Origin of the sequence: Paraburkholderia nemoris, from assembly GCF_905221015.1 — a bacterium.
GTDB lineage: Bacteria > Pseudomonadota > Gammaproteobacteria > Burkholderiales > Burkholderiaceae > Paraburkholderia > Paraburkholderia nemoris.
The window spans coordinates 57672-115342 of the sequence record NZ_CAJNBO010000026.1 but is presented as its reverse complement, the minus strand read 5'-3'; the positions used below and the strand labels follow the sequence as shown (position 1 = coordinate 115342).

The 57671-nt window shown below is 58.1% G+C and carries 54 protein-coding genes and 1 pseudogene (1 of these 55 only partly in view); 31 read left to right on the top strand and 24 right to left on the bottom strand.

Annotated features, from left to right (window positions below; genetic code table 11):
- Positions 1-205: the 5' portion of a CgeB family protein gene (locus tag KHO33_RS31960; RefSeq protein WP_200566627.1), read on the bottom strand. Its footprint begins 764 nt before the window's first position; the window shows 205 of its 969 coding nt (coding positions 1-205); the start codon lies at positions 203-205; its stop codon lies beyond the left edge, outside the window.
- Positions 202-2646 carry a glycosyltransferase family protein gene (locus KHO33_RS31955; RefSeq protein WP_200566628.1) on the bottom strand — a complete coding sequence of 815 codons (2445 nt, stop codon included), beginning with the start codon at positions 2644-2646 and terminating at the stop codon, positions 202-204. Before KHO33_RS31955 ends, KHO33_RS31960 begins: the two co-directional genes overlap by 4 nt.
- Positions 2647-4012: 1366 nt before the next feature.
- Here KHO33_RS31955 and KHO33_RS31950 point away from each other — a divergent pair.
- The 9 genes from KHO33_RS31950 to KHO33_RS31910 are packed head-to-tail and all read left to right on the top strand — an operon-like array spanning position 4013 to position 12762.
- Positions 4013-5431, top strand: coding sequence for a hypothetical protein (locus tag KHO33_RS31950; RefSeq protein ID WP_200566629.1), 1419 nt, complete (start codon positions 4013-4015; stop codon positions 5429-5431).
- The gene (gene rfbF, locus KHO33_RS31945; RefSeq protein ID WP_200566630.1) at positions 5428-6198 is read left to right on the top strand and encodes a glucose-1-phosphate cytidylyltransferase; all 771 of its coding nucleotides are present in this window, start codon (positions 5428-5430) and stop codon (positions 6196-6198) included. The genes KHO33_RS31950 and rfbF overlap by 4 nt, the downstream gene beginning before the upstream one ends.
- Positions 6198-7268, top strand: coding sequence for a CDP-glucose 4,6-dehydratase (rfbG, locus tag KHO33_RS31940; protein WP_200566631.1), 1071 nt, complete (start codon positions 6198-6200; stop codon positions 7266-7268). The genes rfbF and rfbG overlap by 1 nt, the downstream gene beginning before the upstream one ends.
- A 12-nt stretch (positions 7269-7280) precedes the next feature.
- Positions 7281-8594: a lipopolysaccharide biosynthesis protein RfbH gene (rfbH, locus tag KHO33_RS31935; RefSeq protein ID WP_200566632.1), complete on the top strand. Its 1314-nt coding sequence runs from the start codon at positions 7281-7283 to the stop codon at positions 8592-8594.
- 9 nt (positions 8595-8603) lie between these two features.
- Positions 8604-9650, top strand: coding sequence for an NAD-dependent epimerase/dehydratase family protein (locus KHO33_RS31930; protein WP_200566633.1), 1047 nt, complete (start codon positions 8604-8606; stop codon positions 9648-9650).
- Positions 9647-10453, top strand: a complete 807-nt coding sequence (locus tag KHO33_RS31925; protein ID WP_200566634.1) for a transketolase — start codon at positions 9647-9649, stop codon at positions 10451-10453. The genes KHO33_RS31930 and KHO33_RS31925 overlap by 4 nt, the downstream gene beginning before the upstream one ends.
- Positions 10450-11376 (top strand): transketolase family protein, encoded by a 927-nt coding sequence (locus KHO33_RS31920; RefSeq protein WP_200566635.1) that lies wholly within the window; start codon positions 10450-10452, stop codon positions 11374-11376. Before KHO33_RS31925 ends, KHO33_RS31920 begins: the two co-directional genes overlap by 4 nt.
- Positions 11354-11770 (top strand): GtrA family protein, encoded by a 417-nt coding sequence (locus KHO33_RS31915; protein ID WP_200566636.1) that lies wholly within the window; start codon positions 11354-11356, stop codon positions 11768-11770. The genes KHO33_RS31920 and KHO33_RS31915 overlap by 23 nt, the downstream gene beginning before the upstream one ends.
- Complete coding sequence (locus KHO33_RS31910) at positions 11767-12762, top strand: glycosyltransferase family 2 protein (RefSeq protein WP_200566637.1); 996 nt, start codon at positions 11767-11769, stop codon at positions 12760-12762. Before KHO33_RS31915 ends, KHO33_RS31910 begins: the two co-directional genes overlap by 4 nt.
- A 488-nt stretch (positions 12763-13250) precedes the next feature.
- Here KHO33_RS31910 and KHO33_RS31905 read toward each other — a convergent pair whose 3' ends face one another.
- From KHO33_RS31905 to KHO33_RS31875, 7 genes are all read right to left on the bottom strand, one after another.
- Positions 13251-15254 (bottom strand): ABC transporter ATP-binding protein, encoded by a 2004-nt coding sequence (locus KHO33_RS31905; protein ID WP_200566638.1) that lies wholly within the window; start codon positions 15252-15254, stop codon positions 13251-13253.
- Positions 15255-15539: 285 nt separating this feature from the next.
- Positions 15540-16454: a glycosyltransferase family 2 protein gene (locus KHO33_RS31900; protein WP_200566639.1), complete on the bottom strand. Its 915-nt coding sequence runs from the start codon at positions 16452-16454 to the stop codon at positions 15540-15542.
- Complete coding sequence (gene rfbD / locus KHO33_RS31895) at positions 16436-17329, bottom strand: dTDP-4-dehydrorhamnose reductase (protein ID WP_234480709.1); 894 nt, start codon at positions 17327-17329, stop codon at positions 16436-16438. The genes KHO33_RS31900 and rfbD overlap by 19 nt, the downstream gene beginning before the upstream one ends.
- 8 nt (positions 17330-17337) lie before the next feature.
- Positions 17338-17889: a dTDP-4-dehydrorhamnose 3,5-epimerase gene (gene rfbC / locus KHO33_RS31890; RefSeq protein WP_200566641.1), complete on the bottom strand. Its 552-nt coding sequence runs from the start codon at positions 17887-17889 to the stop codon at positions 17338-17340.
- Positions 17874-18767 carry a glucose-1-phosphate thymidylyltransferase RfbA gene (rfbA, locus tag KHO33_RS31885; RefSeq protein WP_200566700.1) on the bottom strand — a complete coding sequence of 298 codons (894 nt, stop codon included), beginning with the start codon at positions 18765-18767 and terminating at the stop codon, positions 17874-17876. The genes rfbC and rfbA overlap by 16 nt, the downstream gene beginning before the upstream one ends.
- 10 nt (positions 18768-18777) lie before the next feature.
- Positions 18778-19839: a dTDP-glucose 4,6-dehydratase gene (gene rfbB, locus KHO33_RS31880; protein WP_200566642.1), complete on the bottom strand. Its 1062-nt coding sequence runs from the start codon at positions 19837-19839 to the stop codon at positions 18778-18780.
- A 299-nt stretch (positions 19840-20138) separates the two neighbouring features.
- Positions 20139-21050 (bottom strand): GDP-mannose 4,6-dehydratase, encoded by a 912-nt coding sequence (locus KHO33_RS31875; protein ID WP_200566643.1) that lies wholly within the window; start codon positions 21048-21050, stop codon positions 20139-20141.
- Positions 21051-21272: 222 nt separating this feature from the next.
- Here KHO33_RS31875 and KHO33_RS31870 point away from each other — a divergent pair, with 222 nt between their 5' ends.
- Positions 21273-22187, top strand: a complete 915-nt coding sequence (locus KHO33_RS31870) for a symmetrical bis(5'-nucleosyl)-tetraphosphatase (RefSeq protein ID WP_200566644.1) — start codon at positions 21273-21275, stop codon at positions 22185-22187.
- Between the two features lie 9 nt (positions 22188-22196).
- On the opposite strand, the gene KHO33_RS31865 is transcribed toward KHO33_RS31870, so the two are convergent.
- The 5 genes from KHO33_RS31865 to ruvX form a co-directional block, all read right to left on the bottom strand.
- Positions 22197-23048 (bottom strand): lysophospholipid acyltransferase family protein, encoded by an 852-nt coding sequence (locus tag KHO33_RS31865; RefSeq protein WP_200566645.1) that lies wholly within the window; start codon positions 23046-23048, stop codon positions 22197-22199.
- A gap of 41 nt (positions 23049-23089) precedes the next feature.
- A complete protein-coding gene (locus tag KHO33_RS31860) occupies positions 23090-24370 on the bottom strand; it encodes a dihydroorotase (protein WP_200566646.1) in 1281 nt (426 codons plus the stop codon).
- Positions 24371-24486: 116 nt separating this feature from the next.
- Complete coding sequence (locus tag KHO33_RS31855; RefSeq protein ID WP_200566647.1) at positions 24487-25512, bottom strand: aspartate carbamoyltransferase catalytic subunit; 1026 nt, start codon at positions 25510-25512, stop codon at positions 24487-24489.
- 71 nt (positions 25513-25583) lie between these two features.
- Positions 25584-26114: a bifunctional pyr operon transcriptional regulator/uracil phosphoribosyltransferase PyrR gene (gene pyrR / locus KHO33_RS31850; protein ID WP_200566648.1), complete on the bottom strand. Its 531-nt coding sequence runs from the start codon at positions 26112-26114 to the stop codon at positions 25584-25586.
- A complete protein-coding gene (gene ruvX, locus KHO33_RS31845) occupies positions 26101-26541 on the bottom strand; it encodes a Holliday junction resolvase RuvX (RefSeq protein ID WP_200566649.1) in 441 nt (146 codons plus the stop codon). The genes pyrR and ruvX overlap by 14 nt, the downstream gene beginning before the upstream one ends.
- A gap of 128 nt (positions 26542-26669) precedes the next feature.
- Between ruvX and tnpB the strand changes: the two genes are divergently transcribed.
- Positions 26670-27803, top strand: a complete 1134-nt coding sequence (gene tnpB, locus KHO33_RS31840; RefSeq protein WP_200566650.1) for an IS200/IS605 family element RNA-guided endonuclease TnpB — start codon at positions 26670-26672, stop codon at positions 27801-27803.
- Between the two features lie 59 nt (positions 27804-27862).
- Here tnpB and KHO33_RS31835 read toward each other — a convergent pair whose 3' ends face one another.
- From KHO33_RS31835 to KHO33_RS31825, 3 genes are all read right to left on the bottom strand, one after another.
- Entirely contained in the window at positions 27863-28441 is a 579-nt protein-coding gene (locus KHO33_RS31835; RefSeq protein WP_054041678.1) for a YqgE/AlgH family protein, read from the bottom strand.
- Positions 28442-28705: 264 nt separating this feature from the next.
- Positions 28706-30115, bottom strand: a complete 1410-nt coding sequence (locus tag KHO33_RS31830; protein ID WP_200566651.1) for a hypothetical protein — start codon at positions 30113-30115, stop codon at positions 28706-28708.
- Positions 30116-30371: 256 nt separating this feature from the next.
- Positions 30372-30542: a rubredoxin gene (locus tag KHO33_RS31825; RefSeq protein ID WP_006047743.1), complete on the bottom strand. Its 171-nt coding sequence runs from the start codon at positions 30540-30542 to the stop codon at positions 30372-30374.
- A gap of 298 nt (positions 30543-30840) precedes the next feature.
- Between KHO33_RS31825 and KHO33_RS31820 the strand changes: the two genes are divergently transcribed.
- Together KHO33_RS31820 and cysC are read left to right on the top strand one after the other, a co-directional pair.
- On the top strand, positions 30841-31701 hold the full coding sequence (locus tag KHO33_RS31820; protein ID WP_054041676.1) for a hydroxymethylpyrimidine/phosphomethylpyrimidine kinase: 861 nt from the start codon (positions 30841-30843) through the stop codon (positions 31699-31701).
- A gap of 540 nt (positions 31702-32241) precedes the next feature.
- Positions 32242-32868 (top strand): adenylyl-sulfate kinase, encoded by a 627-nt coding sequence (gene cysC / locus KHO33_RS31815; RefSeq protein ID WP_200566652.1) that lies wholly within the window; start codon positions 32242-32244, stop codon positions 32866-32868.
- Positions 32869-33012: 144 nt separating this feature from the next.
- On the opposite strand, the gene groL is transcribed toward cysC, so the two are convergent.
- Positions 33013-34653 (bottom strand): chaperonin GroEL, encoded by a 1641-nt coding sequence (groL, locus tag KHO33_RS31810; RefSeq protein ID WP_054041672.1) that lies wholly within the window; start codon positions 34651-34653, stop codon positions 33013-33015.
- 54 nt (positions 34654-34707) lie between these two features.
- A complete protein-coding gene (groES, locus tag KHO33_RS31805; protein WP_007178996.1) occupies positions 34708-34998 on the bottom strand; it encodes a co-chaperone GroES in 291 nt (96 codons plus the stop codon).
- A gap of 663 nt (positions 34999-35661) precedes the next feature.
- Here groES and KHO33_RS31800 point away from each other — a divergent pair.
- The 7 genes from KHO33_RS31800 to KHO33_RS31770 all read left to right on the top strand — a co-directional run bounded on the left by KHO33_RS31800 (position 35662) and on the right by KHO33_RS31770 (position 42954).
- Positions 35662-36207: a hypothetical protein gene (locus tag KHO33_RS31800; protein WP_234480710.1), complete on the top strand. Its 546-nt coding sequence runs from the start codon at positions 35662-35664 to the stop codon at positions 36205-36207.
- A gap of 422 nt (positions 36208-36629) precedes the next feature.
- Complete coding sequence (locus tag KHO33_RS31795; RefSeq protein WP_200566653.1) at positions 36630-37355, top strand: DUF4336 domain-containing protein; 726 nt, start codon at positions 36630-36632, stop codon at positions 37353-37355.
- A 515-nt stretch (positions 37356-37870) separates the two neighbouring features.
- On the top strand, positions 37871-38293 hold the full coding sequence (locus KHO33_RS31790) for a MarR family winged helix-turn-helix transcriptional regulator (protein WP_200566654.1): 423 nt from the start codon (positions 37871-37873) through the stop codon (positions 38291-38293).
- 107 nt (positions 38294-38400) lie between these two features.
- Positions 38401-39780, top strand: a complete 1380-nt coding sequence (locus KHO33_RS31785; protein ID WP_200566655.1) for a chloride channel protein — start codon at positions 38401-38403, stop codon at positions 39778-39780.
- An 86-nt stretch (positions 39781-39866) separates the two neighbouring features.
- Positions 39867-40100: a hypothetical protein gene (locus KHO33_RS31780; protein ID WP_200566656.1), complete on the top strand. Its 234-nt coding sequence runs from the start codon at positions 39867-39869 to the stop codon at positions 40098-40100.
- Between the two features lie 924 nt (positions 40101-41024).
- Positions 41025-42716: a chloride channel protein gene (locus KHO33_RS31775; RefSeq protein WP_236074731.1), complete on the top strand. Its 1692-nt coding sequence runs from the start codon at positions 41025-41027 to the stop codon at positions 42714-42716.
- Positions 42700-42954: a hypothetical protein gene (locus KHO33_RS31770; RefSeq protein ID WP_200566658.1), complete on the top strand. Its 255-nt coding sequence runs from the start codon at positions 42700-42702 to the stop codon at positions 42952-42954. Before KHO33_RS31775 ends, KHO33_RS31770 begins: the two co-directional genes overlap by 17 nt.
- 81 nt (positions 42955-43035) lie before the next feature.
- Here KHO33_RS31770 and pal read toward each other — a convergent pair whose 3' ends face one another.
- Positions 43036-43539 carry a peptidoglycan-associated lipoprotein Pal gene (gene pal, locus KHO33_RS31765; RefSeq protein ID WP_200566659.1) on the bottom strand — a complete coding sequence of 168 codons (504 nt, stop codon included), beginning with the start codon at positions 43537-43539 and terminating at the stop codon, positions 43036-43038.
- A gap of 351 nt (positions 43540-43890) precedes the next feature.
- Here pal and KHO33_RS31760 point away from each other — a divergent pair.
- Positions 43891-44985: pseudogene (locus KHO33_RS31760) on the top strand (transposase); the annotation flags it as partial.
- Positions 44986-45182: 197 nt separating this feature from the next.
- Here KHO33_RS31760 and KHO33_RS31755 read toward each other — a convergent pair.
- Complete coding sequence (locus KHO33_RS31755; protein WP_200566660.1) at positions 45183-46088, bottom strand: LysR family transcriptional regulator; 906 nt, start codon at positions 46086-46088, stop codon at positions 45183-45185.
- 66 nt (positions 46089-46154) lie between these two features.
- Between KHO33_RS31755 and KHO33_RS31750 the strand changes: the two genes are divergently transcribed.
- The 6 genes from KHO33_RS31750 to KHO33_RS31725 all read left to right on the top strand — a co-directional run bounded on the left by KHO33_RS31750 (position 46155) and on the right by KHO33_RS31725 (position 50685).
- Positions 46155-46601: a DoxX family protein gene (locus KHO33_RS31750; protein ID WP_236074730.1), complete on the top strand. Its 447-nt coding sequence runs from the start codon at positions 46155-46157 to the stop codon at positions 46599-46601.
- Between the two features lie 45 nt (positions 46602-46646).
- Positions 46647-47519, top strand: a complete 873-nt coding sequence (locus tag KHO33_RS31745; protein WP_200566661.1) for an NmrA family NAD(P)-binding protein — start codon at positions 46647-46649, stop codon at positions 47517-47519.
- Between the two features lie 140 nt (positions 47520-47659).
- On the top strand, positions 47660-48289 hold the full coding sequence (locus KHO33_RS31740; RefSeq protein ID WP_200566662.1) for an NAD(P)-dependent oxidoreductase: 630 nt from the start codon (positions 47660-47662) through the stop codon (positions 48287-48289).
- A 237-nt stretch (positions 48290-48526) separates the two neighbouring features.
- Positions 48527-49102, top strand: coding sequence for a helix-turn-helix domain-containing protein (locus KHO33_RS31735; RefSeq protein WP_200566703.1), 576 nt, complete (start codon positions 48527-48529; stop codon positions 49100-49102).
- 235 nt (positions 49103-49337) lie between these two features.
- The gene (locus KHO33_RS31730; RefSeq protein WP_328822126.1) at positions 49338-49652 is read left to right on the top strand and encodes a MarR family transcriptional regulator; all 315 of its coding nucleotides are present in this window, start codon (positions 49338-49340) and stop codon (positions 49650-49652) included.
- Between the two features lie 94 nt (positions 49653-49746).
- On the top strand, positions 49747-50685 hold the full coding sequence (locus tag KHO33_RS31725) for an alpha/beta fold hydrolase (RefSeq protein WP_200566664.1): 939 nt from the start codon (positions 49747-49749) through the stop codon (positions 50683-50685).
- Between the two features lie 502 nt (positions 50686-51187).
- On the opposite strand, the gene KHO33_RS31720 is transcribed toward KHO33_RS31725, so the two are convergent.
- Both KHO33_RS31720 and KHO33_RS31715 read right to left on the bottom strand, forming a co-directional pair.
- Positions 51188-51802 carry an HAD family hydrolase gene (locus KHO33_RS31720; protein WP_200566665.1) on the bottom strand — a complete coding sequence of 205 codons (615 nt, stop codon included), beginning with the start codon at positions 51800-51802 and terminating at the stop codon, positions 51188-51190.
- Between the two features lie 213 nt (positions 51803-52015).
- Positions 52016-52372, bottom strand: coding sequence for a hypothetical protein (locus KHO33_RS31715; protein WP_200566666.1), 357 nt, complete (start codon positions 52370-52372; stop codon positions 52016-52018).
- A 193-nt stretch (positions 52373-52565) separates the two neighbouring features.
- Between KHO33_RS31715 and KHO33_RS31710 the strand changes: the two genes are divergently transcribed.
- From KHO33_RS31710 to KHO33_RS31695, 4 genes are all read left to right on the top strand, one after another.
- Positions 52566-53033, top strand: a complete 468-nt coding sequence (locus tag KHO33_RS31710; protein ID WP_200566667.1) for an NUDIX hydrolase — start codon at positions 52566-52568, stop codon at positions 53031-53033.
- A gap of 23 nt (positions 53034-53056) precedes the next feature.
- On the top strand, positions 53057-53734 hold the full coding sequence (locus KHO33_RS31705; RefSeq protein ID WP_200566668.1) for an MgtC/SapB family protein: 678 nt from the start codon (positions 53057-53059) through the stop codon (positions 53732-53734).
- The gene (locus KHO33_RS31700; protein WP_236074728.1) at positions 53731-54018 is read left to right on the top strand and encodes a hypothetical protein; all 288 of its coding nucleotides are present in this window, start codon (positions 53731-53733) and stop codon (positions 54016-54018) included. Before KHO33_RS31705 ends, KHO33_RS31700 begins: the two co-directional genes overlap by 4 nt.
- Positions 54019-54442: 424 nt before the next feature.
- Positions 54443-56008: a methyl-accepting chemotaxis protein gene (locus KHO33_RS31695; RefSeq protein ID WP_200566670.1), complete on the top strand. Its 1566-nt coding sequence runs from the start codon at positions 54443-54445 to the stop codon at positions 56006-56008.
- Between the two features lie 211 nt (positions 56009-56219).
- Here KHO33_RS31695 and KHO33_RS31690 read toward each other — a convergent pair whose 3' ends face one another.
- The gene (locus tag KHO33_RS31690) at positions 56220-57020 is read right to left on the bottom strand and encodes an HAD-IIB family hydrolase (protein WP_200566671.1); all 801 of its coding nucleotides are present in this window, start codon (positions 57018-57020) and stop codon (positions 56220-56222) included.
- Positions 57021-57671: the final 651 nt, after the last annotated feature.

The following is a 57671-nucleotide window of genomic DNA, read 5'->3' as shown; positions in this document are numbered from 1 at the left end:
CCGGCATGCATGAGCCAAACACGATGATCAGCTGCGGAAGAAAGTCCCGCGTCACCTGCTCTGCCCCTTCGAGCGAGCACACGCGAACGCTACTCTCGGCCAGTCGCGCACGAAAGCCGTTGGCAACATACCCACGCAACACCGAGTTGTTGTTCACTGAGTCAGGCGATGCGCCGCAAATCAGCACGCGAAATGAAGCGGTCACAGAAGGTTCCTTACCCGATTGACAACAATACGAACGGTCGGGCGAAGTCCGTGCCGGCGGTAGAACGCTAGCACCCTTCGCACTTTGAATACCAACCTTGCTTTGCCTCCGTGGGGCATCGTGACATCGGAATCGGATCCAATTTGCCAGGTGGACGTCTGCAAGACGATGCCAATGTCGGCTAGCGATGTCTGCCTTATCGGTTCGCCGTTGGCTGAGTGGCGACGAGGGGCTCGCAGCAACGCTCGATAGCGAATAGCAAGCTCAGCGGTATGCGTTGTCAATTCCATGTACAAGCGCTCCGTGATCCGTGCCCGAAGCACGTTGAGCAATGCCGGTTCATCGATCAACCGGCGAATAGCATCCACTAATTGTCCCTCTTTGTTTGGCGCGATCTTAATGCCATTCACAAGATGTGTGACACGCTCCCCAAGCGCCCCGATATCAGTGACGATCGGAACCAAGCCAAGCTGCCACGCTTCCGACAAGGTCAAGCAATATGTTTCGGGCCAAACGGAAACGTGAATCGACACGTCACACTCAAGCAGTTCCGGCGGTGGTGCATCGACGGCGTATTGACCGTGCACGACGACGTTCGGGAACCGCCTGCGATCACCAAGTTGAGAATAGTTGCCATCCACGCGCCCGAACACGTGAAACTCAACCGGTGCGCCTTGTAAGAGCGGCAACGCCCGGCAGAGCACATCACCGCCTTTCTGATGGGTGACGTTGCCGAGCAAAGCAACCTTCAGCGGAGTCACGACGCGCTGCAACGACCTCACCGGCCCGTCGAGAATGGGAACCGGGAGCACATGCGCAGATGCGTGCAGCCGCACTGACGGATACATTTGCGAGTACGTGCGCTGCGTTCCATCCGTGTTAAATACAAGCAAGTCGATATGGCGCAAAACGTTGTCCCAAAACATACGGCGCTGGGCCTGCGACCCCGGCGCGATCTCGTGCTTTTGCCATAGGCACACGTCGCATTGAGATAAGGGAACATCGGGAGCGCCGCAAAATTCATTTTTGAACGACAGCAGATTGAATTCGTGACAAACCGGGAAAAAATCGTGTGCAGTAAAGGCAGTCGGAACACCGGTTTGCGCGGCCACATGAATCATCGACGGCACATGGCCGATGAAATGATGAAAGTGGGCGACATCGACGTCGTATTCGAGCAAAATCGTTCGGAAAGCGTGCTCGCGCTCTGGACAAGTCAGCAACCCGGCCGAATATGGCTGCGAAAACTCAAACCGCCGAATTTCAGTGTAGTCCTCAGCAAGTAACTGCGCTTCCCGATCGCGTCCATTTGCGCCGGGAATGTAGAAGAGCACGTTCCACTCAGACGCCAATACCTTCCTGATCCGCTCGAGGTATACCTCCACACCCCCAAAGTTCCCGCGATGCAGGACGTTGTGTGCTACGAACAGTAGCGTCCTACGCTGGGCGCTTTCAATCTCGGATGGTTTGAACGCAATATGGCGCACGTGCGTCAAAATCGATTCCACGCGATTATCATAGGTATGTTCGCGTAGCCCGCGCAGCCGGGCAGCCTCGGCAATCGAATCCCGCGCGGCCCGATCATTGATAAGATGCCTAGCCTTCGCAAGAAAATCGTTCTCAGACGAGAACAAAATGATCTCTTCTCCCGGCGCGAACGACTTCGCAACTTCGCTGAGAGACTCGTGAACCAGTTGCACGCCGCCTGCAAGCGCCGCCTCGAAGAGGCGCGGGGGAGGCGTCTCAGCATACTCGCGCCCCCCCGAGGCAGAAAACACTCGCGGTAGCAGCAGCGTCACCGCGCTCCGGTTGACGAAACGCGCGAAATCGACAGGTGAGGTCCGCCACGACAGCACACTCTCCGGCAATGGAACACGATGAGGCGGCAAGAAAGCATTGGACGGAAGCGCTAGCTTAAATTTCCACTCCGAAGGCATTTGACCTAGGATTGACCTGACAAACTCGCTCCTGTTAGGCCATGCAGTTCCGGCGAAGAAAAGCTGGTAGCGCAACGACTGCTCCGACGCCAACACTGGTAGCGAATGGAACTCCGTCGCGCCTGCCAGCGGCAAGTGTCGGCCTCTGTTTCCGTAGGCACTGACACTCGACGAATCGTTGGTAAAAACAATGTCAAAGAGCTGTGAGTGACGTACGTTTACTTCAAGCTCGTAGGGATCTTCTGTCACCCACAGCGCTGAGCGTCCGCAAATATCCGCGAGGCGAGCGCATAGCGCAGCATCCAACTCCTCACCGTCGAATGCAATGAACAAGTTGCAGCGATTTCTCACCGCAACCGAAACGGCATCCAGGGGATCAGCTTTCCACACAGACTCAACTGACGCGTGCCGTTTCAGTGCAGCAAATATCGCTAGGCAAATGTAATGATTCGGATTTCGATACTTGGTATCAAACAGCAAAATCCGGAACTTGTCTTCATTCATACGTGGTCTAGAAATGTAGCAAATGTCGAAAAAACGGGTGCCCCAGGGCGGCAGCCCAGTTGTTCGTCATACGCAAAAGCCTGAATTCCGAATCCATAGCGCGATATATCGGCGCACAGGGAAATCGCGCCAACCGTAACGCCCTAACATGGGTCATGCAACCCAGCCCCCCCTCATCAAGGCGCCGGGAATCATCCATCTCGTCCACCTAGAGCGCTACGGTTCGGTCGCAGAGTCCGAAAGTGCTGATGACAAGACTCGGGTCGCCCGCGCGATGTAGGGAGCAATTTGCGCACGGGTCAAGACGTTGAACCAAGCTTCGCCATCCCGCTGGTCATCAGTGCATGCAGTATCGGCGGAACTGCCAGTCAAACGGCACAGCATATGACTCGCGCGATGCATGATCGTGTGCAGTCGCCAAGCACGCCGCGCGAGGCTGCTGTGACAGATAGATCCCAGACTAGAACCAAAGGCGGCCACGGCCGCCCACATCGCGATGACATGCCGCCCAGGCCGTCGGTTGCGCACAAATCGCCGCGGCCTTGTTACGGGCTCGCCGCCTCCCGCTAAACGTGCGATTCTACACGCCACGATTGATCATATAGCCATGTCGCGCACTCTTTGTGTTCATTCCGCTTAACCAATAGCGTGACCAAATCGCTACATCCATCAGTCGGCGCGCCCAAGTGGCAGCGGATGGCGAACCTGCATGAATCGGCTGCGAGCCTAGGTGCTCAACACCCTTTGAGACACTAGGGCACGAAAATCGCGCCGTCGATTTCGGAGAAGGACGCTCCATAAACGTTGAAGTCTGGACCAACGTCAAGATTGCTCTGCGCGCAGCGACACACCCGCCCAAGCCATCAAATGCACCGCCATGGCGATCATCGCGTTGGCTATCACGATGCAACACGAATTTGATGCTCGCCACACGCTTCGCGACGTTCAGCATATGCCTATCTTGGCGTGGGCGTCGATTTGCGACATGCTTCATTGAGCCCCCTTTCCCATGCAACTCGGTTGCGCCGCCGAATTTGCCTGTAGCTGGGCGCCAGCAAGGCAAGTGAAGTAGTGCGTCGACTGTGTAGTAAGAGTGACCGAACAGCTCCACGGGCGCACGCGCCAATAGTCGCCATGCCGCGTGAGATCAAAAGCGTGGGCAAAATGCCGATGCCATGCAACAATTCTTGTCGAACTCGTCGCTTATAGCCGCGTCATCTCTCGACTGCATGCCCCCTCGGCGGCGCAATGCATCCGGACGTCAGGTCGAGGCCCGAATCCGTCGCCGGCTGTTATGTACAATGCTGCCCGCTCGCATCGGGCATCTGAACAATGATTTGAGGACAATATGGCGGAACTCCGGCCCATGGCGATTACTACATCCCGCATTGCGGGGCATGCTGCATTTCGGTCAATGGTTCCGATGTGGATCGCAGCCCTTGTCGCGACCGCATTCGTTAGTCTGGCGTCGTACCCGGGGTTCTTGTCGTACGATTCCATCCAAGAACTCGCACAGGCGCGAACGTTCGTCGATGGGTCCCAATATCCGCCATTTGGAAGCTACGTATGGCGCATATTTGACTGGATCGCGCCTGGCCCGACATTAATGCAAATCGTACAAAATGGGATATTGGAGTTGTCATTTGCATATATGGTGGGGCGTACACGCATGCCAATGGGTATAAAACTGCTCTGCGTGGCAGCTTTTACAGCACTGCCGCCAATACTTGGGCCGATGCTGGTTGTATGGAAAGATGTTGCCGTGGGCGCCTGTTACATGGGAGCCCTTGCCCTGCTCGCCGCTGTCACGGCCGAATCGACCGGCAATCGGAAACGCACGCTTGTCGCGTTGGCCTTGTTTTTGGTGTGGTGCGGCATGGCATATCGATTTAACGCGGCCAGTGGAGCCTTCCCACTTGTCATGTACGCGCTCTGGAAACTGTTAGGCACATCCCGCAGCGCGAGGCAGACAATTAAAAGGATTCTATCCGGCGCCATGCTGACGCTGGTACTTTGTGCCGTAGTGTGGGTAATGAACAATTATCGACTTCCGAGCTTTGAGAGACTGGCAAGAAACACCAATTCCGACAGCATCATGAAATATGACCTAATTGGAATTTCTGTTTTCGCAAATAAATCCATTGTTCCGGACATCAACGGCAACTCGGTTCCGGTCGATTATTTGAAGAGCATTTACGATCCTCGGCACCTCAATATCACAGCGAATAATGACCGTGAACACCTAGTGGCACCCAACCCGGATCATGTCGCATCGCGTTGGCTCTTCGCCATCAAGTCGAACCCAATGGCCTATTTACGGCATCGCACGGCTGTATTTAGAGAATATATCTCCCTTCACAGCCATGATGTGTTCTACGTGACACATCCCAGCGTAGACGCAAACGATCTTGGCGTCACGTTTACTCCCACTGCGTTCAAAAGCCACGTTACCGAATACATGTGGAAGTCGGGGAATACAAATTTTTGCCGCCCATGGATCTATTACTCGGCATCTTTGCTTTTAGTGGTCGCACTCTTTCTGGTAAGGGCCAGTAGCTATCGTCTCGAGGCGCTCACAGCCAGTTCCAGCGCTTACTTATACCTAATGCCGATGTATTTCATTACGCCAGCAGCAGACCTCCGATACAATTTTTGGTCCGTGTGCGGCTGCGTTGTCGCGTCCATATTGGCTGTAGCAGGCATCCGCGATCGTGGCCACGAGGACGAGCAAGAAATGAAAAAATTCCATAACGCGTCAAGCATCAACATGGGTGTATCGAAATGAAAGCAGTGATACTGGCCGGCGGACTCGGCACGCGGATTAGCGAAGAAACCAACGTACGCCCCAAGCCAATGGTCGAGGTCGGGGGCAAGCCACTTTTGTGGCATATTATGAAAATTTATTCTCACCATGGCATAAATGATTTTATCGTTTGCTGTGGCTATAAGGGCTACATAATAAAGGAATATTTCGCAAACTATTTCCTTCATATGTCAGACGTAACCTTCGATATCCGGCAAAACCGGATGGAGACCCACCAGCAATACGGTGAGCATTGGAAGGTTACGCTAGTCGACACTGGCGAAACGACGATGACGGGCGGTAGATTGGGGCGTATTCGGAACTACCTTGCGGACGAAGACGCATTTTGTATGACGTATGGCGATGGCGTCAGCGACGTCGACGTCACGAGTCTCATTGATTTCCATCGATCGCACGGTCAGCTGGCAACATTGACTGCGACATACCCACCCGGGCGCTTTGGCGCATTAGACATTGAGGGCAATCGCGTTGCGTCGTTCAAAGAGAAGCCAAAGGGCGACGGCGGAATGATTAACGGTGGCTTTTTTGTACTCTCAACAAAGGTGCTTGATTTGATCGAAGGCGATCAGACGGTCTGGGAACGCGAGCCGCTTGAGCGACTCGCGGAGGCGCAGCAACTGGCCGCATTTCGTCATGAGGGTTTTTGGCAGCCCATGGATACGTTGCGGGACAAGACATATCTGGAAGAACTCTGGCAATCCGGCAACGCGCCGTGGAAGGTGTGGTGATGATGGACGGTTCATTCTGGCAGGGCAAGAGGATCTTCCTTACCGGCCACACCGGCTTTAAGGGCAGTTGGACAACGCTGTGGCTCCATGCACTCGGTGCAAAGGTGACGGGCTACTCGCTTGCGCCTGAAACCAGCCCCAATCTGTTTTCGCTCGCGCGAGTTAGCGACGGTGTCGATTCGGTCATAGGCGACATCCGGAACCGAGAACAACTACTCAACGCGGTTAAGGCCGCAAAGCCCGAAATCGTCATTCATATGGCCGCGCAACCGCTTGTGCGGGAATCATACGTAAACCCCGTGGAAACGTACGAGACGAACGTGCTTGGCACGGTCCACTTGCTTGACGCAATCCGACAAGTCCCGGGGGTACGGTCTGTTGTGATAGTCACCACGGATAAATGTTACGAGAACCGCGAGTGGGAGTGGGGTTATCGCGAAAACGAAGCAATGGGTGGCTACGACCCGTACAGCAGCAGCAAGGGCTGCGCTGAACTCGTCACCGCGGCATACCGAAACTCCTTTTTTAATCCGGCGACGTACTCTGAACACGGAGTCGCGGTGGCAAGCGCTCGCGCTGGCAACGTTATCGGTGGTGGCGACTGGGCTGCAGACAGGCTCATTCCCGACATCATTCGTGCTATCACCAATGGCGAAACGGTCAACATCCGCAATCCACATGCGATCCGTCCATGGCAACATGTGCTTGAACCGCTAAGTGGTTATCTTGTCCTGGCGGAAAAGTTGTTCACCGAGGGAACTCGCTATGCCGAGGCATGGAACTTCGGACCGAACGACTCTGACGCTCAGCCGGTGCAAGCGATCGTCGAGCGACTTACGTCACAGTGGGGTGATAACGCACGTTGGGCACTCGACGGGGGCGATCATCCACACGAGGCAACGTTTCTGAAACTGGAGTGTTCGAAGGCGCATACCCGCCTCGGCTGGCGGCCACGCTGGGATCTCGGCCATACCCTCGACAATATCGTCGCGTGGTACAAGGCGGCTGGTCGTCACGAGGATATGAGAGCCGTTACGCTCGCTCAAATCAACGAATACACTCAATCTTAAAGCTATCCGCTCATGAACAAAGATCAACTCCGTGAACAAATTATCCAACTCGTGCAGCAATATGGCACGTTGGCAACTCAACGGCCGGTGTTCGAGCCCGGTCAAACCGCGATCCCGCCTTCAGGTAAGGTAATTGGCGCCCGAGAAATGGAACTGATGGTCGAGGCATCGCTCGACGGCTGGCTGACGACGGGTCGCTTCAACGATGAGTTCGAAAAGAAGCTGGCAGCTTTTCTAGGCGTCAAATATCTGATTACCGTGAACTCTGGTTCGTCAGCCAATCTCGTCGCATTTTCCACACTTACGTCGCCCAAACTCGGCGATCGTGCAATCCGACCCGGTGACGAGGTAATCGGCGTTGCCGCCGGCTTCCCCACCACTGTAAACCCTATTCTGCAGTTCGGCGCAGTACCTGTCTTTGTGGATGTGGAGCTAGGTACATACAACATTGACGCAAGCCAAATCGAAGCTGCGATTTCGCCGAAGACGAAGGCGATCATGCTCGCGCATACGCTCGGTAATCCGTACAACCTCGAGGTTATTGCGGCATTGTGCAAAAAGCACAATCTTTGGCTAATCGAAGATTGTTGCGACGCCCTCGGCGCAACTTATAACGGCCAGTTGGTCGGTACATTCGGCGATATCGGAACTCTTAGCTTCTACCCGGCGCACCATATAACGATGGGCGAAGGGGGCGCCGTGTTCACCAACAACCCGGATTTGAAGTTGATCGCCGAGTCGTTTCGAGACTGGGGCCGCGATTGCTACTGTGCACCGGGCAAGGACAACACCTGCGGTAAGCGATTCTGCTGGAAACTAGGCAATCTGCCAGAAGGGTACGACCACAAATACACCTACTCACACTTGGGTTACAACCTGAAAATCACCGATATGCAGGCAGCGTGTGCGCTTGCGCAAATGGATCGACTTGAAGGTTTTGTTCAAGCGCGGCGCGACAACTTCGGATATCTGCACGATCGCTTGCAAAGCTGCAAGGAATTCCTGATCTTGCCAAACGCAACGCCAAATTCAGATCCGTCATGGTTCGGCTTTCCGATTACTCTGAAGCCGGAAGCGGAATTTCGTCGAGTCGACTTGCTTGCCTACCTCGATCAAAACAAGATCGGTACGCGTTTGCTATTCGCCGGAAACCTTACGCGGCAGCCATATATGATTGGTCGTGAATACCGCGTAAGTGGCGAATTGAAGAACACTGATATCGTCATGAACCAAACGTTTTGGGTTGGCGTGTATCCGGGTCTCAGCCGCGAAATGCTCGACTTTGTCGTCGAAAAGCTCGAAACGTTCCTCGGCGTCAATTTCTAAGAGCGAACTATGCGAAAGCCGCTTCCGCGGGAGGATTTGGACTTTGTAATCGAGCGAACGGCTAACGTCTGGTCCGCCTTTGACCGGGCGCGGCTTTTCGTCACTGGGGGGACTGGTTTCATCGGTTCATGGCTGCTTGAAGTGTTCCAGCATGCCAACGTTGTGACAGGCAGCCGCATTGAGATCGTTGCTTTGAGTCGCGATCCTGACAGGGCCATCGGTCAAGCGCCACATCTATTCAATGCAGCCGGTATAGCGTTGATCAAGGGCGACGTCACGAATTTCGAAGCCGATATCGGAGCGATTGATGTGTGCGTCCACGCCGCAACCGACGTTGCGGACTCGACGAAAGCCAGTGATACGTTGCGCGTCTTCGACACCGGCGTTCTCGGCACACGACGAGTCCTTGATTTTGCTCAGGCGAACGGCGCATCACGCTTTCTTTTGACTTCGAGCGGCGCGGTGTACGGCGCACAGCCGGCGACACTTGCTCGGACACCAGAGACCTTTTCAGGTGCGCCTGACACGCTCGATGCGACTACCGCATACGGCCAAAGCAAACGCGCAGCCGAATGGCTCGCATCGGCTTACGCGCTACACAGCGATCTGCGTGTATCGATTGCCCGTATTTTTGCTCTAGTGGGTCCGGCTATTCCCCTTGACGGGCCGTTCGCCGCAGGCAACTTCATTCGCGATGCTCTCGCGGGACGACCGATTTCCATTGAAGGCGACGGACGGCCACTACGCAGTTACCTCTACATGGCTGACGCCTGCGTTTGGCTATTGCACGTGCTCCTAGCCGGTGAGCACGGGAACGCGTACAACGTCGGCTCCGAGCGCGAAATTTCGATTATAGACCTCGCCCGCGCTATTGAATCCCTGTGCGGTTCCGCGATTCCTGCAGTACCTGGCCTTCCACCCAAGGCCGGTCCGGCACCGCGATATGTACCTGATACGGCGAAGGCACGGAAAACGCTCAATGTTGAGGAATTTACTCCTCTAGAACTGGCTCTGGCCAAGACGATAAACTGGAACCGGATGGCGGTCACAGCATGAAAAAATTCGACGCAGTTCGACTCCGCAAGACCATTCTCGATATGGCATTTGCTGGCTCTACGGTTCATATTGGTTGCGCTTTTTCGATCGTAGAGCTCCTGGCGGTACTCTATCGCAATCACTTGCGCTTCGATGAAGCCGATCCACACAGCGCTCGACGAGACTACATGGTGCTCAGCAAAGGTCATGGCGTAATGGCGCAATACGCATGTTTGCACCAGATCGGCTGGCTGCGGGATGACGATATCGCTCATTACTTCAGAAATGGCACAAAGCTCAAAGGTTTGGCCGACGCACATGTACCCGGCGTCGAAGTCACTGCGGGTTCGCTCGGTCATGGATTGTCCGTGGGCGTCGGCCTCGCACTAGCTGCCAAAATGAATAAGACCGGTCAGATGTGCTACGCACTTGTAGGCGACGGCGAACTGAACGAAGGGCCCATCTGGGAGGCCGCCCTCTTCGCCGCGCAGTTTAAGCTCGACAATCTCGTCGTCATCATTGACGTGAACGGCTTTCAAGCCATGGGACCAACCGACGAAATTATCGGACTAGGCGACATTCAGGCAAAGTTCATTGCGTTCGACTTTGATGCTGTAACCATTGACGGCCACGACGAGTCCGCGATCGACCGGGCATATCAGGAGTTAAGAAATCGCAAAGATGGTCGGCCGAAGGCTTTGATTGCCAAAACGGTAAAAGGGAAAGGCGTGTCGTTCATGGAGCATGAGAACATATGGCATTACACGCGACTTAACTCGCAGACCTACGAAGCTGCGATTGCAGAACTTGGAGGCCAAGCATGAGAGACGCATTTTCGAATGCTTTAGTCGCCGCCGCGAGGAGAGATCCGAAGGTACTCCTGCTGACCGGCGACCACGGTTATGCCCTCTTTGATGCGTTCCGGAAAGCGTGCCCAGATCAGTATCTAAATTGCGGCATCGCGGAGCAAAACATGGTCGGAGTTGCGGCCGGGCTTGCAAAGGCCGGCTTTCACCCAATCGTCTATGGTCTTGCGGCATTCGTTCCGATCCGTGTACTCGAACAGATCAAAATAGACGTGTGTTATGAGGAGTTGCCAGTCACCTTCATTGGTGACGGCGCAGGCGTGGTCTACGCTCAGCTAGGCACGAGCCATCAAAGCACCGAGGACATCGCTGCACTGCGCGCGATCCCGCAAGTTTCGATCTATTCGCCCAGTGATCGATTCGAACTTACCGCTTGCGTAGAACATATCGTAAGTGAGCGTCGTCCTGCCTATCTCCGAATGGGCAAGGCTGATCTGGGTGACGTACACGGCGGCGCCCTCACCGATTGGACGGGCGGCGACCTGATCCCGATAACGAATACCGGAGCCCCCTACCTATTCGTCGGCACTGGGTCAGGCGTCAAGCTGGCTCAAAAGGCAGCAACGGCAATCGGTAACGCAGACGTTGTGTCAGTACCTTGCTTGAAACCCTTTCCTGCCTTATCCCTGCATAAGTTAGCTGCGGGGCGCGAAGCAATCGTCACGTTCGAAGAGCATTCGATTTACGGAGGACTGGGTGGCGTGGTTGCCGAAACACTGATGGGTAAGTTTGTCGGGACATTTGTGCGTGTGGGTATTAAGGATCAGTTCAGTACGTTGTGCGGAAACTACCCATTTCTGATGGAAAGTCACGGCTTGGCGCCCCACACAGTGGAAGATCAGATCAGAAAGGCTCTTGATGCAAGTGCTCAATACCAATAGTAAAGGGTCGGGCGGCGAACTGCCCTCGAAAACGCCGTATCAATTGCTACGCTTCCTCGTGGTCGGGGGACTCAACACGGTTTTCGGGTATTCCCTATTTGTCGCACTGACATACATTGGAGTGGGGTATCCAATTGCAATCGGACTCGCGACAGTCGGCGGTGTACTGTTCAATTTTCAGAGCGTCGGTCGACTGGTATTCGGAGGGGCGCCGCGGTCGCGTTTCTGGCGTTTTGTCGGCGTGTACTGCGTCGTCTACCTGGTCAACCTAGGCGGTGTCCGTGCGATCCTCGGGTTAGGCATCAACGTCTACATAGCCAACGCGATTATGCTGATTCCGCTAAGCTTGGTCGCCTTCATTCTTAATCGTCGGTTTGTTTTCAATTTGCCATGAAGCATATTACGGTCGTCACCCCCTGTTTTAATGAAGAAGAAAACGTTGAGGCAGTGTACAGCGAAACGCGTCGCATTTTCTCGACGATTTCTAACGTTACCTACGACCACCTTTTCATCGACAATGCTTCCACTGATACCACGGTGAGCAAGTTGCGTGACATTGCAGCCGCTGACCCTGCAGTGAGCGTGATTGTAAACGCTCGAAATTTTGGACACATTCGTTCCCCGATGTACGGGCTGCTGCAAGCCAAGGGAGATGCCGTAATTCTGCTCGTGGCAGATCTCCAGGATCCGCCTGAGTTGATGCGGGACTTTGTTGAGAGCTGGCTTGCGGGCGCACCCATTGTGATTGGCGTTAAACCGGAGGCAAAAGAGTCTGCACTTTTCTTCGCCCTTCGTCGTATGTACTACCGTCTGGTTACGCGTATCGCGAACGTGAAGCTCATCCAGAACTTCACGGGATTCGGTCTTTACGACCGCAAAGTGATTGAGATTTTGCGCGAGATCGACGATCCATATCCATACTTCCGGGGGTTGATCTGCGAGATCGGGTTCGACGTTGTTCAACTACCTTATGTTCAACCGAGACGGAAGCGCGGCATTTCCAAGAATAACTTTTACACCTTGTACGACATTGCGATGCTCGGTATTACGTCGCATTCGAAGGTGCCTCTGCGACTCGCGACCATTGCTGGATTTTTTTTATCGGGCCTCAGTCTTTGTGTTTCGTTAGTTTATCTGCTGCTAAAGCTCCTATACTGGAATAAGTTTTCGATGGGCAGCGCGCCAATGCTTATCGGCTTGTTCTTCTTCTCTTCGGTGCAGTTATTTTTCATTGGGTTGCTTGGAGAATATGTTGGCGCCATTCTCACCTATGCTCAAAAACGGCCTTTGGTCATCGAGCGGGAGCGAATCAACTCAGATGGGTTGACGTCTTCAAGACAGCACTCCGAAAGACCTGCGACCGACTCTATTGCCCCGACTGCGTGACTGCTTAGACGTAAGGTGCGGTCGGCCGCACTTGGCTCGACAACAGTGTTAGTCCATATTGTCGTTGCCGACTGGTGGCTAGCTGTCCGGAGAGACGGCACATGCGGAAACCACCAGCCTCTATATCGCCGATCAGTGATTTACGCTCGTGGCGACATGGAGCGCAGCCGTTCGACACTCGTCAACGGGTCCGGCGTGCCGTACGTCGCTCCGACCACTCGTAGAGGTCATGCGTCGGTACGTGATGGGTGTTCGAAGACCCACGCCAAACATCTGAGCGGGCGAGTCGACATCATCGTCCGACTCAACGAGAAAACATTTCGTCTATCGTCGTCGGTGATTCGGAAGGCCTTTGGCGGGTCTCGTACGCTCTGTTGCGAAAGATCGTGGACATCTAGCCGCGCGATGCCGTCGACACGACCTCCGCAGAGCGGATACGAAGTATCGTTACTGATCCGAAAACGGCAACCGACGGCTGCGCTGATGGTCTATTGCTTCGGTTCCAGATACAGCATGGTGCTATCCGAGTTTTTAGCGCGCACCACGTAATGGGCAAGGATTTCCTCCATAGGAATTTTTAGCCCCGCATCGGTGTATCCACCGACCCCATAGAAAACGCAACGCAGGTGTCCCGTCAGGAAGTCACTCACAAACTTCTGCTCATCTGATTTAAGCAAAATCTCGACAAGCCCGGGCCCCTCAACTGGAGATGCCAAGCCCGTTTCCGCGTGATATATCCCTTGTCGTTGCGACACAATCAGGCATTTCCGACTTTCGATCGAATGAGCTTTGATGAAGTCAATTTCGTTGGCGACGAACGGCTCTTCAATCACGCCGCGCGACTTGTATTCTCGCGACGCTTCAACCAGAAACGATGGAATTTTCATGAGAAATACACAGCATGCAAGCAGTAAAAAACTCAAGGAGGCGATCGGGATGCATATCTGTCTTTTTGGAATCAAACCCGCTCTGATTGATCGCAAAGATTGATCCGCAAAAATTGCAATTAGTACGGCTGCAGGCCAACACACCGTGATCAGATTCAATACGTGGGACCGACCTTCGTAATATACGAAGAGTCCCAGCCCTAGCATGCTGAGGTAAAAAAGCATGTCATCTTTCGCCCGTTGGTGGCGCGCACGCCACGCCACCAGGGCTGAAATAAGCCCAATTAGGTAGACTCCGAGGATCGACATCCACGGGTCCGGGTGATTTGGCAGCGGGAGCATCATCAGGCCAAGACTGTAGAAGATCTTTTGATACGCTAGCAACCAGAACCAATTCAGTGGTTCACCCGCCTTCCACGACATCGCCATCAAGAAAGTAACGATTACGGCCACGGTCACCGAAACATGGAGGCCAATCGCGACGATGTATTTCGTCGGTCGCCAGGCGTCCGCAGGTGGACCGGCAACCCGCCACGATTTCATATTGACCAATGCAGTAACTAGCCGACCTACCAGATAGGCAGCAAACACTACAGTTATGAAGAGGCCGGAGTCGAGATTCCAAAGCAAGCCGATTGCGCCGATCAGCGAGACAATGCAAGTTCGAGTGAGATTCCGTTTCGCCAGGAACCACTGAAAAGCGAAGAGAGATATCGCCGGCCAGAAGAAGCGGGTCGGCCAATATTGATAATAGCGCTCGTCGATCCCAGCAATGTGTAGTGTGGTCTCAAAAGTCAGCAGCACAAGCGCCAAACCCGTGACGATGAGCAATGGCTTGATCTTGATATTGCGGGAAAGAACGCTATAAAGTGCCGCGAGCGATATGGCCTGCAGGACAGCAAAGAAGCCGCTGAGCTTGAGCACGGACAGACCTATCAGCTTGAATAACGGCCCAATAATTTCCGGAAACAAGCCGTATTGGGACGGCAGGTCAACCATAAGCGTTTTACCAGCGACGACCTGGCTCAATGCATAAAATATAGGGTCGGCATGGGTCGACCAGTAGCCGTCGCGCGTTACGGAAGTAATGCTGACAAGACGCCATGAAGCGAGTTGAAGTGCTACTGCGGATAAAAAAAAGCCCCAAAGGATCGGCGCGGAAATTTTGACCTGGAGAGATCGAACGCGGCCTTGCGACAAAGACAAAAATTCGTGGGACATCAGCGCTGCCACCACTGCCGCCCCGATCAATGCAAGCCCACCGTGTAACCGTGGCTTGTCGTATTCGCCGATGACCGCTGTGACGAAATCAGAAAACAAAAGTGGGGCGAACAGTAGCCCGACGGCAAGAATTGGTTGAAATTTCTCTGCCGCTCCACTCGGAGTATGTCGAAATGGTGAAAAGGCCACCGCATATACCAAGATCGGCGCTGCTCCCGCAAGCAGCACGAATACGAATTGTTCCTTCGGTTTTGGCAAAACGAAGCTTTTGTATGCGTCGATTATCAGATCAACTGATGGAAGCGCTTTTGGTGGGATGAACTGATACATCCAAGCAAAGGCGAACGCGGCGACAGCAATCGTCGCCGCGATGATCAGAAACACGCTCTGAACCCGATGAATCTCCCAACTCTTTGAAGCATTCAACGTATGCTCTCGCTTTCAGTAAATTTGAAGAGCATTGTATAGGACACGAAGACAAAAATTTTCGTCCGTCAAGTACCCTCTGGGTAAGGCAACTTCATCGGCAGTTGCTACCTCGCGTCTTCGGTGGCGGCGCTTACAGTGTATGCATCGTCTTCGTGCTTCAAATAACTGCACGTTGTGCAGGATGGATCAGATGCGACACTGTTTAACAAAATCCGTCGTCGGAATGATCGCTTAGGGGAGTCAGGAATAGCGCCCTAACCGACCGCGCCAACCATCACATAAACCACGTAACGCCATCTTCAGATGTTGCCGGCGCTGAGTCGGAAAAAATGAGTAAATCACAATCCGAACGGGAAGCTTGATCAATTCCGTCGTCTTCCATGTCCACGGTATATAGGAGCGCCTCATCAGCGCAACAGCATTCCGGAATTGATAGTAGTGCCGCAGCGGTCCATGCATCGGATAAGATCGCCCCAAAACACGCACTGGTTCTCCACCTAATTCGTGACTCATACGTACCCAAGGCACACCTAGTACACGGTAACCCCTGTGTTTCGCTCGCACACACCATTCAAGATCTACGAAGTCAATGAATAGCGCGTCTTCCATCGGACCAATACTCGACCACCACTGAAGGTTGATGCACGATCCAGACGAGATTAGAAAGTCGACGTCGATTGGCTGATCTCCTTCCGGCGTGACACGCTCCAGCCTCCACCATTTGAAGCGCACGAACGGTGCGACGCCGCGCAGGCGTGCGTCGTCGTAGGCCGGTCCCGCCAGCGCAACGCGACCACCCGACTCGTTGGCCCGGGCAATAACCATCGGCAACTCGGTGAACAAGGACGCGGGAGGCTCGCTGTCCTGATCGAACAGGATCGCCATCTCAAATCCGTCGCGAATCAAGGCCTCGACGCCCTGATTGATCGCCGTCGCGATCCCCACGTTCTCGCCGTTAGGCAAGTATTCGACCGCTTCAGACAACCCAAGCTCGTTTGCCGCGCGGACGGCAGGCGTATTGTCGACAACCACGCAATGCATGATCGCCGCAAGCCGATTGGCCCGCTGGACGCAGGCTGCATCGGGATTATAGAAAACGACTACCGCGCCCGTGCGCGGCATGGTCGACTTGTCGCTCAACTCGCCGCCATGCATAGACGCAACGCTTCGCGCCAGTCTGGGGCACGCACACCGAACGTATTGGCGAGCTTGTCGTTCGAAATACGCGAGTTAGCAGGCCGCGCCGCCGGCGTCGGATAGGAAGCAGCCGGAATTGGCTTCACGATCGGCTTTTTCGGTAGATCCGAAAATTCGAAAATCGCCTCAGCAAAACCGTGCCACGACGTAGCACCCGAAGCCGTCAGGTGATAGATGCCTGAGTGCTCCTGCCACCAGCCGCCGTCGCCCACAGCAGGGGCCTGCGCCAGCACATTCGCGCTCACCGCGGCAATGGTGTTCGACCACGTAGGCGCGCCGAATTGATCGGCCACCACGCTCAGTTCGTCGCGATCCGCGCCAAGCCGCAGCATGGTCAGCAGGAAGTTTTTTCCCCGCGTGCCGTACACCCAGCTCGTGCGGAAAATCAGATGCGCGCACCCTGCCGCGGCAATCGCCTGCTCGCCAGCAAGCTTGCTCTTGCCATACACGTTCTGGGGATTGACCGCGTCGCTTTCGAGGTATGCACCATCCTTGGTACCGTCGAACACATAGTCCGTGGAATAGTGAACGAGTGCCGCGCCAAGCCGCTTCGCCTCTTCAGCCAGCACGCCAGGTGCTTCGGCATTCAAACGCATGGCGGCTTCGACATCAGTTTCGGCTTTATCAACCGCCGTATGCGCGGCCGGGTTCACGATCAGACCGGGCTTCACCTCACGGACTACTCGCCGCACCTGATCCAGATCGGCAAGATCCAGCGCACTGCGATCCAGCGCGACCACTTTGCCCAGCCCTTGCAGGCTGCGCGCAAGGTCGAAGCCGACTTGCCCATTCACACCAGTCAGCAGAATGGTCTGCTCTTCACGCTTCGCCATTGAAGACCTCACGCGAAATGCTCGGCTTCCGCCAACCGCTTACCCGCGGCATCCTTCGCAGCCAGCAACGGTTCGAAGTCGATCGGCCATTCAATGCCAATCTCCGGATCGTTCCAGACAATGCTGCGCTCGTGTTCAGGGAACCAGTAATCCGTGGTCTTGTACAGAAACTGCGCAGACTCGGACAGCACGACAAAACCATGCGCAAAGCCCGGCGGCACCCACAACTGCCGGTGATTCTCTTCCGACAGAATCACACCCACCCACTTGCCGAAATTCGGCGAACTCTTGCGGATGTCGACTGCAACGTCAAACACCTCGCCTTCCACGACGCGCACCAGCTTGCCTTGCGCATGCACGATCTGATAATGCAGACCACGCAGCACACCTCGTGCGGAACGCGAATGGTTGTCCTGAACAAACTCGACGCCAGCTTCGACATGTTCGGCGAACTCACGACCGTTGAAGCTTTCGTAGAAGAAGCCCCGTGCGTCGCCGAACACTTTCGGCTCAATGATCTTGACTTCCGGCAGCGCCGTAGCGGTTACTTGAATGGCCATGCAACGTGGTCCGTAAGAAGGTTTTGCAGATACTTGCCGTACGCGTTCTTCGCCAGCGGTTTGGCCAGCGCGAGCAGTTGTTCACCGTCGATCCATGCCTGCCGGTAAGCAATCTCTTCCGGACACGCAACCACCAGACCCTGGCGCTTTTGCAGCGTCGCGATGAACGTCGCCGCTTCGATCAGCGAATCATGCGTGCCCGTGTCGAGCCACGCATAGCCACGGCCCATGATCTCGACATTGAGCGCGGCGTTGGCCAGATAACGCGAGTTGACGTCCGTAATTTCGAGCTCGCCGCGCGGCGACGGCTTGATGTCCGCCGCGATATCGCAGACCTGCTTGTCGTAGAAGTACAAGCCAGTAACGGCGTAATGCGAGCGCGGCTTGGCCGGCTTCTCTTCGATCGACAACGCGCGGAACTGCTTGTCGAATTCGACGACGCCATACCGCTCCGGATCGTGCACGTGATAAGCGAAGACCGTAGCGCCTTCGTCTTTCTCGTTCGCGCGTTCCAACTGCTTCGCGAGATCGTGACCGTAGAAAATGTTGTCGCCGAGAATCAGCGCCGACGGATCGTTGCCCACAAAGTCTCGACCGATGATGAACGCCTGCGCGAGACCGTCCGGCGAAGGCTGAACCGCGTACTGAATGTTCATCCCCCACTGGCTGCCGTCGCCGAGCATGGCTTCAAAACGCGGCGTATCCTGCGGCGTGGAGATGATCAGCACGTCGCGAATACCCGCCACCATCAGCGTGGACAGCGGGTAGTAGATCATCGGTTTGTCGTAGACCGGCAGCAACTGCTTGGAGACGACATGCGTGATCGGATACAGGCGCGTGCCCGATCCGCCCGCGAGAATAATGCCTTTGCGCGCCATTGCCGTGCCCTTACGCGCGCTGCGCGTAGTTGGTCTCAACCCACTTCCGATACTCACCCGAAGCGACTTCGTCAGACCACGCCTGATTGTCCAGATACCACTGAACCGTCTTGGCGAGGCCGGTCTCGAACGTCTCCGCCGGCTTCCAGCCGAGTTCGCGCTCGAGCTTGCGGGCGTCGATCGCATAACGGCGGTCGTGGCCGGGACGATCCTTCACATAGGTGATCTGGTCGCGGTACGAGGCGCCTGCCTTCGGACGCAACTGGTCGAGCAGGTCGCACAGCGTATGCACGACGTCGAGGTTCTTCTTTTCGTTCCAGCCGCCAATGTTGTACGTCTCGCCCGGCGTGCCGCGCGCGAGCACTTCGCGGATCGCACTGCAATGGTCGCCGACATACAACCAGTCGCGCACGTTCTGACCGTCGCCGTACACCGGCAGCGCCTTGCCGCTGAGCGCGTTGGCGATCATCAGCGGAATCAGCTTTTCAGGGAACTGGTACGGGCCGTAGTTGTTCGAGCAGTTCGTGGTGAGCACCGGCAGACCATACGTGTGATGGTAGGCGCGCACCAGATGGTCGGAACCCGCCTTGGTGGCCGAATAGGGGCTATTCGGCGCGTACGGCGTGGTTTCGGAAAATTGCGGATCGGTAGCCGACAGCGAGCCGAACACTTCGTCGGTCGAGACGTGCAGGAAACGGAACGCGGCCTTGTCGGCTTCGCCGAGCGCGTTCCAGTACTGACGGGTGGCTTCGAGCAGCGTGAAGGTGCCGACCACATTGGTCTGCACGAAATCAGCCGGGCCGTGAATCGAGCGATCCACGTGGCTTTCAGCGGCAAAGTGCAGCACGGCACGCGGCTTGTGCTCGGCAAAGAGAGCATCCATCGCGGCACGATCGCAGATATCGGCCCGCACGAAGACATGCCGGGGATTGGCCTGTTGCGACTTGAGCGTACCCAGATTGCCGGCGTAGGTCAGTTTGTCTACGTTCAGCACCGCTTCGTCCGACGCATCGAGCCAGTCGAGCACGAAATTGGCGCCGATAAAGCCGGCGCCGCCCGTTACCAGGATCATGAATTTCCCTTCTAGATGTTGGCGGCAGATCGGAATCGATTCACCGATCTACGCACCCCGCGTGGTGGAGTCCGAGTTTTTGTCAACGCCCGGCGCCGCCCCTCGCACAGCGGGCAGGCGCTCAAACGCCAATCTTATAAAGCCCTGATTATAAAGCCGCCCGGGGCAAAAACTAGAACCCTAACAACTTGAAACAGCTTGACAAGTTTGGTTTCCGCTCCCCACCACCGGAGCGCTTTGACGCGGCGCAGCGACGCAAGATAACGGCAGATGTCCTCAGATACCGCCGTTTGCGCTAGTTAAGCCACCAACATCCAGCGAAGCGTATCCATGAACGGAATCGCCTCGACCTTCGGCACCAGCGATCGCAGCTTGGCCGGCGACCCGGCCAGCATCTTCACGTCGGTTTGTCGCACGAAAGCGGGATTGACCCGGATTTCAAGGTCATGTCCGGTCAGATCGCTGGCGGCTGACAGAATGTCCCGCAGCGTGTAAGGCGTGCCCGTACAGACGTTGACCGTTTCCGCAGCGGCCTCCGAGTCGAGCAAAGCCTCATAGGCGTTCGCCACGTAGCGCACGTCCGAGAAATCACGCGCCACGTCGATATTGCCGAGCTCGATCGCAGGTTCGCGCCGCGCGAAATGCTCTACGATCTTCGGCACGAGGAAGTTCGACGCCTGGCCGCGGCCGGTGTAGTTAAACGGCCGCACGATCACGATGGGCAGCCGGTCGAACCAGGTCCGCACCATCGTTTCCATGGCCGCCTTGCTGGCGGCATAGTGGTTCACCGGCGTGACCGGGAAGGTTTCGTCGATGGCGTCGCTGGTGACATTGCCGTACACATTCGCGCTGCTCGCAATCAACAGCTTGCGCGGCATATGGCCAACGGCCGCACAGGCCTCCAGCAGATTCAGCGTGCCGATCACATTGACGCGGTAAAAGTCGAGCGGATCGTTGTGGCCCACGAAGCTGATCGCCGCCAGATGCACAATGTAGTCGGGCCGCGCAGTTTCGATCACGCGCCGGCACGCATCGGGCGACGTAATGTCGAGCCTGAGGCGCGTCGGCGTTTCAGGCTCGTCGCGTCCGGCCACTGTTTCGATCACGGTATGGCCGCGGCCGAGCAGATTGTCGACCAGATAGCGGCCCGTGAAGCCACTCGCCCCGGTGACGAGCGTGCGGATAGGTTGATTCGCATGAATAGACGACATGCTTTCTCCGTTCACGAGGGTCATCCTGTAGTAGTGCAATATCGCGCGCGGCCCTTGCGGTGCGCCTGACGCCCCGGGAATGCCACTTGCTGGCGGCTCCCGACGGCGCTTGCCACGATATCCGTGTATCAAACGGGCTATTATGTCACGCTAATTTGCTGCACCGCCCAACGCGGCACGCCTCGTTCGTAACCGCGTGTATCGAACTGCACCGACTTCTCGATGACATCCTCCACCGCTTCCACCGTCGCTTCTCCTGCCGCGTTTAGTGCCGGATCTATTGCCGTTCCGCAGCCGCACCCGTTACCGCTCGCTTTCGGCGACCTGCAAGGCTGCCGCAAGCCGTTCCAGCAACTGCTGGCCAAGGCCGCGCCGCCCGAGGGCACACCGCTGTGGTTCGCGGGCGACCTGATCAACCGAGGCTCCGAATCGCTCGCCACGCTGCGCGACATCATCGCGCTGGGAGACCGCGCGGTGCCGGTGCTGGGTAACCACGATCTGCATCTGCTGTCGGTATCGGCGGGAATTCGCAAATCCAAGAAAGGCGACACGATCGACGACATTCTCGCCGCGCCGGATGCCGCCGACCTGCTCGAATGGGTCCGCCACCGTCCGCTCGCGCATTTCGAGCACGGCATGCTGATGGTGCATGCGGGTGTACTGCCGCAATGGGACGCCGCCCTGACGATGGAACTCGCCGACGAATTGCAGCGGGCGCTGCGCGCGCCGAACTGGAAGGAAACGCTCGCGGGACTCTACGGCAACGAGCCGAATCGCTGGACGCCCGGCATCAAGGGCATCGAGCGGCTGCGCCTCACGTGCAGCGCTTTGACGCGCATCCGCTTCTGCAATGCTGAAGGCGTGATGGATTTCAGCACCAGCGGCGGCTTGAATTCCGCGCCGCTTGGCAGCATGCCGTGGTTCGACGTGCCGTCGCGCAAGACCGCGGACGTCACCGTGGTGTTCGGCCATTGGGCCGCGCTCGGGTTGACCTTGCGTGACAACCTGATCGGGCTGGATTCCGGCTGCGTCTGGGGCGAGAAACTTTCTGCCGTGCGCCTTGCGCAAAATCCCGTGGAGCGCACGCTGACGCAGGTCGACTGCGAGACTTGCCGCGTAGCAGACGGCGGTAACTAAGCTGCGCAGCTAAGCCGACCGGCCGGATTGATCGACGGGTTCGATCAGCGCCGGAGCGGCGTTGGAGGCGTCAGAGGCACTGGGCGATGCAATCGACGCCGCGATAGCGGCACCAGACCTCGTCATGCCGCCCTGCATCTCCCGCAACGCCGCAGCAATCACCCCTTCCGCCTCGGCCGCCAGCGTGCGCCGATCCGCACCCGGCGCAAGCGGCGCGCCGACATACACGTGCGCGGTCAACGGCCCGCCGCTCAACAGCATGTTCAGCGAATCAGCCAGCGTCAGATCGTCGATATACGCGGGCGCGGTGGATTGCCGGCCCTGCGCATCTTCATACATGATGCACAGCGGCTGCACCGGCGCTGAAGCCGATACGGCAGCCTGGAACATATTCGCGTGAAACGGCAGTAGCGCCAGACCGTTCGTCGTCGTCCCTTCAGGAAACACGCACATCAGCTCGCCCGCGCCCAGACGGTCGGCAAGCTCATGCATGATCCGCTTCGCGTCGCTGCGCTTCTCGCGCTGGATGAACACCGTACCCAATTGCTGCGCCAGCCAGCCGACCACCGGCCACTGCCGGATCTCGGCCTTCGAGACAAACGGCGTGGGCCGCCACGCATTGATCACGTAGATGTCGATCCACGAGATGTGATTGGCGACCACCAGCGCACCGCGGTCAAGCCGCGCGCTGTCGTTATGAACGACGAGCCGCATGCCGCATAGACGCAGCATTTTCAGCGACCATTCGCGGTTGAGCGTCTGCCGCCCATCCGCACCGACCTTGGAAAAGCGCGTCGCAACGATCCACATGCCATGCAGCAGATGGGCGACGAGACGGGCCTTGCGTAATGCGAGCTTCATGGTCGGAGCTTTCCGTAACTAACTGGGCAATGCCGCGAATATTAGCGCTGTTCGAACGCGACGTGACCGGACACGATGGTCGCCCGCACGCGCGCCGGCAGTTCATAGCCGAGGAACGGCGTGTTGTGCCCCTGGCTCTTCAATGCACGCGGCTCGACGCGCCAATACGCGTTGCGGTCGAACACGCAGAGATCGGCGACGGCGCCCACGGCGATGCGGCCCGCCGCCTCCAGCTTCAGCACGTCAGCCGGCGCCGTGGTGATGCGGTTCAGCGCCTTGGCCAACGGCACGCCCGCTTCGTCGGCCCATTTGACTGTTAGCGACAGGAACAGCTCAAGCCCCGTTGCGCCCGGCGTGGCTTCGGCGAACGGCAGCAGCTTTTCGTCGTCGTCGACCGGCGTGTGGTCGGAGCAGATCGCGTCGATCGTACCGTCGACGAGGCCCGCACGGATCGCTTCGCGATCGCGTTGCTGACGCAACGGCGGATCGAGCCGGAACTGCGCGTCGAAGTAGCCGATATCGAGGTCGATCAAATGCACATGGTTCACGGTGACGTCGCACGATACCGGCAAGCCCTCGGCCTTGGCCGCGCGCATCAGCGCAATGCCCGCCGCCGACGACACATGCGACAGATGCACCCGTGCGCCGGTCACGCGGACCAGTTCGAAGATCGTGTGCAGCGCGATCGTTTCAGCCGACACCGGCACGCCGGACAGCCCGAGCCGCGACGCCAGCGCGCCGCTTGCGGCCACGCCGCCCCTGCCGAGATAGGCATCGACCGGACGCAGCCACACCGTGTAGCCGTAAGTCTTCGCGTACTGCAACGCACGCATCAACACCTGCGTGTCGACCACCGGCACATCGGCTTGCGAAAAACCGATACAGCCCGCTTCGGTCAGCTCGACCATCTCGGTGATGACCTGCCCTTTCAGGCCGACGGTCAACGCGCCGAGCGGATACACATGCGCCTGGTCCAGATTGCGCGCGCGGAACTTGAGCATCTCGACGAGGCCCGGTTCATCGAGCGTCGGATCGGTGTCCGGCGGACACACGAGACTCGTCACGCCACCAGCGAGCGCCGCGGCCATTTCGGATTCGAGCGTCGCCTTATGTTCGTAGCCCGGTTCGCGCAAGCGCGCGGACAGGTCGACGAGACCCGGCGCGATATGAAGGCCTTTAGCGTCGATCGTCTTCGTTGCGATGAAATCAGCTGGCGCGTTGCCGATGGCGACGATCTTGCCCGCTGCGATAAAAATGTCCTGGTGCTGTTCGGTGCCCGCTGCCGGATCGATCAGCGTGCCGCCTTGAATATGAATCTTCATGCGCTGCCTTAATGTTTAGCCAAGCGTTCAGCTAAGTTCTGCGTGTCTTGTCGCGTGTGCTGGTGCGTGTGCTGGTGCGTGCGTTGGTGCGTGTGTGGGTGCGCGCCGTGGCGAGATCAATCGTGATTGCCCGCGACGATTCCCATCACCGCCATGCGCACCGCGATGCCGAACGTCACCTGATTCAGAATCACCGATTGCGGACCGTCGGCCACCTGCGAATCGATTTCGACGCCACGATTCATCGGCCCCGGGTGCATCACGATCGCATCGGGTTTGGCGAGCGCGAGGCGCTCCGGCGTCAAACCCCAGCTCTTGAAGTACTCCTGTGCCGACGGCAGCAGCGCGCCGCTCATCCGCTCGTTTTGCAAACGCAGCATGATGATCACGTCGACGTCTTTCAGGCCTTCGTCGAGGTTGTGGAATACGCGCACGCCCATCTGCTCCAGACCGCCCGGCAGCAACGTGCGCGGACCGATCGCGCGCACTTCCGGCACGCCGAGCGTGGTCAGCGCATGAATGTCCGAACGCGCAACCCGCGAATGCAGAATGTCGCCGACGATCGCCACACGCAGATTCGTGAAATCCTTCTTGTAGTGGCGGATCGTGTACATGTCGAGCAGACCCTGGGTCGGGTGTGCGTGACGGCCGTCGCCGGCATTGATCACGTGCACGTGCGGCGCGCAGTGCTGGGCGATCAGGTAGGGCGCACCACTCGAGGCATGACGCACAACGAACATATCGGCATGCATCGCCGAGAGGTTGTTGATCGTGTCGAGCAGCGACTCACCCTTGCTCGTCGAGGAAGCGTTGATGTTCAGATTCAGCACATCCGCCGACAAACGCGTCGCGGCGATCTCGAAGGTCGTGCGGGTGCGCGTCGAGTTCTCGAAGAACAGGTTGAACACCGACTTGCCGCGCAACAACGGCACCTTCTTCACTTCGCGATCGGTCACGCTGACGAACTGGTCGGCGGTATCGAGAATGTGATTGACGATCGCCTTCGGCAAACCTTCGATCGACAACAGATGTTTGAGCTCGCCGTTCTTCGTGAGCTGCGGATTGCCCTTCAGGAAGCCATAACGGAAGCGCTCGGTGGCGCTGTCGGTGGAATCCTGCGGGGCCTGGGTGGCGGTGTTCATGGGGTACCTGCTTCAAATACGGGCTTCAACGTGTTCGGCGTCGATGCCTTGCTCAATGCGCAAAGCTGCGTTCAATCGACGCGTGCTTCGGTGTGAAAGGTGAAACGTTGATTGCCATCGGCGCCGCCTGCTTCGCGGGCGAGGACGAGGGTTGCATCGGCCGGCACATCCACCACGCCGCCGACAAAACGCGCCGCCACCGGCAACTCGCGTCCGCCGCGATCGGCGAGCACCGCCAGTTCGACCGATGCCGGACGGCCGTAGTCGTACAGCTCGTTCAACGCCGCGCGAATCGTGCGGCCGGTGTACAGCACGTCGTCCACCAGCACGATGCGGCGCTTGTCCACGGAAAACGGCAGCGAGGTCGGGCTTGCCTGCGAGTGCAGGCCTTTTTTCGCGTAGTCGTCGCGATGCAGCGCGACATTCACCACGCCGAAGCTCGGCGCCTTCAGATCGCGCGCGAGGCGCTCGGCAAGCCACGCGCCGCCGCTGTAGATGCCGGCCAGCACGGGGCCATCGGCAGCGCTGAAGGCGTCGCCATACGCCGCGCGAACCTGTTCGAGCACGGCGCAATAAAGCGCTTCGGCGTCAATGGAACTCATGATCGTCGGAAAGTCCGTCTAGATATTGCTGGAGGATGATGCTGGCGGCTTCGGCGTCGAGCATGTCGGCGCGGCCGTTGCCGGCGCGGATTTCCGCCTTCGCCTCGACCGACGAATAGCGCTCGTCGATCCATGTCACCGGCAGATTGAAGCGGCCATTCAGCTGATTGCCGAAGCGCTTCGCGAGTTGGGTCATTTCGTGCGGCGTGCCGTCCGGGTGCATGGGTAAGCCGACCACCAGCGCGTCCGGCTTCCACTCGCTGATCAGCTTGCCGATCGCCTCGAAACGGTATTCGCGGCTGCGGTTCTGCACGATCACAAGCGCCCGTGCGCTGCGGGTGAGCGAGTTGCCCACCGCCACGCCGATCCGCTTTTCACCGTAATCGAACGCAAGCAGCGTCGCCTCACGTCCGTCCCGCAGACTCATGCGTCACCTTTCATCAGATCTGCTCCGAGAAACCCCGTCCCTAAGGGGCGGGGAGTGAAAGAAGCGCAGCCGCGAGGCTGCTTCTCCGGATTTTCAATCTCACACAAACACATGATATTGTGTGAATCATGGACATTAAGCGAGCATACCGATTCCGGTTCTACCCGACGGCTGAGCAAGAAGCGATTCTTGCTAGGACGTTTGGATGCGCGCGTTTTGCCTATAACCACATGCTTCGGTTGCGTACTGATGCGTGGTATCAGCGCCAAGAACGAGTCGGATATCACGAAACCTCCGCAGCGCTTACGGCGCTCAAGAAAACACCCGAGCACGCATGGCTGAACGAAGTCAGTTCGGTTCCGGTGCAGCAGGCCTTGCGCCACTTGCAAACGGCATTTGCGAATTTCTTCGCCAAGCGCGCGAAGTATCCGAATTTCAGGCGCAAGGACGGCGCGCAGTCTGCCGAGTACACGACGAGCGCTTTCAAGTGGGATGGTGCGTCATTGAAACTCGCGAAGATGGATGCGCCGCTTGCGATTCGATGGTCACGCACTATCCCGAAGGGAGCGCAGGTAACGACCGTCACGGTGTCGAAAGACGCATCGGGCAGATACCATGTCTCGATACTGTGCGATGACGCGGTAGGAGCAAAGCCAGAGGTATCCGGCAAAGTTGGCATCGACTTAGGTCTGACGCACTTCGCCATCCTTTCTACCGGCGAGAAGATCGCGGCCCCTAACACGTTCCGAAAGAACGAGGCTAAGCTCGCCAAGCTGCAACGGCGACTAGCGAAGAAGCAAAAGGGTTCCGCCAATCGCATGAAGGCGAAGCTCAAAGTTGCACGAATGCATGCCAGGACGGCAGATTCCAGAAGGGACTTCCTGCACAAACTTTCGAGCCGGCTGATAAACGAAAACCAAGTGATCGCCATCGAAAGCCTTGCCGTCAGCAACATGCAGAAGAACCGTTGCCTTGCAAAGTCGATCAGCGATGCAAGCTGGTCCGAGTTCACCCGGCAACTAGAGTACAAAGCGCAGTGGTACGGACGCTCGTTGGTCGGCATCGATAAGTGGTACCCGTCAAGCAAACGATGCAGCGATTGCGGACATACAGTGGTCAAGATGCCGCTGAATATCCGCGCATGGACCTGCCCGGAATGTGGCAGCATCCATGATCGCGACATCAACGCTGCGCGCAATGTTTTGGCCGCCGGACTGGCGGCGTCAGCCCATGGAGAAAGCGTAAGTCCCATGTCTCTTTGAGATGAAGTTGGGTTGCCGTCTGTGAAGTGGGAATCCCCTTCCTTTAGGGAGGGGAGCAGTCAAGCGTGACCTGCTTCGCCCGACAGCATCGACAGCGAGATGCCGAGCAGCGCGAGCGCGGCTTCCAGACGCTCTTCGGCGGGCACGTCGAAAACGATTTTCGGGTCGGCTTCAACCGTAAGCCAGCCGTTCTTCGAAATCTCTTCTTCGAGCTGACCCGCGCCCCAGCCGGCATGGCCGAGCGTCAGCAGAAAACGCTCCGGACCGGTGCCACTCGCAACGGCTTCGAGCACGTCTTTCGACGTGGTCATCTCAAGCCCGCCCGGCACCGACATCGACGACGTATAGGCATTGCCGTCTTTCGGATCGTGCAGCACGAAGCCGCGCTCGGTTTGCACCGGGCCGCCGAAATACACGGGCACATGGAGAAGGGGTTCGATCTCGAGCTTGAGATCGATGCGACTGAAGAGCGCTTCCAGGTCGATATCGGTCGGCCGGTTGATCACGAGGCCGAGCGCGCCGCGCTCACTGTGATCGCAAAGGTAGACCACCGTTCCTGAAAACGTGGGATCGGCCATGCTCGGCATGGCGATCAGGAACTGGTTGGTCAGATTGATGCGATCGGTACTCTTGGACATAGTTCGGATTTTAGCAAAGACGGTGCGGGATGGCGGGCTTTGAGCGCGGGACCGCGATGTGCGCGATGAAGTGCGCCGCGAGCCATCGACGGCGAATCAAGTTGCACTCTATCACGCACGCAGGCCTTGTCCATGGTGCACTCGGCGGTGTTTACGGCACGCATATCGCGTGCCTCCGGGTTCGAACATTGCGCCCCGCTTTTGCCAGCAAGGATGCGTGCCGGCGCACAGGGCATGCTGCTGATTGATACCGCAGCCAGCCGTTCAGGCGCCGCCCTGCTCGATCGAACGCGTCAATGCGGCCAGCGCAGCGTTGCTGCCTGTCGGCGCGACGCCCGCGGCGACTTTGTGCAGCATCGCACGCAGCGCTTCGGCAGCCTGCTCAAGCGTGCTCGCCGCTGGTGCACCGACGATGACATGGGAGCGCACCGCCGGCGTCGATACGCCGGCGTGCGCGCGGCGGCGCCACGCGAGCCCGAGCGCATCGGCAACCAGCGCCACATGGCCGAGGCCCAGCGCGCACGCGGCGGCACCGAGCCGGTAGGCGGCGTCGCCCGCCTGCAACGCTTCGCTCGGATCAGCTTTCTCCGGCTGGTCGGCCGCACGGGCGTGCTCGGTCAGCGCCGAAATCGAGGCATCGGCCGTTTGCAGGAAATCTTCATACGCATGCGCGTTGACGGCCAACACGCCCAGTTCGCGCGTCAGCGTGCTGCGGGTCGCGCTGACCGCCTGCGCCTGTACGGCGCCCGCTTCCCAAAGCATTTCGGATGCCTGGGTGCCCGCGACGTGCCAATCGACCGTCAAGCCATAGTCGTGCAGCACTTCGACCTGATCGGCGTCTTCCGCTGCAGCGCCGAACAGCGCGTAATCGCGCCACAACAGCGCCAGCGTCGCGCGCACCAGCGAACGCGGCGCGCGCTCGATGCCGTGCGCATGGTCGGCCAGCGTGAGATTGCAGCGCGCATAGAAACGCCGCGCGTCGGCACCGCCAGTGGCGCGGCCGCTGACGCGCAGCGCCTTAGCACAAGCTTTGGCGAGGCGCCAGAAATCATAGGGGTCCGGGCCGGCGAGTTCGGCAAAGACGGCGTCCAGCTCGTCGAGCGCCGCGTTCGTGAACGCGAGTGCAGCACCACTGCTATCCGGCTGCGAGCGCAATACCGGCAGCAGTGCGCGCTCGTAGCGCGCCCGCAAATGGGCGAGTTGATCCGCGGACTGGGTATGCAGCGACACCGGCGGCACCGGGCGCGCGTTCAGCGCGAGATCTTCGAATGCGACGGTCGAACCCGGCGTGTGCTCCGACAGATGAGCACACAGCGCATGATAGTGATGGAACAGCGTGGACGAGCAGGACAGCTCGCGCAGATTGTGGCGCTCGAGCGCCGCGCGGAAATCGTGCAATGCCACGCCGAACACGCGCCGCGCGCTCTCCTCGTCAGCCGGATCGCCTTCGGCCAGAGGCGAGAGCCGCACCAGCGCGTCCGCGAAGCGCTGCGCACTCAGCCAGCCGGCCTCGCGCAACGCATGCGACGCACGCAGCAGCGCCGAAGTGCTCTCTCTGTGTTGTTCGAACGCCAGCAACGCCTCTGCCAGCGCCAGCTCCGCTGTGCGGACAGCGCCGCCGCGCGGATTGGGCAATGCATCGAAGGAATCTGGTGCAGCGGATCGAAGAGTCATGGCAGGCGACAGGAAGCTGACGGGCCGCCGCTTCGACGCTGCACGAGAGACTGATCGGCTAACGCGCGAACTGGCGACAGGACATTGACAGATTACCGCTGCGACACGGTGCAACCGGGGATGTTCCGCGCCGCCGCGTCGGGGTTGCGCGCCGAGCGCATGAATCGCGTTCGATCCGGCCGACGCCCCCTGCAAACGCCGCGCCGCAACCGCACGGCGTGGCGCTCAGCGGGAGACCGCCGTTTGCCGTCGGACCTCAGATCTGGACCATCTCGAAGTCTTCCTTGCGCGCGCCGCATTCCGGGCAGGTCCAGTTAATGGGAACGTCCTCCCAGCGTGTGCCCGGCGCAATGCCTTCGTCCGGCAAACCGGCTTCTTCGTCGTAAATCCAGCCGCAAATCAGGCACATCCAGCTTTGATATTCCATTCTTGTGTCGCGTCTTAGAGTCCGTGGAAACGGGAGCCATGATGGTACCGTGTTGCCGCCCCAATGCCTAGCGATCAGAAACGCGCAATCGTAATGTGCAGCGGCCTTTGGCTAGAGGGTTGCGTCGGTTTGGCCGGCGCTTGCGCGCGGGGTCGCGCCTGGTTGCCGGTTATGTGCTGCTGGCTTGCGGCAACCTGCCGAAGAATGCGAAAAAACGCCCTCATGACAGTTTAGGCCGCATAATTGAGCCGATTGCGCACCCTCTGCGCCTAAATACAGCTCCTTTTTGTAAATCTTCATGCCCAGCGATACGCCTCCGATCGTCCTCACCTTCGGCCTTTCCGATCCCACCGGCGGCTCCGGCCTGCAAGCAGACCTGATGACCCTTGCCAGCATGGGCTGCCATGGCGTCTCCGTGCTCACGGGCTATACCGTGCGCGACTCGGCAAGCTGCGATGAAGTTACCGGGCTCGATCCCGAAGTGGTTGCGACCCAGGCCCGGATGCTGCTTGAAGACATGCCGATCGCTGCCTTCAAGGTCGGCGCATGCACACGCGCGGAAGTGGTCAGCGCAATTGCCGAGGTGGTCGCCGATTACGACGACATCCCGCTGATCCTCGCCCCCGATTTCACGCTCGACGACGAACACGTGCTCGCCGCCGACGAACTGCGCGAAGCGATCGCCGACCTGCTGGCGCCGCAAACCACCTTGCTGGTCGCCGATTCGGCCACACTGCTCGCCCTCGCCCAGCCAGACGGCGACGCCGAAGCACCGAGCCTCGACGCTGCGATTTCGCATCTGCTGTCGCAAGGCTGCGAATACATTCTGTCGACGGAAACCGGCACGCATCGGCTCGTTAATACGCTGTTCAGCGAAGACGGCCAACTGCGCCAGGATATGTGGGACCGTGGCGCGCATCGGATCATGGGCATTACCGACACACTCGGCGCCGCGATTGCCGCCTTGCTGGCTAACGGCCAGGAGCCGGCGGAAGCCGTGCGCGAGGCGCAGGAGTATCTGTATCAGGCGATGCGCAACGCGTTTCGGCCGGGCATGGGCGCCTATCTGCCGGACCGCTTTTTCTGGGCCCGCAGCAGCGACGACGACACGCCGCCAGCAACGGGCAAGGACGCGGCACCGGGCGAGGCGCGGCATTGATTTGACGGCTCGAAGCGCCTGCTGCGCAAGCGGCAGGCGCCCGACGAGCGTTTCCACTTCAGTGGCGACCCGACAGCCCCGGTAAAAAACCCGCATTTCTGCGGGTTTTTTGTTTTGAGAGACAGGCCTCCGGAAGGCTTGACCCCACCTCGCCTTTCTCCGTCTTAACCGATGTTCGACCTGGAAAGCTCCGCGCCTGCGGGCACGCCCTGCCCCTGATCTCTCCCTCAGACCTCGTCTCAGCACACGGCCGGGCTCGACTTTCTCGCGAAACCGGCAGGACCCGCCGCCCCTTTCATCACGCCAACATACGTTTGAACTTGTAATCAAACGTTACAGCATCGGCGTTATCGCCAAGCTAAACTTTACATTTCGTAAAACTGTCATATATCCCCCATGCCTTCGCCGACTCCCATCCCCCTGCCCGTGGGCCCTTCGGACGGCGCTCGTGTCATGGTCGAAAATCGACACTTGCCCCTGCAAAACGCCGGAGTCTGGCGGCAGCGTTCACACTGCGTCTGAAAGCGAGCGGAAATCACAATGGGACAGTCTCACGCCTTCCTGAAACGTTTCCAAGGCTCAATTACCGCCCGCGACAGGATGGAAATATTCCGCCAGAAACCAGTCACGATCTGGCTGACCGGATTATCCGGGGCCGGTAAATCGACCATTGCTTTCGAACTCGAACAGCAACTCGTTTCACTAGGCCGCGCATGCTATGTACTCGATGGCGACAATATTCGCCACGGCTTGGCGCGCGACCTCTCCTTCGACCAGAAAGATCGCCGTGAAAATATTCGCCGGGTGGCGCACGTCGCCCAATTGATGAACGACGCAGGTCTCATCGTCATCACGGCGCTTATTTCGCCAATGCGTGAAGACAGAGCGATGGCGCGCGAAATTATTGGCGCCGGTAACTTCATCGAGACTTATCTTTCCGCCTCGGTCGATACATGCGCCGATCGTGATCCGAAAGGTCTTTACGCCAAAGCCCGAGCCGGAGAAATCGCGTCGTTTACTGGCGTATCAGCAGCTTATGAAGCGCCGGCCGATCCTGAATTGAAAATAGACACCGCAGCGCTGACGCCGGCTGAAAGCGTGGCGAATATATTTACTTACTTGCGCGATAACCACCTCACGAATCTCGCTTGCGTGGAGCGCTCGTAATACCGGATCACCTAGCTGCTTGCCCCAAAACAAAAAACCCGCATTTCTGCGGGTTTTTTGTTCTGGGAAGTACGCCTCGCGACGCACCTCCCCATGTGTTTCCAACTGAGCCTCAAACGAGGCCAAGTGAGGCTCAATCGGAAATTACATGTCCATGCCCATGCCGCCCATGCCGCCGGGCATACCGCCGCCCATCGGAGCATCTTCCTTCGGCAGTTCGCAAACAGCTGCGTCGGTGGTCAACAGCAGGCCAGCGACCGAAGCTGCGTTTTGCAGCGCCGTGCGCGTCACCTTCGTCGGGTCCACGACACCTGCGTCAACCAGGTCGACGTACTCGCCGGTTGCGGCGTTGTAGCCGTAGTTGCCCGTACCAGCAGCAACAGCTGCCACCACGACGCTGGCTTCTTCGCCACCGTTCGTGACGATCTGACGCAGCGGCTCTTCCATCGCGCGCAGCACGATCTTGATACCTGCGTCCTGATCGGCGTTAGCGCCCTTCAGACCAGCGATTGCCGTACGTGCACGGATCAGTGCGACGCCGCCGCCAGCAACGATGCCTTCTTCCACAGCTGCGCGCGTTGCGTGCAGTGCGTCTTCGACACGTGCCTTCTTTTCCTTCATTTCGACTTCGGTCGCAGCACCGACCTTGATCACTGCAACGCCGCCAGCCAGCTTGGCCACGCGTTCTTGCAGCTTTTCACGGTCGTAGTCCGACGTAGCTTCTTCGATTTGCGTGCGAACTTGCTTCACACGTGCTTCGATGGTTGCTGCTTCGCCAGCGCCGTCGATGATCGTCGTGTTTTCCTTGCCCACTTCGATGCGCTTCGCTTGACCCAGTTCAGCCAGCGTTGCCTTTTCGAGCGTCAGGCCGGTTTCTTCAGCGATGACTTGACCGCCGGTCAGGATCGCGATGTCTTCCAGCATGGCCTTACGACGATCGCCGAAGCCCGGAGCCTTGACAGCAACAGTCTTCAGGATGCCGCGGATGTTGTTCACAACCAGCGTAGCCAGCGCTTCGCCTTCGACGTCTTCTGCGATGATCAGCAGCGGACGGCCAGCCTTAGCGACTTGCTCGAGGACCGGGAGGAGGTCACGAATGTTCGAAACCTTCTTGTCGTGCAGCAGCACGAACGGGTTTTCGAGCACAGCAACTTGCTTGTCCGGGTTGTTGATGAAGTACGGCGACAGGTAGCCGCGGTCGAATTGCATACCTTCGACAACGTCCAGTTCGTCTTGCAACGACTTGCCGTCTTCAACGGTGATGACGCCTTCCTTGCCAACCTTGTCCATCGCTTCAGCGATACGGTCGCCGATCGACGAGTCGCTGTTTGCCGAGATCGAACCGACTTGAGCGATTTCCTTGTTGGTCGTGCAAGGCTTGCTGATCTTGCGCAGTTCTTCGATCGCTGCGAACACAGCCTTGTCGATACCGCGCTTCAGGTCCATCGGGTTCATGCCCGATGCAACGTACTTCATGCCTTCGCGGACGATCGACTGAGCCAGAACCGTTGCGGTCGTGGTGCCGTCACCTGCGTTGTCGCTGGTCTTGGAAGCAACTTCCTTGACCATTTGTGCGCCCATGTTCTGGAGCTTGTCTTTCAGTTCGATCTCTTTCGCGACCGAAACACCATCCTTCGTGACCGTCGGGCCGCCGAAGCTGCGTTCCAGGACAACGTTGCGACCCTTCGGGCCCAGCGTGACCTTCACAGCGTTCGCGAGGATGTTCACGCCTTCAACCATCTTGGCACGGGCGGAATCACCGAATACGACGTCTTTAGCTGCCATCTTCTAACTCCTTGAATTCTTTGGGATATGACCGGGAAAAGTAGCGACTGGCGCTTACTTCTGCACCACGGCCATGATGTCTTCTTCGCGCATCACGAGCAGTTCGTTGCCGTCGACCTTGACGGTCTGGCCTGCGTACTTGCCGAACAGGACGCGGTCACCAACTTTCACGTCGAGGGCGATTTGTGCGCCTTTGTCGTCACGCTTGCCCGGGCCGACTGCCAGAATTTCGCCTTGATCCGGCTTTTCTGCTGCGGCTTCGGGGATCACGATGCCCGACGCGGTCTTGGTTTCTTGATCCAGACGTTTGACGATCACGCGATCATGCAAAGGACGAAGGTTCATACATACTCCTCTCTTGATTGAGACTGAAGAACGCTGAGAAAACCCGGCTGGCTGAGCCAACCGGCGATGTTGTTAGCACTCTCGTGCAGCGAGTGCTAATTATATGGACGGGTGGTGACAAATTCAAGAAGGGATGTCGCTTTGACTGTCGAGATTCGCTTAACTTTGAACTTTGTTCACTTGAGCCTGAACCTTGCGCTGCAGCAAAACCCTGGCGAATTTCAACAATTCCCTTTTAAAACAGGGTGCTACTCGTAGATTCTTGCCACCGTCAAACTGGACATCGCTCACCCACGAACGGGCTGATCGACGACCAAATTCCTCGAATTTCCTTTGCAATCATTCACCCAGGGAAATCCCTTGATCCGTCGGCAACGGGGAATATTCGCTCCAACTTGAACACGTTTACTGTTCGACTGATGGAAGAGACGAGAGCGCCGCTGCCACGCTGGCGAAGGCGACGGAGCGCAGGCCAACTTGGTCAGAGCGCGTTCAACTTGAAGCCCTGTCGAAGAAAGTCGCGCTAGACTTTGGCGAGCTGGCACCCTGCTCTGGTTCTACATCGCTGGCAAAGCTGTTCGCAGACGGCTGTATTCATCACAACGTCCAAGTACCAACCGGGTACTACCGAAATAACCGCCCTCGCAAGCTCCAGCCCAGGGAATGACAAGCGAACTACTGGATTCGCCGCGCTTCTTTGACGAACTCAAAATCGCCCAGCGGTTCAGCTTCCAAGCGGAAGACTTGCTATTTCACCGGCTTCTCGGGATTCGAATGATCACAATTGTCCTGGACACGAACATTTACGACAAGCTTGATGCCGATCAGGCAACGGTCGAACAAATCAACCAACTGATCGCCGACAAGGTCATCGACAAATTGATGCCACGTCACGTAGCCGAAGAATTGAGACAACGTCCAGCGGGCATACCGGAGCTATTTCCGATGACTTACACGGGCCATGCTGTTGCCCGAGCAGGAATCATGTGCGCGGGCGACTATCTCGGATCTGGAGAAGTATTCGACGATCATCGTGGAGACTCTCAGAAGGCCGCCGATGCGTTTATCGCGGATGTGGCATCTATGATTGCCGACTGGTTCGTTTCAGAAGACATCCGATGCATCAGACGCTTTCCAGCCAATATGCGATGTACGCCAATGCGCTATCAACAATTCCACGAGCGGCTCACCGCGCTCGTTCGGCAGTAGTCGCTCCGACACTTCGCCTCTTCTGCAACTTGATCGCGCCACTGATGGCGGGGTCCGTTTCTTAGCAGCCGTTTCCGAAAGTGCGCCTTCGCCAGCAATACGTAAATTGGTCAGGCTCCCGAGGCTCTTTCAGCTCTTCCGGCAACAGTCCAGCTTCACGGAACGCGTGCTGCACTATAAAAGACCTTGGCCCATCGAAGACCCAACGCCTCAGCAAGTCTGAATCGATACCGATTTCCTGCAAGAGAAGAGCGTGATAGAGGTAGCCGATCGCCTCGGGGACAATGGACAGTCGCGCAAAGCCGGCAGTGACGTATCCGCCACTTGACACGATGAAGGAGGTTGGGCCAGACGTCTGGGTCGTGGACGGCCCTGCGATCCGGTTCGGCGTGCCTTGCTAAAGGATGGCCTTTTCGACCAGGATGACGATCGTGCGAACTCCCGGGCGGAAACTGTTCATTCATTCTCCGACCCGACTCACCGCTTCCCTTGAAGCCGCAGTGGCGCAGGTTGGCACGCCGCGCTGGCTCATCGGCATCAACCGGTTGCACTCCCGGTGGCTTCAGGACTGGGCAGCAGCGTATCCAGACGCACTGGTATATGCGGCCCCAGGTGGCGAGGATAAGATGTCGAACCCGCGCGGCAACCATCGTCTGCCATTGAACGGCATCACAGACTACGAATGGGAGCCAGATCTGGCCACCTTGCCCGTTGCAGGTCGTCATTTTACGGAGATCGTGTTCTTTCATCGAAGCTCGCGAACCCTGATCCTGACCGACCTGATAGAGAACTTCGAAGTGGAGAGACTTGATTCCTGTGTTGCGCGTGTTTTGACGCTCGTCGGGGGCGTGCGACATCCTGACGGGCAGATGCCGCGCGATATGCGGCTGCTGTTTGCACTTCCCTCGAACAGAAACGATCTTAGACTCGCCATGGAAAAGATGATCGGATGGGACCCGGAGCGTGTCATCCTCGCGCACGGCCGCTGGTACGGCACAGAAGGGGCTGCGGAGCTGAGGCGAGCGTTCCGGTGGCTGATCCCGTCAGGCATGAAGTCTCGCCGTCACACGGGGGTGGAGGCTGACGCTAACTATCGCGGTTTCACGCTCCAGCCAGTGCCAAAATCGTATCCCTGTAGTCGCTGGTGATCCTGCAAATGCTGGTGTTCGTAGCGTCGCAACGCGGGGAAATAGTTAGGACCGTTGATAACAGAAGGTGAGCGGTATCGTCCCGGACTCAAGGCGATGTTTTCAATGTTGCTCCGGCTGAGGGTCGATTCAGCTGGAACGCCCTCCAGATCAGGGAACTCCAGCATTGCAACCCGCACGACACCTTGCGCGCCTGCGACGGCCGCAACCGGCAGGACTGTTGCCGATGCGACAACGAACGCGCATGCAAAGTAACGAATCATCTACTGCTCCCACACGGACGAGATGTCGAAACTGCTCGAACAGACAAACCGGGCAGCACGTTGATATCAGCGTCCTCGGGTTCAGACGTTTTAAAGTTCCGTAAATGCCGGCAGCATATGGGCACGGCAAACGGTTGCTCGCTGCCGCACCGCAGTACCTCGCGCACCGTATCCGGGCGCGTGAATGTCACTTCGAATTTTAGGCACAAGGTGACATATTTTCAACAGGTTGTCGAATTTTATGGAGGTGGGATGAACTCCCGCAAAGGCGCCATCGTCAAGATACCGGGCAAGCAGGATCTGGAGGCGATGTCCGAATTCCGTTACCAGCTGCGGCAGTTTCTCCGGTTCTCGGAGGAGATCACACACGCAGAAGGCGTAACGCCGTTGCAATACCAGCTCCTGCTCCATGTCAGAGGGTTTCCGGAGCGTCAATGGGCAACAGTCGGCGAGCTCGCCGAGCGCCTGCAGGCCGCCCCGAATGGAACTGCGGCACTTGTCTCCCGCTGCGAAGCGGCCGGCCTCGTGATTCGCAAGCCAGACCGGATAGATCGTCGTCAGGTCCAGGTGCATCTCACGGCGAAGGGCGAGCGCTGTCTGCTGAAGCTGGCGGCGATGCATAAGTCCGAGATGGAGTCGTTCGGTTGGGTATTCCTCGGAGCAGGCAGACAGTAAGCACCCTCGTTTACACCGGCGCCGGTAGCTGAGCTGCCGCAGTTGCCCGGCTCCACATATGTCACAGTGTGCCATATCGCTTATACTTTGATATTTGCGGCGGCAGAATGGGTGTAGCGGCATCGATTGACAAACGCGCAATACAGCGCGCGCGACGGCTGTGGTTGCATTACGGCGTATTCTGGCTGGGTGCCATCGCAACCGGGCTGGTCGCCGTTTTCTACGCGAAACTGATTGATATCGGCTATGACGCCTTCCTGCGCTATGCGACGCGGTACTGGTGGCTGCCGCTTCCCGTCACCCCGGCAATCGGCGCTCTGGGTGTGTGGCTTACCAGGCGCTACTTTCCTGGCTCAGAAGGCAGCGGCATCCCTCAGGTCATTGCCACACTCCATGACAGCGGCGATCTTGCGCCACGTCTGCTGAGTATCAGGATCCTCGTCGGCAAGATTGTGATCTCGTTCCTCTCAATACTCGGCGGATTCACGATCGGCCGGGAGGGACCGACGATCCACGTGGGTGCCGCGCTCATGTTCAACCTGCGACGCTTTTATCCACAGCGATTCCGGGCCATCCGGGGCATCGAACTGGAACGGCGGCTGGCGCTCGCCGGTGCCGCGGCGGGTTTGTCGGCGGCGTTCAATGCACCGCTCGCAGGCGTGGTGTTCGCGATCGAAGAATTGACCCGCAGCTTCGAGCAGCGTACGAGCGGCGTGCTGATTACTGCGATCATCTTCGCCGGTATCGTTTCGCTGGGCTTACAGGGGAACTATACGTATTTCGGAACGATCGACGTCGGCAGCCGCTTTCCAGATCTGCTGGCGGCGGCGGTGGTGTTGATCGGCGCGGTGTCCGGCGTCGCCGGTGGCGTGTTCTGCTGGCTATTGCTGAACACCAAACGCTGGATGCCCACGTCGGTGAGCGCCTGGCGCAGTAACCGGCCGGTGGCATTTGGGGCCGCGTGTGGCCTGGTCGTCGCCGTGATCGGCGTGGCGTCGGGTGGCCACACGTTCGGTAGCGGCTATGCCGAAGCGCGTGCGATGCTGGAAGGACGCACGCAACTGGGCGCTGGATACCCAGCGCTCAAGATGGCCTCGATGGTTGGATCGTATCTGCCCGGCGCACCGGGTGGCCTGTTTGCGCCATCGCTCGCGATCGGCGCAGGCATTGGCAACGCATTGCACCTGCTGTTTGGTCAGATGCAGTTGCCCATGCTGATTGCCCTTGGCATGGTGGGCTACCTCGCGGCGGTGACGCAAAGCCCGATCACAGCTTTTGTGATTGTGATCGAGATGATCAATGGGCACGCGCTCGTTATCTCGCTGATGGCCACTGCATTGATAGCCAGCCAGGTTTCGAAACTGTTTGCACCTGCTCTTTACGAGGCGTTGTCGGAGCGCTACAGCAAGCCTCACGTCGCACCCGATGTCGTGCCATCCGCCCCAACCGGGGAGAGTTCATCCGGGAAGCTGCCCGGTCCGTTCTGACCAACCGGGTTTGTTTCTGCTGTGTTTCAGAGTCTGGTGCTGTTGTGCGCCCTCGTGTTGTCCACACGGCGCACGGGGAATGACAGATGAGTGATCAGAAATTCGATGATCTCCTGAAACAGGTCCAGGCGGCCGAGATCGAAATCACCCGATGTGATGCGACGATCCGCGCGTTATGGACCGAGCTCAGACGCCTCGCGCGCCCTGGAGTCGCCGCCTCGACGGAATATCAACACCTGATCGGAGTTGAAAACGAGCGACAGCGCCGGATATCGCTACGTGAGCGTATCCGCGCCACGCTCGCCGGCACAGGCAAATAGCAGATATCGGCCAGACGGGTCGACTGGGCGGACATGCCTCACGAGCACGTCTCCTGCACGCCAGGCAGAGGCACTCCGGCGGCCATTTCGCCTTTGCGGACGCGTTAATCGTTGCGCCGCTCGCCGTCATCGGCATCAATCTCGTGATCTACTGAACCGGGTTCAGAGCAAACACATTCCTGTTTTCGCTGACTGCGACCAGTTTCGTGCCCTATGCGGTGTACTACCATGGAATTGCACGCAAGCCTGCGAGCCGGTTTGGCTGTAAGAACAACGCGTGGCTGTTGCCGTAGTCTGGCGGATTCTGGGTGCTGTCAGGCGCCTGGCAACATCGGAGCTGGCCGGAACGTGATCGGTTTTGGCCGGGGTGTCCTGCGGGCAGTCAGTTGGAGCGCAGTCTTCATGTTGCACGCAATGAGGGACGTGCTGGACTCGGACGAAACGACGGCGATGGTGGAACGGACGGATCGCACCAGTTGAGTGGATACTCAATCAGGACAAGGCGAGATACGCGGCACCGGATGACCGGTTGTATGCTTTTCTGGATCGTAGTGAAGCTGGGCACGATGTCCGGAAGGCCCGGCCAGACATGCATGACATCAGCAGGTTTACATGTAGTCCTTCTGGGGACGACAAGCCATGACCGACGAAGCTCGCCGGCCTGACCAGGCCACCGGTAGCGATGCACGCCACTTGAAAGTCGCACCGGTACAGCCGCGCGCAGTCAGCCATGTTGACGACGATTCCGTCATGCCAGTCGCCCTGTACTCGTTATGCTTCCTCGCGTTCATCGTCGGTATCGTGACTGGCCTTGGCGCGGTAGTGTTCCGGGGACTGATTGGACTGGTGCACAACGTGTTCTTCCTCGGGCATCTTTCGTTTGCATACGACGCCAGCCGCTTCACGCCCGCTGCGCCGTGGGGCATGTTTGTCATTCTCGTGCCTGTCGTGGGCGGATTCGCGGTCACCTGGATTGTGAGCACGTTTGCCCCAGAAGCGAAGGGACATGGTGTGCCGGAGGTGATGGACGCGATTTACTACAAACGCGGCGTAATCCGCCCCGTCGTGGCCGTTGTGAAATCAATCGCGTCGGCACTGGCGATCGGCTCCGGTGCAGCCGTGGGGCGCGAAGGGCCGATCATCCAGATCGGGTCGGCGCTCGGTTCGACGCTCGGTCAGTTGGTGACGATGACGGCCGGTCAGCGTATTACTCTGGTTGCGGCGGGAGCAGGTGCCGGCATTGCCGCAACCTTCAATACACCGATCGGCGGCGTGCTGTTCGCCACTGAACTGATGATGCCGGAAATCAGCGTCAACACCTTTTTGCCCGTGGCGATTGCAACAGGCACGGCGACCTTTCTGGGCCGGCTATTCTTCGGTGCCGCGCCTGCGTTCTTTGTCCCCGCGCAGTTGGGTGCCATCCCGAACCAGCCAGGGAGTGCCCTGACGCTGATTCTCTATGCGCTACTCGGCGCCGTGACGGGAGCGGCCGCCGCACTGCTGATCCGTGCGCTGCATTGGGCCGAAGATGGGTTTGACCGGATACCGGGACGTTACGGGCGTCATGCCTTCGGGATGCTGATTGTCGGCGTGACCATGTATCTGCTATGGCGCTATGCGGGCCACTACTACGTCGAAGGTGTCGGTTACGCGACTATTCAGGCCACGCTGTACGGGCAACTGCAGGGTGGCGCCTTCCTGCTGTTGCTGGCGCTTTGCAAGACACTGGCGACATCGATCAGCCTGGGCTCTGGCTCGTCGGGTGGCGTTTTTTCCCCGTCGCTTTTTATCGGCGCGACGCTCGGGGCGTCATTTGCGTCCGTCGTTGCCATGGCGTTGCCCGGGGCACCCGTAAGCGCGCCCGCCTTCGCGATGGTGGGCATGGGCGCAATGGTGGGTGGCGGCACCGGTGCTGCGATGACCGCGGTCGCGATGGTCTTCGAGATGACGCGAGACTACGACATCGTGCTGCCCATGATTATCGCGGTGGCTTTCAGCCTGGGTGCCCGCCGGCTACTGTCGCCCGAAAGCATCTACACACTCAAGCTTGTACGGCGCGGACACCCGATTCCCAACGCCCTTCATGCCAACATGTTCCTTGTACAGAGCGCGGCACAGGTCATGGAAACTGACGTCTTCGTGCTCGATGAGCACGTGCCATTTCACGACGTGCTTGCCCGTACGGGAGGCGCCGCTTTCTGGCATGTCGTGATCACGAGGGCAGATGAGATTCACGGCGTTCTGCGCATCAATACCGGGCTGCGCAGAGCCGTGAGCCAGGGCGCTCCGGATATCCTGCTCGGCACACTCGCGCAGCGCAATTTCATCGTCGTTCAGGAAAACGATGTCGCGTTCGGGGTCATTACCCGGCTGTGGAAGCAGCACGCCGCGATGGCAGTCGTTGTGGGGCGACAGGAAGGACGCGGCCCCGTTCGCGTGCTCGGGGTGATTGCCAAGGAGCACATTGCGGATGCTGTTGCGAGTAGCATCAGGATATTTCCGGGGCACGCTGAAAGTCGACCCCGTCGAGGCGTAGTGCACTCGTTTGACAGGAAAGGAAAAAAGAAAAAGACCGACCGCGACGCCAAAGGAGCTGGCAATGAAACTGACACATGATCTGGACGGCCTTCGCAGGCGTATCGGCAAGGCTCTTCATCTCGACTACCTGAAACAGGTTTCAGGAGGGATGGGCGTGGGAAAGCCGGAACCGGCGCCAGAATGGGTGATCGTTTACCGCACGGCGCACGGCTTCTGCTGCATCTATCACGGCGAACCCGTCGAATTGCACGAAATACTCGACGTCCAGATCTGGGCTGAAGAGATGGATGTCGAGACCTGGTTCATCGGTCTTTGACCGCAGGCTATTTTCCGCGTCCGGCCATGCATGACCCGACTTGCCCGCAACAGCCGGCACTCAGGAATATGGCTCGCCCCACTAGCGGTAAACCAGGTCGGCGCGCCGGTTCTGTGCCCAGGACGCCTCATCATGACCCATCGCCAGAGGTTTTTCCTTGCCGAGACTGACCGCTTCCAGTTGCGAGTCGGGTACACCCAGGGTCTCGAGTTCATGGAGCACCGCTTCGGAGCGTCGTTCGCCGAGCGCCAGGTTGTATTCCGTTGTTCCCCGTTCGTCGGTATTACCCTGGATCAGTACGTGCCGGTTTGGATGGCTTCTGAGATATTGGGCGTGGGCCTGCAGGAGAGGCTGATAGTCGCTTTTGACGGTGTAACTGTCGAAGTCGAAGTAGATGCTGCGTTTCGCAAGCTGCCCGTTGGGGTTGTTGAGTTCGTCGACCTGAGCTGGCGAGACATTGGTCGTCTGCGCGCCAGCTGTGCTACCCATACCAGTGCCCGCTGCCTGATTCAGTTTTGGCCCGGAATGACATCCCGCAAGGCTTGCAATCAGCAGCATTGCGATGCCGAGTCTTGCTCCTGTCATGACATGCCTCCTGGATCTGACAAATCCTCGCGTGGAGAAACTGCTCATCCTCAAAGCCGGTTCGCACACCAGCCGACGAGAGCTTCTGGGCAATGCGCGATTTCCTGCTCGTCGATGTCTTGGTCCGACACGTGATCCGGGTATGCCCTGTGCGGCGTCACCGGGCCAGCAAAGACCTTCCTACGAAAAACACGTAATCCACCAAGCCGTATCGTTTGGTTTGCATGCGTCGTGCGGGCTGACCGGCCACGTGTCCTATCGGATCAGCTAATCCCGCCGACTAAATTCAGGCCGTCGACGTTGTAGCATGATATGCCATATTTATAGCATGGTGTGCCATATTTTCACGTGTCTGCGCACCGTCACGGGCGCTTTCGCGATAGCGACCTGTTGCGTCACGTATTCGAATCTGTGCTGAGTCGTTGCATGGCCGAAGGCCTCGTCAAGGGCGAGGGATTCGCCATTGACGCAAGCATCATCAAGGCTGACGCGAGTCCTGCGCGCGGAGTGCCGGTAACCGAGCCTATCGACTGGGGACGTGCCGACGGCCAGAGCCGCGCTGTGCGGGAATATCTTGAGGCACTGGAGCAAGCCAATCCGGTGGCCGCAGATACGTTTGAGCCAGCATCGTCTTCGGCGCCTCCAAAGAAGATATCCCTGACCGATCCTGCTGCACGATGGACGGCCGCTCCAGGCGGTCCTGCGTTCTTTGCCTACTCGACGAATTACCTGATCGATCTGCAGGCAGGGATCATTGTGGATGTTGAAGCGACGCCGGCGAACCGGTCACAAGAGGTCGAATCAACCAGGACAATGATCGATCGTGTTGAACACCAACGGGGGCTGAAGCCTCGCCGACTGGTAGGTGACACCGCATACGGCACAGCAGCACTGCTTGGCTGGATGGTTGAAGAGAAACAAATTGAGCCACACGTTTCAGTCTGGGATAAAACAGAGCGCAAGGACAATACATTCTCCCGTAGCGAATTCATCTGGGATGAAGAGGCCAACGAGTATCGATTTCCTGCGGGGAACGCGCTGCGCAGCGACTGGCGTCCACTGAAGAATCCACGCACGCACATCACGAAAGCCAACACTATCGTGTATCGATCGAGCGAAAAGAACTGCAACCGATGTTCGATGAAGAATCAATGCTGCCCGAATATGTCGTTTCGCAAAATCACGCGCAGCATCCATGAAGCCGCCCGCGATGAGGCTCGACGCATCGCGGCAACCTCCGAATACAAACAGTCGCGCCGGCAGCGAAAGAAGGTGGAAATGCTCTTCGCTCACCTCAAGCGCATTCTCAAACTTGATCGCTTGCGACTGCGTAGTCCAAGCGGTGCCCATGATGAGTTTCTGATGGCAGCAACTGCGCAAAATCTGCGAAGAATGGCCAAGTGGCTCACGGCTGAAGGTAAGCAGGCAAACCAGGCAGCTACATGACGAGAAACGGGGGGCGTCGCGCGTTGCAAGACCGCCGCCTCGCTGAACTCTCCAACTCGAAACTTACTGCCAAAGCCCGGGACCCAAACCAAAACACGACTTTTTCAACAGAATCGACCCATTGCAGCCCCCGAGGAGTGGCAGCTTCGGAGCAGTCAATTTTAGGGCACTCTCGATCAACGTTTAACCACCACCCCTCATTCCAGATACGGCGACAGCACAACTTCGATCCATTTCATGAATGCGCGGACTCGGCGCGACAGATTACTCCGATGTGCTACGACGAGGGACACGGCGAGCGCCCGGCGACGAGAGTCGGGAATAACCTCCACAAGCGCCCCACTTTCTAAGTATCGGCCAATCCCCAGGAGTGGCGCCTGAATCAGGCCGAGGCCGGCGAGCGCAGCGGCTTCGTAGATCTGCGCGTTGTTGACGTGTAGCGTACCCGGCAACTGAAGCGTCGTGTAGCTGTCGCCGCTCGGATATTCCCATCCATAAGGTCTTGAGCCGAGCATCGGCGAAAAATGAATTGCCCGATGTTCCTGACGCTGGAGATCCTCTAGCGATCGAGGGACGCCATGGCGCGCCAGATAGGCGGGACTGGCAGCGTTGACCATGCGCAGCAGGCCCAGTGGGCGGGAAATCAGCGTCTCCTCCCGTATCGGTCCAAGCCGCAGTACACAGTCGAATCCCTCTTGAACCAGATCGACTTGCCGATCCGTACTCGACACCTCCAGCTCCAACTCGGGGTGAGTCGCCATGAACTCCGGCAAGGCCGGCACGATCGTGGTGCGCGCCACTTCGGACGGAAGATCCACCCTTAGACGCCCGCGAAGTGCCACGTGCTCGCCTGCGAACATCGAGTGCAGGTCATCGACTTCAGCAAGCAGATCGCGGGCGCGCGCATGAAACGCACGTCCGTCCTCTGTCAACTGCACGCTCCGCGTCGTCCGGTGCAGGAGTCTGACACCGACATCTTCTTCCAGCTTCCGGACAGCCGTTGAGACCCTCCCCTTTTGGATGCCCAAGCTGTCGGCCGCGCGGGTGAAGCTCCCCATTTCCGCGACCGTTACGAATATGAGGAGGGGTTCAAGATTCTGCATTTTCGCGCCTCGGTATTGTTCATTCCAGAGAGAACAGTTAGTTAATTTTATCGATGTTTATCATACTTGAAAAACACAATAAGCTTCGAAATTGAGACCCACATCGGAGAACAACAGGTGACTGAAACTATGACCTTGCATCGCGCCCTGTGGGCCGGCCGGGCAATGAGTGCGTTTGTCGTTATCGCTCTGGTGACAGACGGGATTATTCAGCTTTTCGTGCCAGCACAGATCGCGAGCATGTTGCAGGAAACCGGGTTCGCGATGGACGTTACCCGTGTCGTGGGTCCGATCGTCCTTGCCTGCGCCGTCCTTTACGCCATCCCGGCTACCGCCGTCCTCGGCGCGATCCTGGTGACGGGCTATTTGGGAGGTGCCATCTGCGCCCATGTCCGCATTGGTGAGTTGGGATCGCCGCCAGAAATCATTTCGCTGGTTCTGGGCGCGTTGACATGGGGCGGCCTCTGCGCGCGCAACTTCCGTATCCGAGCCATTCTGCCGCTCATTCGTTAAGCCAACCGGGGCAGTCCACTGCCCCTCAATATCCGGAGAAAGCATATGTTTTTAGTAATGGGAATCACGGGAAAAGTAGGCGGCGCAACGGCAGAACACCTGTTGGCGCATGGCAAGAAAGTACGCGCGCTGGTCCGCAATCGCGAGAAGGCGGCTCACTGGGCGACCAAGGGCGTGGAACTGGTAGACGGCGATTGGAATGATTCGGTAGCCATCGAGAGCGCGCTCAAAGGCGTCGAAGGCGCGTTCGTCATGTTGCCGGGTGTCTGGGCGCCCTCGCCCGATTTCAAAGAAGCTAGGGGCGTGATTGCAAACTATGTCGAGGCGCTCACCAGGGCATCGCCGCCGCGAGTGGTTGCGCTTTCGTCGATGGGGGCGAACAGAACCAGCGGGCTGGGGATGATCACGGCGCTGTCGCTTCTGGAGCAAGGATTTCGCGACCTGACATTGCCGATCGCTTATGTGCGCGCCGGCGGATTTTTCGAAAACTTCCTCTACGGCTTGCATGTTGCCCAAGGTGGCACGCTCCCCGTCTACTACAACCCGACCGATCGGAAATCGACCATGGTCGCGACCAACGATATCGGCGCCGAAGTCGCAGCGCTTCTGACCGGGCCGGCATGGTCGGGGCATCGCGCCATCGAGCTCGGTTCGATGGTCAGTGCGGATGAAGTAGCGACACAATTGGGAGAAGTCCTGAAGGTCGATGTCAACGCCTTTGCTGTACCGCGGGCCGGGTGGCCGGCAGCGTTCGAGCAACTCGGCGTTCCGAAGGGCCAGACGGGACCGGCCGAAGCGATGTATGACGCCGTCAACTCGGGCTGGATGGACCTCGGCGTCGAGGGTACGGAGCACGTCCCGGGCGCGACGTCTGCCCGTGATGTCTTCGCGGCGGCCCTGAAGGCCGCTACAGAATAGGTCAGCGGATCAGCGATGGGATACGACTTTGGAAATCTACTCCGGGTATTCGTACTCCATCGTGATTCTGTCAGAGCAACCAAAAGAGCCCATTTCCATATGAAATGCGGCGTTCATACCAGCAGCTATCGAGATCGACTATGAAGGTTCTTGTTTTGGGTGCAACGGGCGGAACCGGACGGCTGATCGTCCACGACGCCTTGGAGAAGGGTCATTCCGTAGTCGCGTTGGTTCGCTCGAAGGCGCGCGCGCCCGACTTCCCAGGGGCAGACCTCATTGAGGGGGATGCCTGCGACGAAGGCGCCCTGATGCGCGCCTTGAAAGGCTGCGATGCCGTCGTCAGCTCGCTGGGCACGGGCGTTAGTCCTTTCAGCGAAGTCAGCGTTCTGACCGAAGCGACACGCGCGCTCCTCCCGGCGATGGTCCGCAGCGGCGTGCACCGTCTAATCTGCATCTCCGCCCTGGGGGTAGGAGACAGCCGTGGCCACGGCGGCTTCGTGTTCGACCGGCTATTCCAGCCCTTGCTGCTTCGCCATGCCTACAAAGACAAAGGGCGCCAAGAAGCCGCGATCCGCGCCAGCTCACTCGATTGGGTCTTAGTCCGGCCCGCGATGCTCACCAACGACCCAGCTCGCGGAAGCGTCAGGGCCTTCGTTGACCTCACCGACGTCAACGGCGGCAAGGTCGCACGCGCGGATGTCGCTCAGTTCGTGGTGGAGCAACTGGCGAAGGATACGTGGTTGAAACAGACACCCGTACTCCTATGGTGAGGATGGGTCTCGTGGATCACGTTCTTCAACCACCTAGTAGTCAGGCATGCACGAGGTCACGAACGAACAGATTGGAAGGCAAGATTGCGCTCATCTCGGGAGGCACAACCGGGATGGGGCGGAGATCGCGAAACGATTCCAGACAGAAGGGGCCACGGTGATCGCCACGGGCGCCAACCCGGAAACACTGGAGAAGGCCAAGAAGGAACCATGGGCCTCGAAGCCCACTTCATTTTTATGTTCACCGAAATGAAAAAAAATATTCCATCCGCGCAATTCGGCGGCAAGATCCGCGCGCTGAGACAGCGGCTAAAGCTCACTCTTGACTGTACGGCAAGGGCTGCAGGGATTTCGAAACCTTTCCTGTCACAGATAGAGCGCGGCTCGGCCATGCCCTCGATTGCCTCGTTGAAAGGTATTGCCGACGCGCTTGGTGTTGCCGTGCAATACTTTGTTGACGCTCCAAGCGAACAGAAATTTGTGTGTCGGGGTGAGGAACTGAGTTTCTTCGAGTTCGCGGATACCGCAAACTCGTTCGCCAGACTTACGCATAAGTCTGGAGGCCGGCGGCTTGAGGCCGTCCTTGTGAGATTCCCGCCCTATCAGAGCGGACCTGCCGATATGCCAACCAGCGCAGAAGAAGAGTTTCTTTACGTCACTTCGGGTGAAATTTCGTTGACCCTTGAGGGCAAGACATTTGTACTCAAAACAGGGGACAGTGCTCATTACCAATCGACGCTGCCCCAAGGATGGTTGAATAACCAATCCACTGAAGCGCTGGCGATCTGGGTCGGGACGCCGAACCTACTTTAAATGTTGAAACAGAGTAATCGCAAGCCACCAATTTAGTGCGATCGCCTGGGAGCCAGCGATTCCGTGACCTTGAATCGCAACGCTGCGTAACCCGATCGCAGAATAATCGCCGTTCGCTAGGCTGCACTCAGCGCGCATAAAGATTAGGGTGCGTTCGCGGTCTGCGTCCAATATGTTCGCCAGATGGGCGGCTAGGAATGTTTCGTCCTCGAAAATAAGCTAGCATTCGCAGTGTCTGGTCATGCCGGCGCTGTGGGGGCACGATGGCATAACGTTGAGGACGGTCGCCGAGCGAGTGTTCCTGGACTCCGCCACGCTTACCCTACTTCTGAAACGTCTGGAAGCGGCTGGGCGCGTCAATCGTTCACACGAATCCACTGACGAACGTCAGGTGCTGATTACCCGGGGCGAAGATGGGAGAGCGCTCAAAGCAGCGGTCGCAATCATTTCGACGACTGCCCTGAGAGCCACCGGCATCAACCGTCAGTCATTTGAACAATTGCGGGTTGATCTGATTCAATTACGCCGTAGCCTTGACATCGCCATCTGATGTCGCGCACTGACGAGCAATGTCGTCTGCTGCCAGGGAATGAAGGACGCAGACTTAACATTCCGCTCCAACGTTACCTGATAACGGAGTCTCCATGAATACAAAGAGTCCGCCTACCGATTCCCGCCCACGCAGGACTGATCCGAGCGGATCGTCCTCATCGACGATCACTTATCACCGAGCGGAAGTTGACGGTGTTGGCGTCTTCTATCGAGAGGCGGGCCCCAAAGACGCACCAACCATCGTGCTTCTTCACGGGTTTCCATCGTCGTCACGGATGTTTGATAGCCTCATTCCGCTGCTCGCGATACACTATCACCTTATCGCACCGGACTATCCTGGCTTCGGCCACAGCGACGCACCACCGACTTCGCAGTTCGCCTACACGTTCGATCACCTCGCCGAAACGATCACTGGCCTGCTCGAGCAGCTTCACATCGACCGCTACAGCTTTTACCTGCAGGACTACGGCGGTCCGATCGGATTCCGAATCATGCTGGCACATCCCGAGCGTCTTGAAGCGCTAGTGATCCAGAACGCCAATAGCCACGAGGAAAGTCTCGGGAAAAAGTGGACGGCCATCAAGGAGTACTGGGCTGATCCTGCCGCGCATCCAGAAGTGTTCACCGCGTTCACATCGTTCGAAAGTACAAAATATCGTCACAACGGGGAAAGTCCGAACCCCGAACGCTACAGCCCGGACACCTGGACGGACGAGTACGCGTTTCTCAATCGTCCGGGTCAGTCTGAAATCCAGGCCGCGCTGCTTTATGACTACCGTACGAACGTGGCGGCCTATGGAGCTTGGCAAGAATGGATGAGAACGCAACAGCCTCCCGCGCTCATCCTGTGGGGACGCTACGACAGATCCTTCATTGCGGCCGGAGCTGCTGCCTACGAGCGTGATTTGCCAAATGCGCAGGTCCATCTGCTCGACGCAGGCCACTTTGCACTTGATGAAAAAGTGGATGACATAGCGGCACTGATGAACGAGTTTCTCGACGCGTTCTATCTGCGACAAGCGGATGAATGACCATCGACTCCGGGCATTGATCGGGCACGCCAGCACCGGCGATTGGTTGCTGACTGACTAACCGCGGGGAGTCGGCGCGGATGCCGGCGGCATGCTTGAGGTGCGCGCCGAGCGTCTAATGCAGCACCAGTGAGAACTCAGTTCAGGGGTAGCAGGCGGTTGGACTGGTCCCACCAACGTGAGGGCTTGGCCACAGAAAGGTCTGCACCCGCAAACAAGTCCACAAATTATCTGGCACAAGCCCGAGAAGACAGCTTGCAGCTCATCAGCAGACGTTCACCGGCCCAACCCGAAGGGCCCTTCTTGGCCGGTCTCGGTCCGACGCGGACCGAGATAGATCGCCGATTGAAGCAGGGATGCGAAAGGCAGACACCGACCCATTTCAGCCGCTCGCCCCACTGACATAGTCGTCCGATCTCCGTTCAACATGAGACGCTCACCGATCAAGCGCGCCCTCATTCGGATCGGCGCTCTGGACACTTTCTGCCACGATTGCCCCCCGCTACAGCAACTTGCGACGCTCCAGCTCCTCTGATAATGACCCTGCGCCGGTGAACACGTGCCCGTGAAGACCTGCGTTGATTGCACCCTCCACATTTACCTCAAGGTCGTCAATAAACAGAGTCTCGGCTGCGCTAACACCGAGGGCATCAAGGCAGCGAAGATATGTATGGGCTGCCGGCTTGGCCGCACCGAATGAGGCCGAGGCGTATACGTGAGGGCCAAAGAGTTCCGCCACCGCAGGATTGAGATACTGGATGTTTTCGGTCACCAGTCGACAATTGTTGGTTAGAACGGCTACGCGGTATCGCGCGGACAGTTTTCTAACAAGCGCGAGCACTTCGAAATTGGGCGACATCGATGCGCGGCGTGAAACCAGCCAATCATCGCGCGTGACGTGACAACCCAGGATTTCGCCCATCGCCGTCAGGTACTCTTCGTCGCTTATCAAGCCGGCGTCTGCACCAGCTTCCAACCCGGATTCCCAAATGGCCTCGCGGACAGTTTCATATGTTCGGCCTGATACCACTGAGAGGTGATGGACCCGTGCCGAGCGGTCGTAGTGAGACAGGACGTCGTCCATATCAAACAGGACAAGCGATATCAATGCTGTCATTCGGTAAGTTCGTACGCTAAACGCAAAAATTAAAGTGCCGTTTGGCAATGCGCCTTCGGATGGCTGGGGCTCGTATTGTGCGTTGGTGAATCACAAGTTCGACAGATACAGTTGATCACTCCCGGATCTGAACAGCCGTTGCGAAAGGTCGAAACGGGGAGCCTTGTGCCCCACCATCGGACGATGTTTGTTCCGACCGCTCTTGTTGCGCGTTCACTCACATTCGTCGTTTGACCTGTTGTCCGGCGGGCTATCCGGCCCCTTACCCCGAGATTTCCTCACTCGACGCAGCGTGGCTCCGATCTGACCGGCGATGTCTCGGATCGACGAGCGCATGTACCAGGGCCACCACGCCAGGTGATAGAACCACACGAACGCTGCGCGATACCCCCGGAGCCACTCCCGGCGGATACCGGCTGAAGGAAAGCTCTCAAGGGGGCGGTGTCCGAGCGCCATCACGCCGATCGTCATCCAGACAACCGCCACCACGAAAGTGGGAAGGGACAGCAAGCAGGCTGCAATAAACAACGCGAGCGGCAGGCAGAGGATAATTGGCGAGCGATTTTTCATGTCGTTTTCGCGCCAGCATAATCATTACGATTTTTCAGCTTATAGCATTTCGCGTGGTGCAACCGACCAGGTTTTCTGTCATTTTTGCACCGCTAAGTGCGGATGTTCCAGGTGGGCTATTCTGCACGTTGAAAACCGAAGCTGATTCACCCCAACTCTATACACGCAAGCGTCACCTCGTAGACTGAAGAGCATGAAAGATCGATCCACAATCGTATGCGTACGCGAGGGCAAGGTGCTTCTGGTCGCCCGCGCGCGCTCACGATGGTCGCTTCCCGGCGGCACGATAAAACGGTCCGAGTCGCCGCTGGACGCCGCCCTGCGCGAACTGGAAGAAGAGACTTCGCTCGCTGGAATGGAACTTACGTACCTGTTCCAGTTTGGCGGTCTTAGCAAACACCACCACGTTTTCCGCGCCGATATTCGTCAGGACGCGTCCGCCGAAGCGCGTAACGAAATTTCGCGTTGCCGGTGGTTCAACCCGGGCAAAATCTCAACGCTCGTCACGAGCATACCGACCCGGGAAATCGTCCAACTTTTCTGCACGCACGAAAATCGTGCCGAGGTGCCGCCGGCGGTTATAGAAAAACCGGATGAGCTCGTTCACCGGACGGCCCAACCTCATTTCAACGTTGCCGGCACGGCTTCGCAGCAGGCTTAACGTGTCACTATCGAAGGAAAATTGTGATAGGTAATATCGAGCTGTTGTCGCGCCTCGTCCTGGCAGCGCTACTCGGAAGCGTCATCGGCTTTGAGCGCGAAAGATTGAATTGGGCGGCCGGTTTGCGCACGCACATGCTTGTATGCGTCGGGTCGTCGTTGATCATGCTGGTATCAGCCTTCGGATTTGCGGATGTGCTGGGCGAAAAGAACGTCGTCCTCGATCCTTCCCGGGTTGCCGCGCAGGTAGTGTCAGGCATCGGTTTCCTGGGCGCGGGGTCGATCCTGTTGCGCGGGGAAATAGTGCGTGGGCTGACAACTGCCGCGAGTCTCTGGTCGGTGGCGGGAATCGGTCTGGCAGTCGGCGGAGGGATGTACACGGCTGCAATCGGCGCGACGATCATTATTCTGATTATTCTCGTCGGTGTGAAGCCGCTGGAACGTCGCTTTATTTCGGTCAAACAACAGCGCAACATAACCCTGCTGGTCGAACGCGGCAGTGTATCGCTTGACAGTGTTCACAACGCCCTGGGAACGGGAAGTGTCCGGGTGAAGCAGTTCATCGTCCAGCAGTCGGAAGACGACCCTGAACTCGACGAAGTGCAGATTGGGCTATCGCGCGCGACGGCCAGCGAGTTCGTGACGATCAGTGCGCGCCTCGCCGCAATGTCCGGTGTCCGTGAGTGCCGGAATGGCAGATGAGAGTGGAACAGGCCATGACGCGTACTTATGAATATCACGGGTACACCCTTGTGGTGGCCGTCGAATCCGACCTTAGCTCTCAGCTTGGCGGCGCTGCTGCATGCGTAGGGTACGTGGCGATCGTCAGGATCTTTCAGGCGGACAATGCGGTCGCCATGTTTTCGCCGCTGCGCTTCGGGGAGGCCGGCGGTCTTCCGTTTGTGACGGAAGCAGATGCCTTGATGGGTGGTTATAGCGCAGCACGGCGAATTGTCGATGATCTTTTCAGTCACGAGAGCCGATAGGCCTCGGCGACTAACCGACAGGCGGTCTTGAACGCGCACGGATCAAGCGCCGCCAAGTGAACCGGATACGCTCGACGGCGAATTGGTTCTTCCTGCCTTCTACGTCGTCTAAGGGAATTGGGGCGACTGAGTTCGAAAGCGCGGGCGGAAACTCGTGCGCACGTGGCTGAAGGGAGATGCAACTCATAACCCGGAGGTGCTTTCTTCGGCCGTCAGGAAAACCTGACAAAAGAATCATCCATTCACAAACCTTTGCCCGTGGTTTTCAGGGACTCCCGTATCTCAAGCTTATTCGGAAACATGCCGTAAAACATGGTAAGCGGTATGCAGACGGAATCCGCTTTGAGTCTGATCGATTCGATGAGATCAACGGCGACTCATCCGAAAAAATCCTCAATTCTCATGGCCAGGATACGGACAAATCATGACAGGCAGTTTCCTTCGCTTCAAAAATCTTCGCATCGGTGTGCGCCTCGCAATCGCATTCGCCCTCGCGGCCCTACTCACAGTGGTGCTCGGTGCGACGGCATTTGTCAAGCTCACGAAAATCACAAATGAATGGACCGATTTTGAATCGGTCACCCTCACCAGGCTAAAGGTTTTGCAGCACGCCAAAGGTACTTTCGGCGACGCCGTTCACAATTACAAGGACTATGTGCTTCGTGGAGGCGACTACAAGGCGAAGTTCATGGCAAACCTGGACGATATCGACACTGCTGTCAAAACGGTCGAAACAGGAGAGCAACTCAGTCCAGATGAGCAGGCAGCGAGCGCGGCACTTTTCGACTCGACAAGAGCGTATCGGGCGTCGATGGAACGGCTGTCTTCCCTTGTTGAATCAGGGGCAGCGATTGATGTTCGGGACAGAAGCGTTGCTGGTGCAGACAAACCGATCGGGAAGGCGTTGGACGCACTGATCCAGATCGTTATGCAGCGTACGACCGAACAGGGCGCGGCGATTACCACGTTGGCACATGTCGCAGAAGTCGCTGTTGTGGTCGTCACAATTGCAGCGATGATTGCCGCGACATTGCTTGCCTACTTCATGACGCAAAGCATCACCCGACCGATCGGGGCTGCCGTGACAATCGCCAGGGCAGTAGCGAACGGTGACCTCACGAGCGAGATCATCGTCGACCGGACCGACGAAACGGGGCAATTGCTGGGTGCCTTGCACAGCATGAATGAGCGCGTCTCCGATGTTGTCCGTCACGTTCACCAGAGCGCCGAGTCAGTCGCGACGGCATCGGCGCAGATCTCAGCCGGCAACGACGACCTGTCGCGACGAACAGAGCAGCAGGCCGCGTCCCTGGAAGAAACGGCGGCAAGCATGGAGCAACTGACGGCGACCGTTAAACACACTGCCGAGAACGCAATGCAGGCGAGCGCGTTGGCGAATGCCGCCTCCGAAGCGACGGGCGGTAGTAGCGCAGAGGTAAGCCGTGTTGCCGGAACGATGAATCAACTGGCGACCGGCGCCCAGCAAATGAGCAGCATCATTGGTGTCATCGAGGGAATAGCGTTTCAGACCAACATACTGGCGCTGAACGCGGCTGTTGAGGCAGCACGCGCGGGAGAACAGGGGCGTGGCTTCGCAGTGGTCGCGTCAGAGGTCCGCATGCTGGCGCAACGCAGCGCGGCGGCAGCGAAAGAAATCAAGGACCTCATTCTGACTTCCAATGAACGGGTCACGAGCGGCGCATCGCTCGCTCAGGGAGCGGGCAATTCCATGCGCGAGGTAAGCACGACCGTGGCGCGGGTTACGGCCCTGATGGGCGAAATATCAGGCGCGTCCCGCGAACAAAGCACTGGTATCGAGCAGGTCAATCAGGCCGTCTCGCTTATGGATGAGGTCACTCAGCAGAACGCAGCCCTCGTTGAACAGGCGTCTGCGGCGGCAGCGTCACTGGTTCGGCAGACGGTCGAGTTAAAAAAACGGATTTCTTTTTTCAAGGTGAGGCCGCTAGCCGTATCGCTGGGAGGTACTTGATCGGACCATCCGGGAACGAATGCATGCGCGAATCCTTGTCGAGGGTATCCGCAACATGGCCGCCCGACGGTATTTTTCCGGCCGGATCTGAGAGGCTGCTTCGAGACGGCCCCAACATCAACACCCGCAGCCTGATTCGACCGCGAAAGCGGTCGTTCGAGCATTGGGTGACGGTCTCTTCGTTGGGCGAACGCAGTCCCATGCCTTACGCTTAAGTCGTCTCGCGATCCTCACCCTGCCGTGATTTAAGAATTGCGTCCGCGAATTCGACGAAGCCGGCGCCACCAGGACCATTCGTGATCCATTTAGGCGGAATGGGCAATTGCGGCAAATAATCAATTACGGTGCTTACGCCAACCGTGTGCTTGAAGAAGCCGAACATCGGTGCGTCGTTAGTTGAGTCACCGGAATAAGCGACCAGTTCAGTCGCTGACTCTGCGTCGATCCCATAATTTTCGACGAGTACCCGCAGTGACATCGATAGCTTGTCGTAGCCGCCAATCCAACCTAGTACCCAAAGGTTGTTGATCGTTGCGTCTGCTCCCGCGCCGATGAGTGCATCAACGATTCGATGATCCGCATCCGTTCCGGTACGTCTGTATGCGAGACTAGTCAGCCGAAAGGCTTGATCGTCTGCCTGCTGCGCCTGCGGCACAGCTTTCTCGACGATTTTTGCAATCGAGTGGAGCCGATTGCGTATGTCTTCAAGGCTGTCCGACGGATGCCAGTGATGCCGCTCGACGGCGTGTCCGAGTAGACTTCGCCGGAAAAAGAGGCCGCCATTTTCTGCAATAACGCCATCGATCGGCCACATGCGTGCCATCTGATCACACCACCCGGCAGGCGCAGCGGTAACTGGTAGGACGCAGATGCCGCTGGCCTGTAACCGCTCAAGCGCCATGTAGGTGTCAGCCGGCAATCGACCTTGATAAGTCAACGTTTCATCCATGTCGGTGAGTACGAACCGGACCGTGGAAAACTGATGCGCTGGCGCCAGAGACAAATTCTGCATACTGTCGGCTATTGAATGAACGGCCTCAATTATGAGGAAGGACGGGGGAGCCGTTATGCCGATTTTGTGATTGCTTATCGCAACTCAGGCTTAGGACGGAATCGGCGACTCAGCGATCCGTCCAGTGACCGCTATCGCTTCATCACCTGACGTTGTGAGTTATCGATGCTAGGCGCTTCTGGCCGAACTCGGCCTTGCTAACTCCCGTGGCACGCTTCATCGGCGGCGTTTTATATTCGCCCGCATTGTGCGAGATACACTCCTCTGCGTATGGCGCTTCGTCCTATGAGTTGATCAAACATTCTGCGAGGGCACAATGACATCAGACTTTGAGCCAACGGTCATACCAGGTGGAGAGTCGGCCGGGCTGTTCGACACCGCTTGCAGCTACGTGCGAGATGCGACACGCGCGCGCTGCGCAGTCGTGATCGTCATCGACGGCGAATCGGGATCAGGATATTCCGTGGTGGGCCCACTTGAGGCACAGGTTCTTTTGCCAGACATCTTGCATAAGATCGCAGATAGCTTGCACGGGCAGCTCTCGAAAAAGCTGCAGTAACTCGCCTGTCGCTGTGCCACACGGATCAAGCGCCAGTTGCGTATCACGAATGGCTGGCGAGGTCAAAGCAGCGGCCGCTCAGTTGAAGGCCG

Bases quoted from the DNA above. Each gene is read 5' to 3' on its own strand.
- KHO33_RS31955 (WP_200566628.1), bottom strand. From the start codon at position 2,646: ATGAATGAAGACAAGTTCCGGATTTTGCTGTTTGATACCAAGTATCGA.
- KHO33_RS31950 (WP_200566629.1), top strand. From the start codon at position 4,013: ATGGCGATTACTACATCCCGCATTGCGGGGCATGCTGCATTTCGGTCA.
- rfbF (WP_200566630.1), top strand. From the start codon at position 5,428: ATGAAAGCAGTGATACTGGCCGGCGGACTCGGCACGCGGATTAGCGAA.
- rfbG (WP_200566631.1), top strand. From the start codon at position 6,198: ATGATGGACGGTTCATTCTGGCAGGGCAAGAGGATCTTCCTTACCGGC.
- rfbH (WP_200566632.1), top strand. From the start codon at position 7,281: ATGAACAAAGATCAACTCCGTGAACAAATTATCCAACTCGTGCAGCAA.
- KHO33_RS31930 (WP_200566633.1), top strand. From the start codon at position 8,604: ATGCGAAAGCCGCTTCCGCGGGAGGATTTGGACTTTGTAATCGAGCGA.
- KHO33_RS31925 (WP_200566634.1), top strand. From the start codon at position 9,647: ATGAAAAAATTCGACGCAGTTCGACTCCGCAAGACCATTCTCGATATG.
- KHO33_RS31920 (WP_200566635.1), top strand. From the start codon at position 10,450: ATGAGAGACGCATTTTCGAATGCTTTAGTCGCCGCCGCGAGGAGAGAT.
- KHO33_RS31915 (WP_200566636.1), top strand. From the start codon at position 11,354: ATGCAAGTGCTCAATACCAATAGTAAAGGGTCGGGCGGCGAACTGCCC.
- KHO33_RS31910 (WP_200566637.1), top strand. From the start codon at position 11,767: ATGAAGCATATTACGGTCGTCACCCCCTGTTTTAATGAAGAAGAAAAC.
- KHO33_RS31900 (WP_200566639.1), bottom strand. From the start codon at position 16,454: ATGCATGGCGGCGAGTTGAGCGACAAGTCGACCATGCCGCGCACGGGC.
- rfbD (WP_234480709.1), bottom strand. From the start codon at position 17,329: ATGGCGAAGCGTGAAGAGCAGACCATTCTGCTGACTGGTGTGAATGGG.
- rfbC (WP_200566641.1), bottom strand. From the start codon at position 17,889: ATGGCCATTCAAGTAACCGCTACGGCGCTGCCGGAAGTCAAGATCATT.
- rfbA (WP_200566700.1), bottom strand. From the start codon at position 18,767: ATGGCGCGCAAAGGCATTATTCTCGCGGGCGGATCGGGCACGCGCCTG.
- rfbB (WP_200566642.1), bottom strand. From the start codon at position 19,839: ATGATCCTGGTAACGGGCGGCGCCGGCTTTATCGGCGCCAATTTCGTG.
- KHO33_RS31875 (WP_200566643.1), bottom strand. From the start codon at position 21,050: ATGTCGTCTATTCATGCGAATCAACCTATCCGCACGCTCGTCACCGGG.
- KHO33_RS31870 (WP_200566644.1), top strand. From the start codon at position 21,273: ATGACATCCTCCACCGCTTCCACCGTCGCTTCTCCTGCCGCGTTTAGT.
- KHO33_RS31865 (WP_200566645.1), bottom strand. From the start codon at position 23,048: ATGAAGCTCGCATTACGCAAGGCCCGTCTCGTCGCCCATCTGCTGCAT.
- KHO33_RS31860 (WP_200566646.1), bottom strand. From the start codon at position 24,370: ATGAAGATTCATATTCAAGGCGGCACGCTGATCGATCCGGCAGCGGGC.
- KHO33_RS31855 (WP_200566647.1), bottom strand. From the start codon at position 25,512: ATGAACACCGCCACCCAGGCCCCGCAGGATTCCACCGACAGCGCCACC.
- pyrR (WP_200566648.1), bottom strand. From the start codon at position 26,114: ATGAGTTCCATTGACGCCGAAGCGCTTTATTGCGCCGTGCTCGAACAG.
- ruvX (WP_200566649.1), bottom strand. From the start codon at position 26,541: ATGAGTCTGCGGGACGGACGTGAGGCGACGCTGCTTGCGTTCGATTAC.
- tnpB (WP_200566650.1), top strand. From the start codon at position 26,670: ATGGACATTAAGCGAGCATACCGATTCCGGTTCTACCCGACGGCTGAG.
- KHO33_RS31835 (WP_054041678.1), bottom strand. From the start codon at position 28,441: ATGTCCAAGAGTACCGATCGCATCAATCTGACCAACCAGTTCCTGATC.
- KHO33_RS31830 (WP_200566651.1), bottom strand. From the start codon at position 30,115: ATGACTCTTCGATCCGCTGCACCAGATTCCTTCGATGCATTGCCCAAT.
- KHO33_RS31825 (WP_006047743.1), bottom strand. From the start codon at position 30,542: ATGGAATATCAAAGCTGGATGTGCCTGATTTGCGGCTGGATTTACGAC.
- KHO33_RS31820 (WP_054041676.1), top strand. From the start codon at position 30,841: ATGCCCAGCGATACGCCTCCGATCGTCCTCACCTTCGGCCTTTCCGAT.
- cysC (WP_200566652.1), top strand. From the start codon at position 32,242: ATGGGACAGTCTCACGCCTTCCTGAAACGTTTCCAAGGCTCAATTACC.
- groL (WP_054041672.1), bottom strand. From the start codon at position 34,653: ATGGCAGCTAAAGACGTCGTATTCGGTGATTCCGCCCGTGCCAAGATG.
- groES (WP_007178996.1), bottom strand. From the start codon at position 34,998: ATGAACCTTCGTCCTTTGCATGATCGCGTGATCGTCAAACGTCTGGAT.
- KHO33_RS31800 (WP_234480710.1), top strand. From the start codon at position 35,662: ATGACAAGCGAACTACTGGATTCGCCGCGCTTCTTTGACGAACTCAAA.
- KHO33_RS31795 (WP_200566653.1), top strand. From the start codon at position 36,630: ATGACGATCGTGCGAACTCCCGGGCGGAAACTGTTCATTCATTCTCCG.
- KHO33_RS31790 (WP_200566654.1), top strand. From the start codon at position 37,871: ATGAACTCCCGCAAAGGCGCCATCGTCAAGATACCGGGCAAGCAGGAT.
- KHO33_RS31785 (WP_200566655.1), top strand. From the start codon at position 38,401: ATGGGTGTAGCGGCATCGATTGACAAACGCGCAATACAGCGCGCGCGA.
- KHO33_RS31780 (WP_200566656.1), top strand. From the start codon at position 39,867: ATGAGTGATCAGAAATTCGATGATCTCCTGAAACAGGTCCAGGCGGCC.
- KHO33_RS31775 (WP_236074731.1), top strand. From the start codon at position 41,025: ATGTTTGTCATTCTCGTGCCTGTCGTGGGCGGATTCGCGGTCACCTGG.
- KHO33_RS31770 (WP_200566658.1), top strand. From the start codon at position 42,700: ATGAAACTGACACATGATCTGGACGGCCTTCGCAGGCGTATCGGCAAG.
- pal (WP_200566659.1), bottom strand. From the start codon at position 43,539: ATGACAGGAGCAAGACTCGGCATCGCAATGCTGCTGATTGCAAGCCTT.
- KHO33_RS31755 (WP_200566660.1), bottom strand. From the start codon at position 46,088: ATGCAGAATCTTGAACCCCTCCTCATATTCGTAACGGTCGCGGAAATG.
- KHO33_RS31745 (WP_200566661.1), top strand. From the start codon at position 46,647: ATGTTTTTAGTAATGGGAATCACGGGAAAAGTAGGCGGCGCAACGGCA.
- KHO33_RS31740 (WP_200566662.1), top strand. From the start codon at position 47,660: ATGAAGGTTCTTGTTTTGGGTGCAACGGGCGGAACCGGACGGCTGATC.
- KHO33_RS31735 (WP_200566703.1), top strand. From the start codon at position 48,527: ATGTTCACCGAAATGAAAAAAAATATTCCATCCGCGCAATTCGGCGGC.
- KHO33_RS31725 (WP_200566664.1), top strand. From the start codon at position 49,747: ATGAATACAAAGAGTCCGCCTACCGATTCCCGCCCACGCAGGACTGAT.
- KHO33_RS31720 (WP_200566665.1), bottom strand. From the start codon at position 51,802: ATGACAGCATTGATATCGCTTGTCCTGTTTGATATGGACGACGTCCTG.
- KHO33_RS31715 (WP_200566666.1), bottom strand. From the start codon at position 52,372: ATGAAAAATCGCTCGCCAATTATCCTCTGCCTGCCGCTCGCGTTGTTT.
- KHO33_RS31710 (WP_200566667.1), top strand. From the start codon at position 52,566: ATGAAAGATCGATCCACAATCGTATGCGTACGCGAGGGCAAGGTGCTT.
- KHO33_RS31700 (WP_236074728.1), top strand. From the start codon at position 53,731: ATGAGAGTGGAACAGGCCATGACGCGTACTTATGAATATCACGGGTAC.
- KHO33_RS31695 (WP_200566670.1), top strand. From the start codon at position 54,443: ATGACAGGCAGTTTCCTTCGCTTCAAAAATCTTCGCATCGGTGTGCGC.
- KHO33_RS31690 (WP_200566671.1), bottom strand. From the start codon at position 57,020: ATGCAGAATTTGTCTCTGGCGCCAGCGCATCAGTTTTCCACGGTCCGG.